The 57,671-nt window shown below is 53.8% G+C and carries 42 protein-coding genes, 6 tRNA genes, 3 rRNA genes and 1 riboswitch (1 of these 52 only partly in view); of the genes, 34 read left to right on the top strand and 17 right to left on the bottom strand.

Annotated features, from left to right (window positions below; translation table 11 throughout):
* Positions 1–2 carry a 2-nt sliver of a met regulon transcriptional regulator MetJ gene (gene metJ / locus J1G48_RS21355; protein ID WP_000852811.1) on the bottom strand. The gene continues 316 nt to the left of window position 1, outside the view, so a 2-nt sliver of its 318-nt coding sequence is all that appears in the window; the start codon is cut by the window's left edge — 2 of its three bases fall inside, at positions 1–2; the stop codon falls past the left edge of the window.
* Positions 3–266: 264 nt separating this feature from the next.
* Between metJ and metB the strand changes: the two genes are divergently transcribed.
* Both metB and metL read left to right on the top strand, forming a co-directional pair.
* A complete protein-coding gene (gene metB / locus J1G48_RS21350) occupies positions 267–1,427 on the top strand; it encodes a cystathionine gamma-synthase (RefSeq protein WP_000197216.1) in 1,161 nt (386 codons plus the stop codon).
* 2 nt (positions 1,428–1,429) lie between these two features.
* The gene (gene metL, locus J1G48_RS21345) at positions 1,430–3,862 is read left to right on the top strand and encodes a bifunctional aspartate kinase/homoserine dehydrogenase II (protein WP_000110813.1); all 2,433 of its coding nucleotides are present in this window, start codon (positions 1,430–1,432) and stop codon (positions 3,860–3,862) included.
* A gap of 115 nt (positions 3,863–3,977) precedes the next feature.
* Here metL and mscS read toward each other — a convergent pair whose 3' ends face one another.
* From mscS to J1G48_RS21330, 3 genes are all read right to left on the bottom strand, one after another.
* Positions 3,978–4,835 carry a small-conductance mechanosensitive channel MscS gene (mscS, locus tag J1G48_RS21340; RefSeq protein WP_000398247.1) on the bottom strand — a complete coding sequence of 286 codons (858 nt, stop codon included), beginning with the start codon at positions 4,833–4,835 and terminating at the stop codon, positions 3,978–3,980.
* 2 nt (positions 4,836–4,837) lie between these two features.
* Positions 4,838–5,836, bottom strand: a complete 999-nt coding sequence (locus J1G48_RS21335) for a hypothetical protein (protein ID WP_000406824.1) — start codon at positions 5,834–5,836, stop codon at positions 4,838–4,840.
* Positions 5,837–6,070: 234 nt separating this feature from the next.
* Positions 6,071–7,195, bottom strand: a complete 1,125-nt coding sequence (locus tag J1G48_RS21330; protein ID WP_001134811.1) for a hypothetical protein — start codon at positions 7,193–7,195, stop codon at positions 6,071–6,073.
* A gap of 135 nt (positions 7,196–7,330) precedes the next feature.
* Between J1G48_RS21330 and J1G48_RS21325 the strand changes: the two genes are divergently transcribed.
* From J1G48_RS21325 to J1G48_RS21315, 3 genes are all read left to right on the top strand, one after another.
* Positions 7,331–8,887 (top strand): bifunctional UDP-sugar hydrolase/5'-nucleotidase, encoded by a 1,557-nt coding sequence (locus J1G48_RS21325; RefSeq protein WP_000865260.1) that lies wholly within the window; start codon positions 7,331–7,333, stop codon positions 8,885–8,887.
* 264 nt (positions 8,888–9,151) lie between these two features.
* Complete coding sequence (locus J1G48_RS21320; RefSeq protein ID WP_000609327.1) at positions 9,152–10,390, top strand: serine hydroxymethyltransferase; 1,239 nt, start codon at positions 9,152–9,154, stop codon at positions 10,388–10,390.
* Positions 10,387–11,493, top strand: coding sequence for an alanine racemase (locus J1G48_RS21315; RefSeq protein ID WP_000976814.1), 1,107 nt, complete (start codon positions 10,387–10,389; stop codon positions 11,491–11,493). Before J1G48_RS21320 ends, J1G48_RS21315 begins: the two co-directional genes overlap by 4 nt.
* Here the strand turns inward: J1G48_RS21315 and J1G48_RS21310 are convergent.
* Complete coding sequence (locus J1G48_RS21310) at positions 11,438–12,919, bottom strand: PLP-dependent aminotransferase family protein (protein WP_001090461.1); 1,482 nt, start codon at positions 12,917–12,919, stop codon at positions 11,438–11,440. The genes J1G48_RS21315 and J1G48_RS21310 overlap by 56 nt on opposite strands.
* A 278-nt stretch (positions 12,920–13,197) precedes the next feature.
* Here J1G48_RS21310 and metF point away from each other — a divergent pair, with 278 nt between their 5' ends.
* Both metF and katG read left to right on the top strand, forming a co-directional pair.
* Complete coding sequence (gene metF, locus J1G48_RS21305) at positions 13,198–14,088, top strand: methylenetetrahydrofolate reductase (RefSeq protein ID WP_000007505.1); 891 nt, start codon at positions 13,198–13,200, stop codon at positions 14,086–14,088.
* A 164-nt stretch (positions 14,089–14,252) separates the two neighbouring features.
* Positions 14,253–16,433, top strand: a complete 2,181-nt coding sequence (gene katG, locus J1G48_RS21300; protein ID WP_000108105.1) for a catalase/peroxidase HPI — start codon at positions 14,253–14,255, stop codon at positions 16,431–16,433.
* Positions 16,434–16,490: 57 nt separating this feature from the next.
* Here katG and J1G48_RS21295 read toward each other — a convergent pair whose 3' ends face one another.
* The 4 genes from J1G48_RS21295 to ptsP form a co-directional block, all read right to left on the bottom strand.
* A complete protein-coding gene (locus J1G48_RS21295; protein WP_000666689.1) occupies positions 16,491–17,114 on the bottom strand; it encodes a DUF1287 domain-containing protein in 624 nt (207 codons plus the stop codon).
* A 258-nt stretch (positions 17,115–17,372) separates the two neighbouring features.
* Entirely contained in the window at positions 17,373–18,476 is a 1,104-nt protein-coding gene (locus J1G48_RS21290) for a glycerol dehydrogenase (RefSeq protein ID WP_000374031.1), read from the bottom strand.
* A gap of 11 nt (positions 18,477–18,487) precedes the next feature.
* Positions 18,488–19,150: a fructose-6-phosphate aldolase gene (fsa, locus tag J1G48_RS21285; protein ID WP_000424866.1), complete on the bottom strand. Its 663-nt coding sequence runs from the start codon at positions 19,148–19,150 to the stop codon at positions 18,488–18,490.
* Between the two features lie 10 nt (positions 19,151–19,160).
* Positions 19,161–21,662, bottom strand: coding sequence for a phosphoenolpyruvate--protein phosphotransferase (gene ptsP / locus J1G48_RS21280; RefSeq protein WP_001128487.1), 2,502 nt, complete (start codon positions 21,660–21,662; stop codon positions 19,161–19,163).
* Positions 21,663–21,970: 308 nt separating this feature from the next.
* Here ptsP and J1G48_RS21275 point away from each other — a divergent pair, with 308 nt between their 5' ends.
* From J1G48_RS21275 to J1G48_RS21255, 5 genes are all read left to right on the top strand, one after another.
* The gene (locus J1G48_RS21275) at positions 21,971–23,050 is read left to right on the top strand and encodes a PTS fructose transporter subunit EIIC (protein WP_000661597.1); all 1,080 of its coding nucleotides are present in this window, start codon (positions 21,971–21,973) and stop codon (positions 23,048–23,050) included.
* A 14-nt stretch (positions 23,051–23,064) separates the two neighbouring features.
* On the top strand, positions 23,065–23,385 hold the full coding sequence (locus J1G48_RS21270; RefSeq protein ID WP_000161258.1) for a PTS fructose-like transporter subunit IIB: 321 nt from the start codon (positions 23,065–23,067) through the stop codon (positions 23,383–23,385).
* Between the two features lie 98 nt (positions 23,386–23,483).
* Positions 23,484–25,781, top strand: a complete 2,298-nt coding sequence (locus J1G48_RS21265) for a formate C-acetyltransferase (RefSeq protein WP_000149710.1) — start codon at positions 23,484–23,486, stop codon at positions 25,779–25,781.
* The gene (locus J1G48_RS21260; RefSeq protein ID WP_000171724.1) at positions 25,747–26,625 is read left to right on the top strand and encodes a [formate-C-acetyltransferase]-activating enzyme; all 879 of its coding nucleotides are present in this window, start codon (positions 25,747–25,749) and stop codon (positions 26,623–26,625) included. Before J1G48_RS21265 ends, J1G48_RS21260 begins: the two co-directional genes overlap by 35 nt.
* A 1-nt stretch (position 26,626) precedes the next feature.
* Positions 26,627–26,980 (top strand): PTS fructose-like transporter subunit IIB, encoded by a 354-nt coding sequence (locus J1G48_RS21255; protein WP_000290522.1) that lies wholly within the window; start codon positions 26,627–26,629, stop codon positions 26,978–26,980.
* Here J1G48_RS21255 and J1G48_RS21250 read toward each other — a convergent pair.
* From J1G48_RS21250 to argE, 4 genes are all read right to left on the bottom strand, one after another.
* Positions 26,967–27,818 carry an AraC family transcriptional regulator gene (locus J1G48_RS21250; protein WP_000274596.1) on the bottom strand — a complete coding sequence of 284 codons (852 nt, stop codon included), beginning with the start codon at positions 27,816–27,818 and terminating at the stop codon, positions 26,967–26,969. The two genes, J1G48_RS21255 and J1G48_RS21250, sit on opposite strands and share 14 nt — an antisense overlap.
* A gap of 160 nt (positions 27,819–27,978) precedes the next feature.
* The gene (locus J1G48_RS21245) at positions 27,979–29,712 is read right to left on the bottom strand and encodes a phosphoethanolamine transferase CptA (RefSeq protein WP_001192093.1); all 1,734 of its coding nucleotides are present in this window, start codon (positions 29,710–29,712) and stop codon (positions 27,979–27,981) included.
* A 210-nt stretch (positions 29,713–29,922) separates the two neighbouring features.
* Positions 29,923–32,574: a phosphoenolpyruvate carboxylase gene (ppc, locus tag J1G48_RS21240; RefSeq protein ID WP_001005548.1), complete on the bottom strand. Its 2,652-nt coding sequence runs from the start codon at positions 32,572–32,574 to the stop codon at positions 29,923–29,925.
* 368 nt (positions 32,575–32,942) lie between these two features.
* The gene (argE, locus tag J1G48_RS21235) at positions 32,943–34,094 is read right to left on the bottom strand and encodes an acetylornithine deacetylase (protein ID WP_000800208.1); all 1,152 of its coding nucleotides are present in this window, start codon (positions 34,092–34,094) and stop codon (positions 32,943–32,945) included.
* An 88-nt stretch (positions 34,095–34,182) separates the two neighbouring features.
* Between argE and argC the strand changes: the two genes are divergently transcribed.
* The 4 genes from argC (at position 34,183) to oxyR (ending at position 38,666) form a co-directional block, all read left to right on the top strand.
* Positions 34,183–35,187: an N-acetyl-gamma-glutamyl-phosphate reductase gene (argC, locus tag J1G48_RS21230; protein ID WP_000935334.1), complete on the top strand. Its 1,005-nt coding sequence runs from the start codon at positions 34,183–34,185 to the stop codon at positions 35,185–35,187.
* A gap of 7 nt (positions 35,188–35,194) precedes the next feature.
* Positions 35,195–35,971, top strand: coding sequence for an acetylglutamate kinase (gene argB, locus J1G48_RS21225; RefSeq protein WP_001575262.1), 777 nt, complete (start codon positions 35,195–35,197; stop codon positions 35,969–35,971).
* A 117-nt stretch (positions 35,972–36,088) separates the two neighbouring features.
* Positions 36,089–37,465: an argininosuccinate lyase gene (gene argH, locus J1G48_RS21220; RefSeq protein ID WP_001230062.1), complete on the top strand. Its 1,377-nt coding sequence runs from the start codon at positions 36,089–36,091 to the stop codon at positions 37,463–37,465.
* 283 nt (positions 37,466–37,748) lie between these two features.
* A complete protein-coding gene (oxyR, locus tag J1G48_RS21215; protein ID WP_001025919.1) occupies positions 37,749–38,666 on the top strand; it encodes a DNA-binding transcriptional regulator OxyR in 918 nt (305 codons plus the stop codon).
* Here oxyR and sthA read toward each other — a convergent pair.
* Positions 38,649–40,049, bottom strand: a complete 1,401-nt coding sequence (sthA, locus tag J1G48_RS21210; protein WP_001120789.1) for a Si-specific NAD(P)(+) transhydrogenase — start codon at positions 40,047–40,049, stop codon at positions 38,649–38,651. The two genes, oxyR and sthA, sit on opposite strands and share 18 nt — an antisense overlap.
* A gap of 198 nt (positions 40,050–40,247) precedes the next feature.
* Between sthA and fabR the strand changes: the two genes are divergently transcribed.
* Positions 40,248–40,883: an HTH-type transcriptional repressor FabR gene (fabR, locus tag J1G48_RS21205; protein ID WP_000971958.1), complete on the top strand. Its 636-nt coding sequence runs from the start codon at positions 40,248–40,250 to the stop codon at positions 40,881–40,883.
* 15 nt (positions 40,884–40,898) lie between these two features.
* Positions 40,899–41,258 carry a YijD family membrane protein gene (locus J1G48_RS21200; protein ID WP_000813838.1) on the top strand — a complete coding sequence of 120 codons (360 nt, stop codon included), beginning with the start codon at positions 40,899–40,901 and terminating at the stop codon, positions 41,256–41,258.
* Between the two features lie 46 nt (positions 41,259–41,304).
* Here the strand turns inward: J1G48_RS21200 and trmA are convergent, their stop codons facing one another.
* Positions 41,305–42,405: a tRNA (uridine(54)-C5)-methyltransferase TrmA gene (trmA, locus tag J1G48_RS21195; protein ID WP_000186981.1), complete on the bottom strand. Its 1,101-nt coding sequence runs from the start codon at positions 42,403–42,405 to the stop codon at positions 41,305–41,307.
* A gap of 114 nt (positions 42,406–42,519) precedes the next feature.
* Positions 42,520–42,713, top strand: a riboswitch (cobalamin riboswitch).
* 65 nt (positions 42,714–42,778) lie between these two features.
* Here trmA and btuB point away from each other — a divergent pair.
* From btuB to birA, 9 genes are all read left to right on the top strand, one after another.
* Positions 42,779–44,623, top strand: coding sequence for a TonB-dependent vitamin B12 receptor BtuB (btuB, locus tag J1G48_RS21190; RefSeq protein ID WP_000591405.1), 1,845 nt, complete (start codon positions 42,779–42,781; stop codon positions 44,621–44,623).
* Entirely contained in the window at positions 44,568–45,419 is an 852-nt protein-coding gene (gene murI / locus J1G48_RS21185; RefSeq protein WP_000201805.1) for a glutamate racemase, read from the top strand. Before btuB ends, murI begins: the two co-directional genes overlap by 56 nt.
* A gap of 379 nt (positions 45,420–45,798) precedes the next feature.
* A 16S ribosomal RNA gene (locus J1G48_RS21180) occupies positions 45,799–47,340 on the top strand.
* 69 nt (positions 47,341–47,409) lie between these two features.
* A tRNA-Ile gene (locus J1G48_RS21175) sits at positions 47,410–47,486 on the top strand.
* A 111-nt stretch (positions 47,487–47,597) separates the two neighbouring features.
* Positions 47,598–47,673: transfer RNA gene (locus J1G48_RS21170), tRNA-Ala, on the top strand.
* 182 nt (positions 47,674–47,855) lie between these two features.
* Positions 47,856–50,762: ribosomal RNA gene (locus J1G48_RS21165) — 23S ribosomal RNA — on the top strand.
* 197 nt (positions 50,763–50,959) lie between these two features.
* Positions 50,960–51,075 (top strand): 5S ribosomal RNA (rrf, locus tag J1G48_RS21160).
* The 16S, 23S and 5S rRNA genes sit together here with 2 tRNA genes alongside, the layout of an rRNA operon.
* A gap of 181 nt (positions 51,076–51,256) precedes the next feature.
* Positions 51,257–52,285 (top strand): UDP-N-acetylmuramate dehydrogenase, encoded by a 1,029-nt coding sequence (gene murB, locus J1G48_RS21155; protein ID WP_000149799.1) that lies wholly within the window; start codon positions 51,257–51,259, stop codon positions 52,283–52,285.
* The gene (birA, locus tag J1G48_RS21150) at positions 52,282–53,244 is read left to right on the top strand and encodes a bifunctional biotin--[acetyl-CoA-carboxylase] ligase/biotin operon repressor BirA (protein WP_000655746.1); all 963 of its coding nucleotides are present in this window, start codon (positions 52,282–52,284) and stop codon (positions 53,242–53,244) included. Before murB ends, birA begins: the two co-directional genes overlap by 4 nt.
* A gap of 34 nt (positions 53,245–53,278) precedes the next feature.
* Here the strand turns inward: birA and coaA are convergent, their stop codons facing one another.
* Both coaA and J1G48_RS21140 read right to left on the bottom strand, forming a co-directional pair.
* Positions 53,279–54,229, bottom strand: coding sequence for a type I pantothenate kinase (coaA, locus tag J1G48_RS21145; RefSeq protein WP_000023069.1), 951 nt, complete (start codon positions 54,227–54,229; stop codon positions 53,279–53,281).
* Between the two features lie 208 nt (positions 54,230–54,437).
* Positions 54,438–54,611: a hypothetical protein gene (locus tag J1G48_RS21140; protein WP_001541267.1), complete on the bottom strand. Its 174-nt coding sequence runs from the start codon at positions 54,609–54,611 to the stop codon at positions 54,438–54,440.
* A gap of 19 nt (positions 54,612–54,630) precedes the next feature.
* Between J1G48_RS21140 and J1G48_RS21135 the strand changes: the two genes are divergently transcribed.
* The 7 genes from J1G48_RS21135 (at position 54,631) to nusG (ending at position 57,532) form a co-directional block, all read left to right on the top strand.
* Positions 54,631–54,706 (top strand) — tRNA-Thr (locus tag J1G48_RS21135).
* Between the two features lie 8 nt (positions 54,707–54,714).
* Positions 54,715–54,799: transfer RNA gene (locus J1G48_RS21130), tRNA-Tyr, on the top strand.
* A 116-nt stretch (positions 54,800–54,915) separates the two neighbouring features.
* A tRNA-Gly gene (locus tag J1G48_RS21125) sits at positions 54,916–54,990 on the top strand.
* A 6-nt stretch (positions 54,991–54,996) separates the two neighbouring features.
* Positions 54,997–55,072 (top strand) — tRNA-Thr (locus tag J1G48_RS21120).
* A 115-nt stretch (positions 55,073–55,187) separates the two neighbouring features.
* Positions 55,188–56,372: an elongation factor Tu gene (gene tuf, locus J1G48_RS21115; protein ID WP_000031748.1), complete on the top strand. Its 1,185-nt coding sequence runs from the start codon at positions 55,188–55,190 to the stop codon at positions 56,370–56,372.
* Positions 56,373–56,601: 229 nt separating this feature from the next.
* Entirely contained in the window at positions 56,602–56,985 is a 384-nt protein-coding gene (gene secE, locus J1G48_RS21110) for a preprotein translocase subunit SecE (RefSeq protein ID WP_001275691.1), read from the top strand.
* Position 56,986: 1 nt separating this feature from the next.
* Positions 56,987–57,532 carry a transcription termination/antitermination protein NusG gene (gene nusG / locus J1G48_RS21105; protein WP_001287521.1) on the top strand — a complete coding sequence of 182 codons (546 nt, stop codon included), beginning with the start codon at positions 56,987–56,989 and terminating at the stop codon, positions 57,530–57,532.
* Positions 57,533–57,671 lie beyond the last annotated feature (139 nt).

Raw genomic sequence — 57,671 nt, 5'->3', positions numbered from 1 at the left:
ATGAGATACTTAATCCTCTTCGTCATTAATATTGAGGTCTGAACCTGAGCCCGGACCATAATCGCGCGTAGTTTACCGTAGTGGCGCGGCCCTGACACGAAGTTAGCGGTCGCAGATGTGCGCTAATGCATATAATTTTAACGGCTATTTGCGGTTTGCTCAATCTATACGCAAAGAAGTTTAGATGTCCAGATGTATTGACGTCTATTGTGGTAGTGGTTAATCTGTGGCCTGACTTTCACCGACTCAGCCAGGAATATCTTCATATGACGCGTAAACAGGCCACTATCGCAGTGCGTAGCGGATTAAACGATGACGAACAATACGGCTGCGTTGTGCCGCCAATCCATCTCTCCAGTACCTATAACTTTACCGGTTTCAATGAGCCGCGCGCGCATGATTATTCCCGCCGCGGTAATCCCACGCGTGATGTTGTTCAGCGCGCATTAGCGGAACTGGAAGGCGGCGCGGGCGCGGTATTGACGAATACCGGCATGTCGGCGATTCATCTGGTCACCACCGTTTTCCTCAAGCCGGGCGATCTGCTGGTCGCGCCGCATGATTGCTATGGCGGCAGTTATCGTCTGTTTGACAGTCTGGCGACACGCGGCTGTTATCGTGTGCGGTTTGTCGATCAGGGCGATGAACGCGCCTTACAGGCGGCGCTGGAAGAAAAACCGAAGCTGGTACTGGTAGAAAGTCCAAGTAATCCATTGTTACGCGTGGTGGATATTGCGAAAATCTGTCGGCTGGCGCGCGAGGCGGGCGCAGTGAGCGTCGTTGATAACACGTTTTTAAGCCCGGCGCTGCAAAATCCGCTGGCGTTGGGTGCCGATCTGGTGTTGCATTCATGCACGAAATATCTCAACGGTCATTCGGATGTCGTGGCCGGCGTGGTGATTGCGAAAGATCCGGAAGTGGTCACTGAACTGGCGTGGTGGGCGAATAATATTGGCGTGACCGGCGGGGCGTTTGATAGCTATCTGCTGCTGCGCGGTTTGCGAACTCTGGTGCCGCGTATGGAGCTGGCGCAGCGCAACGCGCAGGCGATTGTGAAATATCTGCAAACCCAGCCGTTGGTGAAAAAACTGTATCACCCGTCGCTGCCGGAAAATCAGGGGCATGAAATTGCCGCGCGCCAGCAAAAAGGCTTTGGCGCAATGTTGAGTTTTGAACTGGATGGGGATGAGGAGACGCTGCGTCGTTTTCTGGGCGGGCTGTCGCTGTTTACGCTGGCGGAATCTTTAGGGGGAGTGGAAAGTTTGATCTCTCACGCCGCCACCATGACGCATGCCGGTATGTCGCCGCAGGCGCGTGCCGCCGCCGGGATCTCCGAAACGCTACTGCGTATCTCCACCGGTATTGAAGATGGCGAAGATTTAATTGCCGACCTGGAAAATGGCTTCCGGGCTGCAAACAAGGGGTAAACATGAGTGTGATTGCGCAGGCAGGGGCGAAAGGTCGTCAACTGCATAAATTTGGCGGCAGTAGTCTGGCGGATGTGAAGTGTTACCTGCGTGTCGCAGGCATTATGGCGGAGTATTCGCAGCCTGACGATATGATGGTAGTGTCCGCCGCAGGCAGTACCACCAACCAGTTGATTAGCTGGCTCAAGTTAAGCCAGACCGATCGCCTTTCTGCGCATCAGGTATTACAGACGTTACGCCGCTACCAGTGCGATCTGATTAGCGGGCTGCTTCCCGCCGACGCGGCAGATGACTTAACCAGCGCTTTTATCAGCGATCTGGAACGTCTTGCCGCCTTGCTCGACGGCGGCGTAACGGATGCCGTCTATGCTGAGATTGTCGGACACGGCGAAATTTGGTCGGCGAGATTGATGTCCGCCGTCCTGAATCAGCAGGGGCTGGATGCCGCCTGGCTGGACGCGCGCGCATTTTTACGCGCCGAACGCGCCGCACAGCCGCAGGTTGATGAAGGGCTATCTTATCCTTTATTGCAACAGCTACTGGCGCAGCATCCGGGCAAACGTCTGGTCGTGACCGGCTTTATCAGCCGCAATCATGACGGCGAAACGGTCCTGTTAGGCCGGAACGGTTCCGACTATTCCGCCACGCAAATCGGCGCGCTGGCGGGCGTTTCCCGCGTGACCATCTGGAGCGATGTCGCGGGCGTTTATAGTGCCGACCCGCGCAAAGTGAAAGATGCCTGCCTGCTGCCGTTGCTGCGTCTGGACGAAGCCAGCGAGCTGGCGCGTCTGGCGGCGCCTGTTCTGCACGCCCGTACGCTACAGCCAGTGTCCGGCAGCGATATCGATTTGCAGTTGCGCTGTAGCTACACGCCGGATCAAGGGTCAACCCGAATTGAACGAGTGCTGGCTTCCGGGACGGGCGCGCGTATCGTGACCAGTCACGATGATATCTGTCTGATTGAGTTTCAGGTGCCCGCCAGCCAGGATTTCAGGCTGGCGCATAAAGAGCTCGACCAAATTTTAAAACGGGCGCAGGCGCGTCCGCTGGCAGTGGGCGTGCATCGCGATCGCCAGCTATTGCAGTTCTGCTATACCGCCGAGGTAGCGGATAGCGTACTGAAACTCCTCGACGATGTCGGGCTGCCGGGCGAATTGCGCCTGCGGCAGGGGCTGGCGCTGGTGGCGATGGTCGGTGCGGGCGTTACTCGCAATCCGCTACACTGCCATCGCTTCTGGCAGCAGCTTAAAGGTCAGCCAGTGGAATTTACCTGGCAGTCGGAGGAGGGCATCAGTCTGGTGGCGGTGCTGCGTACCGGCCCAACTGAGAGCCTGATTCAGGGGCTGCATCAGTCGGTTTTCCGCGCCGAAAAACGCATTGGCCTGATGCTGTTCGGTAAGGGGAACATCGGCTCCCGTTGGCTGGAACTGTTTGCCCGTGAACAAAGCACGCTTTCCGCGCGTACTGGCTTTGAATTTGTGCTGGCGGGCGTGGTGGATAGCCGCCGTAGCCTGCTGAATTATGAAGGGCTGGATGCCAGCCGCGCGCTGGCATTCTTTGATGATGAAGCCGTTGAGCAGGACGAAGAGTCGCTATTCCTGTGGATGCGTGCGCATCCGTATGATGATTTAGTGGTGCTGGATGTGACAGCAAGCGAGCAACTGGCCGATCAGTATCTTGATTTCGCCAGCCACGGTTTTCATGTGATTAGCGCCAATAAACTGGCGGGCGCAAGCGCCAGCGATAAGTATCGCCAGATTCATGACGCGTTTGAAAAAACCGGGCGTTACTGGCTGTATAACGCCACCGTGGGCGCGGGATTGCCGATCAACCACACGGTGCGGGATCTGATTGACAGCGGCGATACGATTCTCTCGATCAGCGGGATCTTCTCCGGGACGCTATCCTGGCTGTTCCTGCAATTTGACGGCACGGTGCCGTTTACCGATCTGGTGGATCAGGCCTGGCAGCAGGGGCTGACCGAACCCGATCCGCGCGTCGATCTTTCCGGAAAAGATGTCATGCGTAAGCTGGTGATTCTGGCGCGCGAGGCGGGATACTACATCGAGCCGGATCAGGTGCGTGTAGAATCGTTGGTGCCGGCGCACTGTGAAGAAGGGTCTATCGATCACTTTTTCGAAAACGGCGACGCGCTGAATGAACAGATGGTGCAGCGTCTGGAGGCAGCCCGCGAACTGGGGCTGGTGTTGCGTTACGTGGCGCGTTTCGACGCCAATGGCAAAGCGCGCGTCGGCGTTGAAGCGGTGCGTCCGGAACATCCGCTGGCGGCGCTGCTGCCGTGCGATAATGTCTTTGCTATTGAAAGCCGCTGGTATCGCGATAACCCGCTGGTGATCCGTGGGCCGGGCGCGGGCCGCGATGTGACCGCCGGGGCGATTCAGTCGGATATCAACCGCCTGGCGCAGTTGCTGTAATAAAGGCAAGTTCGTGAGCGAAGCGCCGGGTTGCGCTTCGCTCCCTCATCAATACGTTATGCAGTCATTCTGTAGATACTGATATACGAAGCGCCATCCGATTGCTGACGAAACATTATGGCGTGATGCTTTTTACATTCTCAACCCGGACATCCATCCGGGGGTAAGGAATATTGATGCCGTTTTCATCCATCGCTTCCTTGATATTTTCCAGAAGATCGTAGTAAGTACTCCAGTACTGAGCGTTGGGCACCCATACGCGAACATAGAAATTCAGGCTAGAGGGCGCAAGTTCGCCCAGGCGGACCGTAATATCGCGGGTTTTATCAATGCGATGATCTTGTTCAATAATACGATGTATCACGCTTTTTACGTCAGCAATACGGCTTTGGTAATCCACGCCAATAATCAGATCAATACGTCGATAGGGGTGTCGTGAATAGTTGATAATATTATCAGCAATAATTTTACCATTCGGGATGACAACTTCTTTGCTATCCGCAGTGAGCAGAGTGGTGGAGAAAATATGGACCTTTTCTACTGTGCCGATAACCAGGCCAATTTGTACAATTTCCCCGGCGCGGAAAGGACGCAGGGAGACAAGCAGTACGCCTGCGGCAAAGTTGGAAAGTGCCCCTTGCAGCGCCAGACCAATGGCTAAACCCGCCGCGCCGATAACGGCAATAATTGAGGAGGTTTCTATACCGACACGGCCAAGAGCGGCTACTGCCGTGAAAGCTATCGTGATGTAGCGAACCAGCGCGGAGAAAAAGTGGACAATAGTGGCATCCACTTGCCGCCTGAGAAGTAATTTTTCCAGCCCCCTCGATAGTAAGCGAGCTATTAACTTACCGATGAAAAGTAGAATGATGGCGGCAACAACATTCCAGCCAAAATGAATTACCGAGTCACTGTGCTCGGCCATCCATTTGATCGCGCCTTTAATTTTTGGAAATAACTCAAAACCTTCCATGTTTATCCTCTGTCAGCAGTATCCGCGGTATTAGCGGTAATAAAACGGTTCATTTTTGCCTGGATAATCGCCGCGCCGACGGGTGGCAGCAGTAACGCCCAGAATAGTGTCCAGCCGGTTCGTATTCCGCCATCTTCGTTTTTATTCGCCAGCAGAGCGCGGATTTCGTCGCTAAGCGTCAGACACAATATGGCTGTGCCAAACGGCATAATGGCTGACAGCCATCCCGCGCCACATGCGGTCATGAGTCGGGGCGAAGGCGCCACAAATTGTATTTCCCGGTGAATTCTGAAGAACCAATAAATAATATAAAATGGAATGAAAAAGGCCAATAATGCGACGACAACGGGTTCTGCGCACTCAGGTCGCTGGGTTGATGAGAACCTTTTGGGCGGTGCAATATAGAAAAGTTCTTTTTTGAGCGGTAATAGTAGCAAAAGCGCGATAACCGCTAAAGTAATTACGGTTATTCCTATATAAGGAATTGAGTATATAAATATAGACAGATAGCCAGCGATGATAAATTTGAACAGTAAGCAGAGGCTAAATAAAATAACAAATGTCTGAGCACTGCCGATAGCGCTGAAAAGCAGCATGGGGACTAACAGCGTTACGATCCCCATACCCAGATTAATTAAAAACTGCGCTATGATAAGCCTGACTACGTCAGACGGGCCATTTATGCAGAAGGAACAGACCACGCCAATGATTAACAGGAGCGCAACAAAGTAGAAGGGGTAACAATTTTTTATACGGCAGACAAACCAGCTGGCAACCATACCCAGGAGGTATCCCAGTTGGCCGCAAACGAGAATAACACCAATACGATCGGCTGGAATAGACAGTGATTTACTCCAAAAATAAACACCATACGACGATCCCAGCGAACTGATAAAAGAGAGCACCAAAAAGAAAAAAGTGATCCCCCAGAATCGATAGCTACTCAGGAGATCGGCGCAGGTCCATTTTTTATCTGACATTGACGGTAAAGTAATTTCCATATTTATCCCTTGTTTTCCATAGAAAATAAGAATGTATAGAACTATTTAAATTGATAATAAATATTGATTATGTGAATAACGTTTATAGCCAATTTTAACTTAAAACGAAGGGCCATTTTATCAAATAGTTCTATTCTTTTTCAGCGTATAAAAGTAGGATGTGAGGTGATTAAATCTATAGCGCCTTCTGAATGATAATCTGTGATTTTTTATGCGTGGCATTACATCATTGGGTTAAATGTGATTCCATTGTGAGTTATATTTTTCCGTCAGCAAATACAGAATTTGCGTGACGCGTTTGGCGGAATAGTGGGCGCTTTGCTGGAATTCAGGCTGTTGCCATAGCCAGGTAACAAAGCGGCGACTAGCCGCCAGATTAACGGCGACACCTTGTTCTAAGTGGGAACCGGTTAACGAACAGACCATTTTGCGGTTGTGACCTTGCCCCCAGAGCTGCCACTGATTTTGCCACCATCCCTGCCATGTTTTGCCTAACAGTTGCCACTCTGCGCGGCAATCGTCATCGTTTATCTCTTCCTCAACGAACCACAGCGAGGAGAGACGCTGGCGAAACCGCTCCGCCCATGCCGTAATGACCGCGCCGCGCAAAAAACACTCATGGGCAATGATGTGTGTCGTGACATCAGGAAAACGGTTTTTCAGCACCCGAAAATGACCATGCGCCGTAATGACCGGGCGAAGTATTGTTCCTTGCGCGTTCCGTTTAAGCGCCGCCGGGCCATACTGAATCTCATCGAACTGGCTGCGCTGTAAAAATTGCCGTTCTTTAATGGCGATACGGTGAATAATATCGCCCTTCTCGCCCTCGGGCGGCGCAATTCCTTTCCAGTGGTAATGCAAACTTTTTCCGGCAGACAGTAACGTGAAATTGCTGGAAAGGTGAAGAATATTGCCGCGAACAGCGTCAAAACTGAATAAAAAGTACAATTGCTGGAAGGCATTCGCTCCCTGAAACGGTACGAGCAGCGGAATACTGCAAATCTGTTCCGGCGTTTCGGCGACATTCAGCGCGTGCTGTTTTGGCGTCCAGACTTTCTTACAGTACTGGCACTGAAGTCGCTGCGTTCCGCCGGGATTACGTCCATAACGAATCCATGTTTTTTGATAGCAATCGGGGCAAAAGTGACCATGCTCTTTGGCATATTGCGCGATATAAGCAGACGCCCAGCGGCGAAATTCCCCCTCGTTGAAGAGCGGCGGATAACTGCCGCAGGCTCGACAATGCAATGCCGGATAACCCAGGCGATAGTCCGGCCACACATAATCCGGCGAGTCAGGCAGCCCAAGATTGCGACAACCAGCGCTTTTGCAGGCATTAATGGTGAACAGAGGCGGCATTCATTTTACCAACGATTTTGGCAGGTCGTTGATTCTGCCTTCATAAAGCGGTACGCGGGTGTGAGGACTCTCACATAAAAAAACCTTTCAGAACGTAACGTAGCGAATCTTTATATGACTGAAAGGGACTTATTTATGAAAGTAAAACTGCTTGCTGCCGGTATTTTGTTCACGCTGCCGTTCTGGGCCTGCGCCAAAGATGTCACCATTATTTACACCAACGATCTACACGCCCATGTGGAGCCTTATAAAGTACCGTGGATTGCTGACGGTAAACGCGATATTGGCGGTTGGGCCAATATCACTACGCTGGTGAAGCAGGAAAAAGCCAAAAATAAGGCGACGTGGTTTTTTGATGCCGGAGATTACTTTACCGGACCGTATATCAGCAGCCTGACGAAGGGTAAAGCGATTATCGATATTTTGAATACCATGCAGTATGACGCTGCCACTATCGGTAATCATGAGTTCGATCATGGCTGGGACAATACATTGTTGCAACTGAGCCGAGCAAAATTCCCTATCGTGCAGGGCAATATTTTTTATGAGGACAGCAGTAAATCCTTCTGGGATAAGCCGTACACCATTGTTGAAAAAGATGGCGTCAAGATTGGCGTAATCGGCTTACACGGTGTCTTTGCTTTTAATGATACGGTATCCGCCGCGACGCGCGTGGGCATTGAGGCACGCGATGAGATTAAGTGGCTGCAACGTTACATTGATGAACTTAAAGGTAAAGTCGATCTGACCGTCGCGCTGATCCACGAAGGCACCCCGGCCCGCCAGTCCAGCATGGGGAATACCGATGTGCGACGCGCGCTGGATAAAGATATTCAGACCGCAAGTCAGGTAAAAGGGCTGGATATTTTGATTACCGGCCACGCGCATGTCGGTACGCCGGAACCGATTAAAGTCGGTAATACGCTGATTCTTTCAACGGACAGCGGCGGCATTGATGTCGGCAAATTGGTGCTGGACTACCAGGAAAAGCCGCATCAGTTTACCGTGAAGAACTTCGAGCTGAAGACCATTTTTGCTGATGAGTGGAAGCCAGATCCGCAAACGAAACAGGTGATCGACGGCTGGAACAAAAAGCTCGATAAAGTCGTGCAGCAAACGGTGGCGCAGTCGCCGGTTGAGCTGACCCGCGCGTATGGCGAATCGTCGTCGCTGGGGAATCTGGCGGCGGATGCGCTGCTTTTTACGGCGGGGAAAGACACCCAGTTAGCGCTTACTAACTCTGGCGGTATCCGCAACGAAATCCCGGCTGGCGCGGTGACGATGGGGGCGGTAATCAGTACCTTCCCGTTCCCTAATGAACTGGTCACGATGGATTTAACCGGTAAACAATTGCGCAGCCTGATGGAGCATGGCGCTGGCTTAAGCAACGGCGTATTGCAGGTGTCTAAAGGGCTGGAGATGAAGTATGACAGCAGCAAACCTGTCGGCCAGCGGGTTACCGTGCTGACGCTCAATGGCAAGCCGATTGATGATGCGGCGGTTTATCACATCGCTACCAACAGCTTCCTTGCCGACGGCGGCGACGGTTTTGCGGCATTCACGGAAGGCCAGGCGCGGAATACCTCCGGCGGCTACTATGTGTCGAATGCGATAGTCGATTACTTTAAGGCGGGCAACACCATCACGGATGAGCAGCTCAAAGGAATGCGCGTTGCGGATGTGAAGAAGTAAGGGGTTACTTGCCTGTGCGCAATGGCCTTTAGCGCATTCAGGCCGGACGGCGGTATGTCTGGCCTGGATCATTCGTGGACCGCGGATATCAACCGTCTGGCGTAGCGCCTGCAATTTTGCCGGGTTACGCGCTGTGTTCCCGGCATGTTCCTGCTGAAATTTACCCCTCTATCCGGTGGTCTGCGTCCTGCGTAAAAAGTGGCGGGGTGCGGGGGAAACTTTCCCTGCGAAAATCATCGCATGATGAATTTTCGGGGGAACCGCATGATAAACAACGATCCGCTTTTTGATCTGCTTAACAAAGAGCAACAGCGCCAGCAGCACTCGCTGGAACTGATTGCCTCGGAGAATTTCGCCAGCCCTGCCGTTCTTGCGGCACAAGGGTCGGTGTTAACCAATAAATACGCCGAAGGCTATTACCAGCACCGCTACTACGGCGGCTGTAAGTTCATTGATGAGGTTGAGATGCTGGCGATAACCCGCGCGCAGCAACTTTTCGGCGCGCGTTACGTTAACGTGCAGCCTCACTCCGGCAGCCAGGCGAATCAGGCGGTATATCTGGCGCTGCTGAAACCCGGCGACAAAATTCTGGGCATGAGCCTGCAATGCGGCGGCCATCTCACTCACGGTTCGCCGGTCAATCAATCCGGTAAATGGTTTAACGCCTTTCATTATGGCGTCGATGCGCATAGCGGTCTTATTGATATGGATGAGGTTGAGACGATCGCGAAGCGTGAGCGCCCGCGGCTGATTATCGCCGGGGGATCGGCCTACCCACGACACTATGATTTTGCCCGCTTTCGCCGCATTGCCGATGCCGTCGGCGCGATACTGCTGGTGGATATGGCGCATTTTGCCGGGCTGGTGGCGGGCGGCTGTTTCCCCTCGCCGCTGGCGTATGCCGATGTGATTACCACCACCACGCATAAAACGTTGCGCGGGCCGCGTGGCGGCATGATTCTGGCCAACGACGCCCGGCTGGCGAAAAAAATCGACAGCGCCATCTTTCCCGGCTTGCAGGGCGGGCCGTTGATGCACGTTATCGCGGCTAAAGCGGTGGCGCTTGGCGAAGCGCTACAGCCTGAATTTAAACGTTACGCCGGGCAGGTAATCGAAAATGCGCAAGCGATGTGTCAGCAACTGGCGCAGCGCGGCCTGACGCTGTTAACGGGCGGTACCGACTGCCATCTGGGCATTATCGACCTGCGCCCGCAGGGGTTAACCGGCGCCCAGGTGGAATACTTTCTCGAACTGGCGGGGATCACGGTCAATAAAAACACGCTGCCAGGCGATCCGCAGCCGCCGTCGATTACCTCCGGGATTCGCATTGGCAGCGCAGCCTGCGCCACCCGCGGAATGAATGCCGATGATTTTACGCTGATCGCGGACTGGATCAGTGAAATTATTTTTGCCATCAAGACGCCGAATATTACAGATATTTGCGCCGATATTCGGCAAAAAGTGACTAAATTAACCACCAACTATCCGTTGCCTTACCAATGATGAAACTTGCTGAAATTCAGGCGGCGTGCGGCGTTCTTTGTGTAGATCTCGCCGCTGTCGTTGACAATTATCAAACGCTGGCGCGCCATGTCGCCCCCGCGCAATGCGGCGCAGTACTGAAAGCCAATGGCTATGGTCTGGGGGCGGAGGCGATTGCGCCAGCCCTGTATGCGGCCAATTGCCGGATCTTTTTTGTCGCGCAACTTTCTGAAGGGGTGGCGCTACGTAAAATCCTGTCGGCTGACGCGATGGTGGTGTTGCTTAATGGCGTCATGCCGCAGGCGATGCCGCTTTGTTGCGCGCAACAGATCACGCCGTTGCTGAATTCTGTTGACCAGGTGATGGCGTGGCTGGCACTACAGGAGGCGCGGTCGCAGCGGCGTCCGGTTTTGATCCAGCTTGATTCCGGCATGTCGCGGCTGGGGGTGACGCCGGAGCAACTGGCGCGGCTGGCCGCGATTTTTCGCCAGCGTGGCTGGGCTGCGCCAGACTATATCATCAGCCATCTGGCGAACGCCGACAGGCCGGATCATGCGTTAAATGTCTATCAGCATACGCTACTCCAGCAGGCAAAAGAGGCATTCCCAACCAGCCGTTATTCGCTGGCAAATTCCTGCGGTATGTTTCTGCATCCGGCCTGGCGGGAAGATCTCTGCCGTCCGGGCGTTGCGCTGTTCGGCGTCGCCCAGCCGTGGTTTTCAACGCCGTTAAAACCGGCATTTACGCTGACGCTGAGCATTCTGCGTGTGCAAGACGTGCCAGTTGGGACGCCGATTGGCTACGGCAGTACGGTTACTACTACTCGCCCGCTGCGTATCGCCACGGTATCCGCCGGATACGCTGATGGGATTCCACGTAATTTGCGTCCTCCGGCGGGCGTGTGCTGGCGCGGGGTTCGGTTACCGGTATTGGGGCGGGTTTGCATGGACAGCTTTATGGTGGACGCCAGCGCCATCATGCCAACGCCTGGCGATGTTGTGGAGTTTATTGGCGTGAGCCAGACGCTGGAAGAGGTTGCCGCCGCCTGCGATACCATCCCTTATGAGATTATGACCCGGCTTGGCGGGCGTTTTCGGCGCATAATGCAGCCCGCAGAAGCTTGACTCCATTTTCAATCTCGTAGGGGGTAAACGCGGCGAATCCCAGCAGCCAGCCCGTGGGCGCGGGGTGCGTCAGCCAGAACTGGCGCATCCCGGCGATGTTTAACCCGGCCCGCCGCGCGGCGTTAAGGGTCTGTTGTTCGTCAATACCTTCATGCAGCCAGCAGGGCATTTGTAATCCTCCGGGCGTCACGACCGGCGTCACCCAGTCACTAAGATGCTGATTGATGGCCTGCGCCAGGCACGCCTGCCGCACCGCGTACATACTGCGCATGGTGCGGATATGGGCGGCAAAATGGCCGGATGCGATAAATCGCGCCAGCGTCAATTGGGTCAACGCGGGCGTTGCGCCATCAAGCAAATTGCGCGCAGCGGCAAAATGCGCGGCCAGCGACGCAGGCACCACCAGATAACCAATGCGCAGACCGGGGTAGAGCGTTTTGCTGAAGGTGCCGACATACAGGGTGCGCTGCTCGCGATCTAACCCCTGCATACAGGCGACGGGCGCGCCGTTGTAGTGAAATTCACTGTCGTAGTCATCTTCGATAATCCAGGCATTATGCGTCCGCGCCCAGTCAATCAGGGCATGACGCCGCGCCAGAGAGAGCAAATGACCGGAGGGAAACTGGTGCGACGGCGTAACGTAAACCAGCGGCGCAGGCGGCAGTTTATCCACCCGAATACCGTCTCTATCGACTTCAATGGGAAGAAGGTTGAGCTGTGCGGCAGAGAATGCCTGACGTGCGCCGGGATAGCCTGGATTTTCCATCACCACCGACTGTCCGGCCTCTGCCAGCAGTTGCCCGCATAGCCAGAATGCCTGACGCGCGCCACTGACAATCACAATCTGCTGCGCGTCGACCTTCGCGCCGCGTTCAAAATTGAGATAATGAGCAATTTGCTGGCGCAGTTCCGGCTCTCCCTGCGGATCGCCATGCAGCATTAGCGTATGCGCCCGCTCGCGCTGGATCTGGCGGGCAAAATTCTGCCAAATGGTTTGCGGGAAGTTTCGCGTTTCCGCAAGGCCGAGCGTAAACGTCTGCACTCGGCGGGCATCGAAAGATACGGCGCGATCGGCAATCGTCTGCCAGCGGGCGCTAAGTGTGGGCGTCTGGCGAGGCGATGGCGGCAGGCTGTGCTGCCCCTGAATATGCGGAATCCCCTGGCGGCTGGCGAAACTCCCGGCCCCTTGCCTGCGGGTCATAAAGCCGTCGCGCTGAAGCTGGGAATAGGCATTTTCAACCGTATCTCTGGACAGGCGAAGCTGCTGCGCCAGCGCGCGAGCGGACGGCAGTTTTGCGCCATCGACCAGCGCGCCGGAAATGACCAACTGACGAAAAGCGTGGTACAGGCGCAGATGCAGCGGCAGGTTACGCCACACTTGCGCGTCGATCATGATATGTATCGACTCGAAATTCGCTGTGTTCATCTTCTGGTTCCCCCGTCCCTGCGTCGCCAAAGCCGTTGAATCATATCATTTACGCCTTATTTTTTATGTGTTGAAGAACACCCGGAACCGTATGAAGAAGGTATTGCTCAAGATGATGGAGAATGAAGTTTTTTCAACTTTGCTGAATATTCCTCATTCTTTAGCGTGATTTTTCAGTTGACGTCCTTCTGCTTTTCCGTCATTTTTACATCTGGACGTCTAAACGGATAGATGTTTACAACACAACAAATAATAACATGCGATTGATGAGGTAAGGTATGAGCTTTTTTCACGCCAACCAGCGGGAAGCCCTGAATCAGAGCCTGGCGGAAGTACAGGGTCAGATTAACGTTTCGTTTGAATTTTTCCCGCCGCGCACCAGTGAAATGGAGCAAACCCTGTGGAACTCCATCGATCGCCTGAGCAGTCTGAAACCGAAGTTTGTTTCGGTAACGTATGGCGCCAACTCCGGGGAGCGCGACCGCACTCATAGCGTTATTAAAGGCATTAAAGAGCGTACTGGGCTTGAGGCCGCGCCGCACCTTACCTGTATTGACGCCACCCGCGATGAACTGCGCACCATCGCCCGCGACTACTGGAATAACGGTATCCGCCACATTGTCGCTTTGCGCGGCGATTTGCCGCCGGACAGCGGTAAGCCGGAGATGTACGCCGCCGATCTGGTTGGTTTGCTCAAAGAGGTGGCCGATTTCGATATTTCAGTAGCAGCCTATCCGGAGGTACATCCGGAAGCGAAAAGCGCGCAGGCCGATCTGCTTAATCTGAAGCGTAAAGTGGATGCTGGCGCTAACCGCGCGATAACCCAATTTTTCTTCGATGTGGAAAGCTACCTGCGTTTTCGCGACCGCTGTGTTTCTGCCGGTATCGACGTAGAGATTATTCCCGGCATTTTACCGGTGTCTAACTTTAAACAGGCGAAAAAATTTGCCGATATGACCAATGTCCGCATTCCGTCCTGGATGTCACTGATGTTTGAGGGGCTGGATAATGACGCAGAAACCCGCAAGCTGGTGGGCGCTAACATTGCGATGGACATGGTGAAAATTTTAAGCCGTGAAGGAGTGAAGGATTTCCACTTCTACACGTTGAATCGTGCGGAAATGAGTTATGCCATTTGCCACACACTGGGCGTAAGACCGGGTTTATAACCTCCAGCTCCCTGCCGGGAGCTTTATTACACCTCATATTGATCTACATCTCTGTAACTAAAAATATAAAAGGTATTAGCTATCGAATCTGTGGATTAATTCAACTATATCTATTTGCTCCTGGTGTATATCGTAACGGTAACACTTTAAAAGGGAGCTGAGATATGAGCACGACCGACGATACCCATAACACGTTATCCACTGGAAAATGTCCTTTCCATCAGGGGGGGCATGACCGAAGCGCAGGCGCAGGGACTGCCAGCCGCGACTGGTGGCCGAACCAGCTTCGCGTGGATCTTTTGAATCAACATTCCAACCGTTCTAACCCGCTGGGTGAAGACTTTGACTACCGCAAAGAGTTTAGCAAGTTAGACTACTCCGCCCTGAAAGGGGATCTCAAGGCGCTGCTGACCGATTCACAACCGTGGTGGCCCGCCGACTGGGGCAGCTATGTCGGTTTGTTTATTCGTATGGCCTGGCATGGCGCTGGCACCTACCGTTCTATTGATGGTCGTGGCGGCGCGGGTCGTGGTCAACAGCGTTTTGCGCCGCTTAACTCCTGGCCGGATAACGTCAGCCTGGATAAGGCGCGTCGTTTGTTGTGGCCGATTAAGCAGAAATATGGCCAGAAAATTTCCTGGGCCGACCTGTTTATTCTGGCGGGTAACGTGGCGCTGGAAAACTCCGGCTTCCGTACCTTCGGTTTTGGCGCCGGGCGTGAAGATGTCTGGGAACCGGATCTGGATGTGAACTGGGGCGATGAAAAAGCCTGGTTGACTCACCGACACCCTGAAGCGCTGGCAAAAGCGCCGCTGGGCGCGACCGAGATGGGCCTTATCTACGTTAACCCGGAAGGGCCGGATCACAGCGGCGAACCACTTTCTGCCGCCGCCGCCATTCGCGCTACCTTTGGCAATATGGGGATGAACGACGAAGAAACCGTGGCGTTGATCGCTGGCGGGCATACCCTCGGTAAAACCCACGGCGCGGCAGCGGCATCCCATGTAGGGGCCGATCCGGAAGCCGCGCCGATTGAAGCGCAGGGCTTAGGTTGGGCCAGCAGCTATGGTAGCGGCGTTGGCGCGGATGCTATCACCTCCGGGCTGGAAGTGGTCTGGACGCAGACGCCGACCCAGTGGAGCAACTATTTCTTCGAGAACCTGTTCAAATATGAGTGGGTACAAACCCGTAGTCCGGCTGGCGCTATCCAGTTTGAAGCGGTAGACGCGCCGGATATCATCCCGGACCCGTTCGATCCGTCGAAAAAACGTAAGCCAACCATGCTGGTCACCGACCTGACGCTGCGTTTTGATCCGGAGTTCGAGAAGATTTCCCGCCGTTTCCTTAACGATCCGCAGGCCTTTAATGAAGCCTTTGCTCGTGCCTGGTTCAAACTGACGCACAGAGATATGGGACCAAAAGCGCGTTACATCGGACCGGAAGTGCCGAAAGAAGATCTGATCTGGCAGGACCCGTTGCCGCAACCGCTCTATCAGCCAACGCAGGAAGACATTATCAACCTGAAAGCGGCGATCGCTGCATCCGGGCTTTCTATTAGCGAGATGGTTTCGGTTGCCTGGGCATCCGCGTCTACTTTCCGCGGCGGCGATAAGCGTGGCGGCGCTAACGGCGCGCGTCTGGCATTGGCGCCTCAGCGCGACTGGGATGTCAACGCCGTTGCGGCTCGCGTTCTGCCGGTATTAGAAGAGATCCAGAAAACGACGAATAAAGCCTCGCTGGCCGATATTATTGTGCTGGCGGGCGTGGTCGGTATCGAGCAGGCGGCCGCTGCTGCGGGTGTCAGCATCAGCGTACCTTTTGCGCCGGGCCGGGTGGATGCGCGTCAGGATCAGACCGACATCGAGATGTTCTCGCTGCTTGAACCGATTGCCGATGGATTCCGTAACTATCGTGCGCGTCTGGATGTGTCGACGACCGAATCGCTGTTGATTGATAAAGCGCAGCAGTTAACGTTGACCGCGCCGGAAATGACGGTACTGGTTGGCGGGATGCGTGTGCTGGGAACCAACTTTGACGGCAGCCAGAACGGTGTCTTTACCGACAGACCGGGCGTGCTCAGCACAGACTTCTTCGCTAATCTGCTGGATATGCGTTACGAGTGGAAACCGACCGACGAATCTAATGAGCTGTTCGAAGGCCGGGATCGTCTGACTGGCGAGGTGAAATACACGGCGACCCGCGCCGATCTGGTGTTTGGTTCCAACTCCGTACTGCGCGCGCTGGCGGAAGTTTACGCGTGTAGCGATGCGCACGAGAAGTTTGTGAAGGACTTCGTCGCGGCATGGGTGAAAGTGATGAACCTGGACCGTTTCGATCTGCAATAATCTGATAGGTTAATTCGTCAGCGGCTGCTATTCGGTAGTCGCTGACGTTTTCCGCGTTTAATGCGAAAAATAACGAAAATGCCCCGTTACTTTCCAGTTAAATAATACATCTTCCTCCTGTGCTCCCGCGCCTATGTTATGCACAACCAGCGGCACCCCTTCAGGCGTGACGTTCAGGGACACCACGCCAATATGCGCAAGGCCGTTATCCAGCCGCCAGGAGACAATATCTCCCGGTTGATAATCGCTATATTTATCTGTCACCGGCAACGCTTTGTTTTGACGCTGGAACCAGGTTTCCAGATTCGGAACGCGGCGATGGTCGATATTGCTGTCCGGGCGTTTCAGCTTCCAGTTATTCGGGTAGGCAGAGAAATGCGCCTGCATGTCTTCATGTACCCGTTTCTGTAAATCAACCTGCTGACTGCGTAGCGCGCGGATGACGACATCTGCACATACTCCACGCTCCAGCGGAAGATCGCCATTCGGATAATCCAGACGAACATAGGCAGCATCATAAAATAGCGTCTTACCTATTTGTGTCCCGGCACTTTGGGCGATTGCAGCATTAGTTTGCGCCTGAACGGTTATTGGTCTGGTATCAGAGCGTGGCGAATGATGAGAGATATGGCTAATAAAAAAAGCAGCAAGAATACCGATAAGCGCCTGTGCGAATTTCATCTTCTTCGTCCGTGAAGTGTGTCAGTACGTCATTTGACTTTCCGCGGAGAGAATGGTGCGTGATAAAAAAGTCTATTTCAGGACAAAATGGACTGATTCCAGGCTATGGAATACCTGATGATAGCGCTTCGCTTACCCGGCCTGGATGATTGGATAACAAGGCCAGATAAGGTGCCTGTGTCGATATTCGGCAACTGAATTCTGTTGGGTCAGCAAGCTGAAATACTCCTGACTATCGTCAGGAGTATTGCTCAGACCTTATTCCCATTCCTGCAAAAAGCGTTGACCGTACTGGTCGGCGACCAGCAGCGCGGCGTACACTTCATCCGGCGTTGCGCCGCCAGGCATGTTATGAATAGTTTCACCTTCTGCGCAGGAGGCTTCCGCGACGGTGCGCATTTTTGCCGGAATATCCTGTTTAATATCCAGTTGCGCCAGCGTAATCGGCAGGCCAACGGAATGGCACAGCGCCGCAACGGTTTCGATTTCTTCGACCGGCGCGTTTTCCAGCACCAGTTGCGTCAGCGTACCGAAAGCGACCTTCTCACCGTGATAATAGTGGTGCGCATCCGGAATCGCCGTTAAACCGTTATGAATCGCGTGCGCTGCGGCCAGACCGCCGCTTTCAAAACCGACCCCGCTCAGGTAGGTGTTGGCTTCGATGACGCGTTCCAGCGCTGGCGTGACGACGTGCTGTTCGGCGGCCAACATGGCTTTTTCGCCTTCTTCGATCAGCGTGTTATAGCATAGCTCCGCCAGCGCCAGCGCGGCCTGTGTACACTTGCCGCCCGCCATTGTGGTGGCGCCGCTGCGTGAGCAGGCGCGCGCTTCAAACCAGGTCGCCAGCGCATCGCCGATACCGGCTGCCAGCAGACGCGCCGGCGCGCCCGCCACTATCTGCGTATCGACAATGACCATATTCGGGTTATGCGGCAGCAGCAGATAACGGTCAAACTCACCGGCATCGGTATAAATAACCGAGAGTGCGCTGCACGGTGCGTCGGTAGAGGCGATGGTCGGCGCGATAGCGACCGGGACATTCATAAAGTGCGCCAGCGCTTTGGCGGTATCCAGCGTTTTACCGCCGCCGATACCCAGTACGGCGCCACACTGACTTTTTTCGGCGACGGCGCGCAGCCTGTCGATCTCATTTTGCGAACATTCGCCGCCAAACGGGGCGATTTCTACTGACAAACCGGCATCCGTCAGGCTTTTGCGCAGCGTCTCTTCGGCAAATCCCAGCACGAATTTATCGCCCACAACCAGCCAGTTGTTCGCCATTGGTTTTAAATAATCGCCAAGACGCGCGATGACGTTTGCACCCTGAATATACTTACCTGGTGACTGAATAATGCGATCCATACATTTCTCTCCTACAGGTTCAGATTACCAAAAGCGTTTTTCCAGTCTTGCTCAAACTTCTCTATTGCTGACTCTACCGCAGGCGTATTGAGCATTTGTTGCGCTACATCTAAAGGAAGGGTAATCGCCTGGCAACCTGCCAGTAAGCAATCCAGCGCCTGCCGCGGTGTTTTAAAGCTGGCCGCCAGTACCATGCTGTCGGGAGCGTGATGTTCCAGTAGCGTTTGCAGCTCCTGAACCATACGAATGCCATCGCCGCCCTGCGCATCAACGCGGTTGACGTAGGGAGCGACATATTTTGCGCCCGCCAGCGCCGCCAGCAGGCCCTGCGACGCGCTGTAGACGGCGGTGCCCAGCGTCACGATGCCTTCTTTTTTCAGCAATTTAATCGCTGCAAGACCTTCGGCGGTCACCGGAATTTTAACCACAATGCCGGGGATGGCGTTATTCAGTCGTTTGGCTTCTTCCACCATCCCTTTCGCGTCGCGGCTCATGGTCTGCGCAAATAAAGTGCCTTCTTCGCCGATGGCGTTTTGCAGCCTGGGCAGCACATCCCAGATAGATTCTTTGCTGGCTGCCACAATGCTTGGATTGGTGGTGACGCCGGCAATCGGGAAAATGCGCGCCAGACGTTCAACTTCCGCCACGTTAGCGGTATCCAGATAGAGTTCCATAGTCTTTCCTTTACAGTTCAAGTTCATGTTGCAGCAGGCTGGCGATAGCGTCGGCGGAAGCGGCGTTAACCAGCGTGTTGCGGAATTCTTCGTGCATGATGCGGCGGGCCAGGCGCGAGAAAATACGCATATGCTGGTCGCCCGCGGCGTGTTTGTTAAGCGTCAGCATAATGATGAACTGCGCCTCGTCATCTCCCCAGCGTACCGGCGCGTTCAGGCGCGCCACGCTGATGGTGGACTGTTCGATATGTTCCGATTTGCTGTGCGGAATGGCAAAGCTAAAGCCCAGTCCGGTGGAGAATACCGCCTCGCGCGCCCATAGATCGGCTTCCAGTTTGCGCGGGTAGCGGCAGCGGCCCGCCAGCAGCAGATTGTCGGTCATGCCTTTAATCACCTCCTCTTTGCTGCGCCAGTCGCTATCAAGCGTTATGCATTGGGCGGTAACCAGCGGGGCATCCTGCTGCGACATGCGGAACTGCGCCAGCAGATGCTCCACCTCCAGCGAGGTGCGGCAGGCCATCGCCTGATTCAACAACTGGCGGCAGGCTCGGCTGTCGAGTTGTGCCATCCGCGCTTTGGCGGCGGGAATCGACGGCGCGCCCATGCTGATCTCGTCCAGCCCCAGACCTACCAGCAATGGCAGAACCGAACCTTTGGCCCCCAGTTCGCCGCACAGACCAATCCATTTGCCCTGACGATGTACCGCCTGCACCGCGAAATCCAACGCGCGCAGGAAGGCGGGATTCAGGCTGTTGTAGTGACGAGTGACTTTGGCGTTATCACGGTCTACCGCCAGCAGGTATTGTGTTAGATCGTTACTACCAATACTAAAGAAATCAATCTCTTCACAGCATTGATCGATGATGAACATCACCGACGGCACTTCCAGCATAATGCCGAGTGGGATCTTCTCATCGAACGGGATATGTTCATTACGCAGCTGCTGTTTGGCTTCCGCCAGCTTCTCTTTGACCCACAGAATCTCTTCCATAGAGGAGATCATCGGGATCATGATTTTCAGGTTGCCGTGGGCGGACGCGCGGAGGATCGAGCGTAGCTGGGTGGTAAACAGAGAAGCGTACTCTTCATAAATACGGACGGCGCGATAGCCGAGGAATGGGTTGGCTTCGGCAGGAATATTCAGATAATCAACGGGCTTATCGCCGCCTATATCCATTGTGCGCACAATAATGCTGCGTCCCTTTGCGGACTCCAGCGCCTGGCAAAAAATATTGTACAGCTCGTTTTCGTCCGGCGCGCAGGCGCGGTCCATATACAGCATTTCTGTGCGGAACAGGCCAACCGCTTCCGCGCCGTTACTAAAGGCCGCTTGCGCCTCGACGGAGTGCGCGATGTTGGCGGCGACCTCCATGCGGATGCCGTCAGCGGTGCGCGCTTCCTGGGTCAGCCAGATGCGCTGCTGTTCGCGCAGGGCGTCTTGCACGCGGGCTTCCTGCTGATAGTAACGAGTGACAGGCTCGTCAGGCGCAACGACAATCGCGCCTGCGTTGCCGTCAATATAAACCGTCTGCTGACGCCACGGTGTTAAGGCCTCAATCTCCACGCCAACCAGGGTGGGAATGTTGAATGAGCGGGCGAGAATCACCGTGTGCGAAGTGTTGCCGCCGCTTTTTAACAGCAGACCTTTGAGAAAGGTTTTATCCAGTTCGAGGAACTGGCTTGGCGTCAACTCTTCCGCCATACAGATAGATGGCCGGGTCAACTGGCCCGGCGCCGGAAAGCGCTGCTCACCGTAAATGTGTTGCAGTAACTGGAAGCAAACGTCACGAACATCCAGCGCGCGTTCCTGTAAATAGCTGCTGCTGGCGCGAGCGAACTCATTGCAGAAATGGTTCGCGCTTTCCACGATTGCCTGCGCGCAGCTTAAACCGCGCAGAACGCCGTCCAGTAAATGCTGACGCAGTGAAGCGTCGCCTGCCAGCGAACGATGGGCTTCCAGAATCGCGCTGGCGGCACCGTCACTGTCGAGCTGACGAAACTCAATATGCTTTATCAACATCGCTAAGCCATTGTCCAGCGCGGCTTGTTCCGTCTCTGTGTCGTTGGCGGTCGGGAGTTCGCCGAGCGCATTGAGATCCAGGGAAGAGAGTGGCGTCAGTACGCCGCCCGCGCTGCCGCTACACACGCTACGGGCGCGGTAAATCTGCGGATTCAGCTGGGTCAACGACGCCGGAAGCGGCTCCAGTTCGCTGTTTTTAATCTCCGCCAGCGGCGCGTCGCAGAGTGGGAATTCATCGCGCAGCCATTGACTCAGACGCTGACAGGCAACCTGTTCATCGGCACCGGAAATCACCAGCTGACAGTGGTCGCCAGCCAGCGTGTCGGTGCCAATCAGCGCCAGCGCGCTTTTGGCGCTGCCTTTGCGATCGGTGCGCAGGTTGTGCCACTCAATTTGCGACGTGAAGGTATTACACAGCGTTTCTACGTGGCTTGCCGGGCGCGCATGTACGCCATTCGGCAGTTCACAGGTAAATTCCACAATCAGGGGCATTGCCTCTCTCCCATAACGATTCTCTCGCTACAGCATAAAAGGAGGTAGCCGGAATACGCCATGTGACAAATCTGTCAAAAGCTGGATAAATGTAATGTAGCGCAAAAAGTGCGAGTTGTCTCACAACTTAGCGTGGTAGCGCAGGTTTTACCTTTTTCAGAAGTTATGAAGCGGATCGCATTTTTATACTGATATTACAAAAATCCAGTAAATGGCCTTTTTATCCACTGTCTGCGCGACAATGGATTGCCTATTGTTTTCCGCAGTAACTTTATGGACATGGGCTTTATCCAGCCCGGGAGCGACTTATGAAAGAGTTGGTACAGATCCTGAAAAATACCCGCCAGCACCTGATGACCGGTGTTTCGCATATGATCCCCTTTGTGGTGGCTGGCGGAATTTTGCTGGCAGTCTCCGTCATGCTATATGGCAAGGGCGCCGTACCCGATGCCGCCACCGATCCGAATCTTAAAAAACTGTTTGATATTGGTGTCGCCGGGCTGACGCTGATGGTGCCTTTCCTCGCCGCATACATTGGCTACTCCATTGCCGAACGCTCCGCGCTGGCTCCTTGCGCGATTGGTGCCTGGGTGGGTAACAGCTTCGGCGCGGGCTTTTTCGGGGCACTTATCGCCGGACTTATCGGCGGGATCGTGGTGCATTACTTGAAGAAAATCCCGGTGCATAAGGTGCTGCGTTCTGTGATGCCTATTTTTGTGATTCCCATCGTTGGCACTTTTATCACCGCGGGCATCATGATGTGGGGGCTGGGCGAACCGATCGGTGCGCTGACAAGCAGCCTGACCCAATGGCTGCAAGGGATGCAGCAGGGCAGCATCGTGCTGCTGGCGGTGATCATGGGGCTGATGCTGGCTTTTGATATGGGCGGCCCGGTTAATAAAGTCGCTTATGCGTTCATGCTGATTTGCGTGGCGCAGGGCGTATATACCGTGGTGGCTATCGCCGCGGTGAGCATCTGCGTACCGCCGCTGGGACTGGGGCTGGCGACGCTGATTGGCCGCAAGAATTTTTCTGTTGAAGAGCGCGAAGCCGGTAAAGCCGCGCTGGTCATGGGCTGCGTGGGCGTAACGGAAGGGGCGATTCCTTTCGCCGCTGCCGATCCGCTGCGCGTGATCCCATCCATTATGGTGGGCTCCGCTTGCGGTGCGGTAATGGCCGCGCTGTTTGGCGCGCAGTGTTATGCCGGTTGGGGCGGTTTAATTGTTCTGCCAGTCGTGGAAGGCAAGCTGGGTTATGTCGCGGCAGTCGCCGTGGGCGCGGTGGTAACGGCAGTCTGCGTTAACGTGCTGAAAAGCCTGACGCGTAAGAATGTGTCGCAAGTTGACGAAAAAGAAGACGACCTGGATTTAGATTTTGAGATGAATTAAGCGAGGAATAAGCCATGACTAAAATTATTGCAGTAACCGCGTGTCCTTCTGGTGTTGCGCATACCTATATGGCGGCTGAAGCGCTGGAAAGCGCAGCCAAAGCGAAAGGTTGGGATGTGAAAGTGGAGACTCAGGGCTCGATTGGGCTGGAAAATGAACTGACGGCAGAGGATGTGGCGAGCGCCGATATGGTGATTTTGACTAAAGATATCGGCATCAAGTTCGAAGAGCGGTTTGCGGGTAAAACTATCGTTCGCGTCAATATCAGCGACGCGGTAAAACGCGCCGACGCCATTATGAACAAGATTGACGCCCATCTTTCGCAAACCGCGTAACGTTAAAATGCCCGATGGCGCAAGTTTATCGGGCCTGCTCACAGGCCCGATAAGAGATTTATGCCGCCATCCGGCGCTCGTGTCCACAGGAGCTCCTCATGACCCATCGTATTCAACGCCTCAAAGCCGCTCTGTTTCAGAATCACCGTGAAATTTCTCTGGAGCGCGCGCTGCTTTATACCGCCAGCCATCAGCAGACGGAGGGCGAACCGGTCATTTTGCGCCGCGCCAAAGCGACGGCGTATATCCTTGAACATGTTGAAATTTCGATTCGTGACGAGGAGCTGATTGCCGGAAACCGAACCGTTAAGCCGCGCGCGGGTATTATGTCGCCGGAAATGGACCCGTATTGGCTGCTTAACGAGCTGGATCGGTTCCCGACGCGTCCGCAGGACCGTTTTGATATCAGCGAAGAGGATAAGCGCCTCTATCGTGAGGTTCTATTCCCGTACTGGGAAAAACGGTCGATGAAAGATTTTATTAACGGGCAGATGACCGATGAGGTGAAAGCCGCCGTCAGCACCCAGATTTTTAGCATTAACCAGACGGATAAAGGGCAGGGGCATATCATTATTGATTATCCACGCTTGCTCAATAACGGGCTGGGTGAACTGGCGGCGCAGATGCGCGCGCGCTGCGAGCAACAGCCGGAAAACGACTTTTATCAGGCCGCTCTGTTGTTACTTGAGGCATCGCAACGCCACATCCTGCGTTATGCCGTACTGGCGGAACACCAGGCGGAGCGCTGCCCGGACGCTCGTCGTCGTCAGGAACTGCTCACCATTGCCGCCAATTCGCGGCATAACGCGCAGCACAAACCACAGACGTTCTGGCAAGCATGTCAGCTGTTCTGGTACATGAACATTATTTTGCAGTACGAGTCCAACGCCAGTTCGCTGTCGCTCGGGCGCTTCGACCAGTACATGCTGCCGTTTTATCAGACTTCGCTCACTCAGGGCGACGATCCGGCGTTCCTGAAAGAGTTGCTCGAGTCGCTGTGGGTGAAATGCAACGATATCGTGCTGCTGCGCTCCACCAGTAGCGCGCGCTATTTTGCCGGTTTCCCGACGGGTTACACCGCGCTGCTGGGCGGATTGACGGAAAGCGGACGCAGCGCGGTAAACGTGCTCTCTTTTCTCTGCCTGGATGCCTACCAGAGCGTGCAGTTGCCGCAGCCGAATCTCGGCGTGCGCACTAACGCGCTGATTGATACGCCGTTCCTTCTCAAGACCGCCGAGACCATTCGCCTCGGTACCGGCATTCCACAGATTTTCAATGACGAAGTGGTGGTTCCCGCGTTCCTTAACCGTGGCGTGTCGTTGGAGGATGCGCGCGATTATGCGGTGGTGGGATGTGTTGAGCTGTCGATTCCGGGCAGAACCTACGGGCTGCATGACATCGCCATGTTTAATCTGCTGAAAGTGATGGAAATCAGCTTGTATGAAAATGAGGGCAACGACACTCTTACTTATGAGGCGTTGCTGGCGCATATTCGCGCCAAAATCAGTCACTACATTACACTAATGGTAGAAGGCAGCAATATTTGCGATATCGGCCATCGTGACTGGGCGCCGGTGCCGCTGCTCTCTTCGTTTATCAGCGACTGCCTGGAGAAAGGGCGAGACATCACCGACGGCGGCGCGCGCTATAACTTTTCGGGCGTACAGGGCATCGGTATCGCCAACCTGAGTGATTCCCTTCATGCGCTCAATGGGCTGGTATTCGATCAGCAGCGCCTGAGTTTTGATGCGCTGCTGTCGATCCTGAAAAACAACTTCGCCACGCCAGAAGGGGAAAAGATCCGCGCCAGGCTTATCAACCGCTTCGAAAAATATGGCAACGACATTGATAATGTCGATAACATCAGCGCCGAACTGCTGCGGTATTACTGCAAAGAGGTGGAAAAATACCAGAATCCGCGCGGCGGCCAGTTTACGCCGGGTTCATACACGGTTTCCGCGCATGTGCCGCTGGGAGCGGTGGTCGGCGCGACACCGGACGGGCGTTTTGCCGGAGAACAGCTGGCGGATGGCGGCCTGTCGCCGATGCTCGGACAGGATATGCAAGGGCCGACGGCGGTACTAAAATCAGTAAGTAAGTTGGATAACACGCTGCTGTCGAACGGTACGTTGCTGAACGTGAAGTTTACTCCTGCGACTCTGGAAGGAGAGGCGGGACTGCGCAAGCTGGCGGATTTCCTGCGCGCGTTTACCCAGCTCAAACTGCAGCACATCCAGTTTAATGTGGTGAATGCCGACACATTGCGCGAAGCGCAGCTACGGCCTCAGGATTTCGCTGGGCTGGTGGTGCGCGTGGCGGGCTACAGCGCCTTCTTTGTCGAGCTGTCGAAGGAGATTCAGGATGACATTATTCGCCGCACCGCGCATCAGTTGTGAGGTTGTGGGGGCGCGCGATGAGGAGACCGCGCGTATCTTCAATATCCAGCGCTATTCGCTGAATGACGGGCAGGGGATTCGTACGGTGGTCTTTTTTAAGGGCTGTCCGCATACCTGTCCGTGGTGCGCTAATCCGGAATCTATCTCGCCGCGCATTGAAACGGTGCGCCGGGAAAATAAATGCCTGCGTTGCACGCCGTGTCTGCGGGATGCCGACGAATGTCCTTCCGGCGCGTTTGAGCGTATTGGGCGTGATATTACGCTGGATGAACTGGAACGCGAAGTGCTGAAAGACGACATCTTCTTTCGTACTTCCGGCGGCGGGGTGACGCTTTCTGGCGGCGAAGTGCTGATGCAGGCGCCGTTCGCCACGCGCTTCTTACAGCGATTGCGGCGTTGGGGCGTTCCTTGTGCTATTGAAACGGCTGGCGATACGTCGGCCAGCCGTCTACTGCCGTTGGCAAGGGCGTGTGATGAGGTATTGTTTGATCTGAAAATTATGGATGCGGAGCGGGCGCGCGAGGTGATCAACATGAATCTGCCGCGCGTACTGGAGAATTTACGGTTACTGGTTAGCGAGGGAATCACGGTGATCCCTCGTTTGCCGTTGATTCCTGGCTTTACGCTTAACGCAGAGAATCTGCAGTGCGCGTTAACATTGTTGAGATCATTAGGAATAAAGCAGGTTCACCTGCTACCGTTTCATCAGTACGGCGAGCCGAAATACCGGCTGCTTGGAAAATCATGGATGATGAAAGATATTCCCGCGCCGTCGGTGCAAGAGATCGCTCTGTTTCGGGAGATGGCGGAGCAAGCAGGATTTCAGGTCACCACAGGAGGTTAATATGGCAGTACCTGTACGGCATCTGGTGGCAGTGACCGCCTGCGTGAGCGGTGTAGCGCATACCTATATGGCTGCTGAACGGCTGGAAAAACTTTGCCAGCAGGAGAAGTGGAGCATCAAGATTGAAACCCAGGGGGCACTCGGTACAGAGAACCGCTTAACGGAAGAGGATATCCGCCGTGCCGATGTCGTGTTGCTCATTACCGATATCGAGCTGGCGGGCGTGGAGCGATTTACCCGGAGTCGCTATGTCCAGTCGGGGATCAGCGCTTTTTTGCGGGAGCCACAGCGGGTAATGAGCGCTGTGCGTAAACTCCTTTCCGCGCCGCAACATACCCACCTTATCCTGGAGTAATCTGCTTTTCCGTTAGCTGGCTGTGATACTGGCGGCGATACTCCGACGGCGAGCGTTCCGTATTTTTGCGAAACAGGCGGCAGAAATAGTTACTGTCGACAAAGCCGCAACGGTGCGCCACCTCTTTCACTTTCAGGTCATAGCCCTTCAGCAACGTTTTGGCGTGTTCCAGTCGCGTATGGTTCAGGTATTCGTTAAAGCCGATGGCCCCCGTTTTCTGGAACAGGTGCGAGAGGTAATTTGGCGAGATATAAAACGCTTGTGCTACCGATTCGCGCGTCAACGGCGCGGCGTAGCGTTCATCAATATACTCCCGAATGGCTTCAAAAAGCGCGCGGCTGCGGGAGGCGGTCTGGATTTGGCTGCCGAGCAGATCGCGGCAATGGCTTAGCAGGCTGGCGACAATCAATCTGGCCGTTTGCTGCTCTTGCGGCTGCATCTGCATCTCATTAAGCGTTTGTAACAGGAACGAGCCGATACGCGGGCCGCGGCGCGCAACGTGCTGTTTCGTGAGGTTTTGATGCTGCTGACCATCCCAGTGGACTACGCTGAAACCTAACTGCTGTTTGCCAAACAGAATGCTCAGGGTGGTGACGGGCGTTTGCCATTGCGGGATGTTCCAGCCGCCAGCCGGAACGTAGAGAACATCGCAAGGAATGAGCGGGGCGGTAATGCTCATGTCAGTAAGCTCGCCCTCCAGCACAATCTCCAGCCGCGGAAAATCCACCTGGTACGCCAGTTCCGGCGCTGGGCCGCTGGCGCTGGCAAAATAAATCTGGCGCAGCGGCAGCGGGCCGTTGATGAGACGGGAGAGAAGGTGGCTGACGTCGTGATACATGATAATCCCCTGCCGATCGCAAACAGAGGAAACAGTAACGTCGAAAACCGATGTCCTCAAGCGATTATTGCCGGATAGCGGCGCTTTGCGCCTTATCCGGACTACGGGAGAGAAGCACGCCAGGCCCGATAAGCGTTAGCGTTATCGGGCAACATACAGGCTATTGATTACCGACCTGATCGCCATACGGCAACGTATCATAATCAATCAGCGCGTTTTTCTTATACGGGTTGCCAATCCAGCGCGTGGTCTCTTTGAACTGCGGGTTGGTGATGGAGCGCGTCGGGTCGTAGCCATCATAGGTCAGGCCCGCTAAGTCAGACCAGGTATGGATAAGCTCGGAACTGCTGTACTTACGATCGACATCCTGTGAGAAGTCGCGCGGATGCGCTGCCTGCCATTTCTCTGAGGTCCACAGCAGGAACGGCACCGTATACATATGACGGGTTGGCGAATCTTCGTTTCGTCCCTGCGTCTTATGCGGCGGCGTGTCATACACTTCTTCACCGTGATCGGAGAAGTAGAGCAGGAAACCGTTCGGATCGGTCGCTTTATAGTCCTTAATCAGGCTGGCGACAACATAGTCATTATACAGGTTCGCGTTGTCGTAATCGTTATACGATTCCAGTTCGTCGCTGCTTAATCCCGGCGGAACATGGTCGGTTTTACCATCAAACTTGCCCTGGTTTTCTGGATAGCGGAACTTGTATTTAATGTGCGTTCCCAGCAGATGCACAATAATGAATTTTTTCGGCGCCGGGTCGGCTAACACCGCTTTAAACGGCTCCAGCACGTTGCTGTCATATTCGCGTGCGCTTTGAGTGCGCTGCTGGTTCATATAGAACTGCTTATCAGTCTGCTTAGAGAACACGGTCAGCATGGTATTACGCGCCGTCATCGTCTGCTGGTTAGTGATCCAGAAGGTTTTATACCCGGCCTGTTTCATCATATTCATCAGCGATGGCTTCGTCAGATACCAGTCCGGGTTCTTTTCGTCCGCGAACGTTAGCGCCTGTTGCAGGATCTCAATGGTGTACGGTCGCGAAGTTACCACATTATTAAACACGGTCAGCCCGGGGTCGGTTTTATGCAGCGCGTCCAGTTCCGGCGTGGTTTCGCGCGGATAACCGTACAGACTCATACGGCCACGCTGGGTCGATTCGCCAATCACCAGTACCAGTGTGCGCGGCGCATCGCCGGAGTGGTCCTGGAAGTTAGCCAGCGGCGGCAGGGCATCGTTTTCATTCAGCAGTTTATTCAGCGAGGCGAGCTGTAAACGGTACTGATAGTAGCCAGTAATAAATTGCCACGGCGCGGCGGGTTCCATTCGTGACGCCAGGCTATCCAGCGTTTTCTCCATCGACTTATGCTTGATAAAGGTATTCATCGCGATGGGATGGAGGATCAGCCCGTACAGCAGGGCAAACGACACCAGATAACGCCAGGGCGATGGAATATAAACCGGGCGCAGACGTGTCCACAGCAAAATCGCCGCCACCGTATAAGCCAGCGCGACAAGAACAATTTTCAGACTGAAATATTGGCTTAAATATTCGCTGGCTTCATTGGCGTTGGTTTCAAACATCACAAACAGCACGCTTTGCGAGAACTCCTGCCCGTAGATTACGTAATAGCTCAGCGCCGCCAGCGAGGCGGCCCAGAGTACGACGCCAATAACGGCCGCAATAACCCGGATGCGGCCTGGAAACAGAAAGACCGGGATCAGCCACAGTGAGCTGTACAGTAGCGAATCCCGCAGACCGTTTGTCCCGCTGTATCCGGTGAGATAAATAATGGCCTGCAGGAGGGTGGAAAAGAACCAAAAGTAGAGCAGTGCCCAGCCCAGGGCTTTCCAGCTAAACGCGGGTTTAGTCTGGAGTAATGTGGATTGCATAATGAGAGCCTGTCTTTAATCGTAGCGCCAAACGTAACGCCTGAACCTTAAAAGAATCTGAAGCAAACCTGCTTTATGCCGCACGTTTTGCTAAGAAAGATTTACAAATGCATAAAATGCAGACAGGAATATATTGAAAAAATGACGAGGATGACAGCAGTATTTCATGCCGCCCCCACATAACTGCGTGAGAGCGGCTCTCTTTTTGCGTTAGCCGGTGTTGCGCATACCGGCGGCGACGCCCGCAATCGTGACCATCAACGCCTGTTCGACGCGAGGATCGGGCGATTTGCCCTGCTCTTCAGTCAGACGGGAACGATACAGCAACTCGGCCTGCAACACGTTTAATGGATCGGTATAAACGTTTCTTAACTGAATGGACTCCGCAATCCACGGTAAGTCGGCCATCAGGTGCGAATCGTTGGCAATCGCCAGCACCACTTTAATGTCTTCTTCCAGCAGGTCTCGTAGCTCTTTGCCCAGCGGCCATAGCGTTTTCGCCACCAGACGCTGATCGTAATAGTCGGCCAGCCACAGGTCGGCTTTCGAGAACACCATTTCCAGCATCCCAAGACGCGTGGAGAAGAACGGCCAGTCGCGGCACATGGCTTCCAGTTCGCTTTGTTTACCGTCTTCCACCACTTTTTGCAGCGCAGTACCCGCGCCCAGCCAGGCTGGCAGCATCAGGCGGTTTTGCGTCCAGGCGAAGATCCACGGAATCGCGCGCAGCGATTCGACGCCGCCAGTTGGACGACGTTTCGCCGGACGTGAGCCGAGCGGCAATTTGCCCAACTCTTGCTCCGGCGTCGCGGAGCGGAAGTACGGTACAAAGTCTTTATTTTCGCGCACGTAGCCGCGGTAGGTTTCACAGGAGATGACGGAAAGCTCATCCATAATATGACGCCAGCTGTCTTTCGGTTCCGGCGGCGGCAGCAGGTTTGCTTCCAGAATTGCGCTGGTGTAGAGCGAGAGGCTGCTGACGGTGACTTCCGGCAGGCCGTATTTGAAGCGGATCATCTCGCCCTGCTCGGTCACGCGCAGACCGCCTTTCAGACTGCCTGGCGGTTGCGAAAGCAGCGCCGCGTGGGCTGGCGCGCCGCCACGGCCAATAGAACCGCCGCGGCCGTGGAAGAGGGTAAGCTCGATGCCGGCTTTTTCACAGGTTTTGATCAGGGCGTCCTGCGCCTGATACTGCGCCCATGACGCGGCCATGACGCCGGCGTCTTTCGCCGAGTCGGAGTAGCCGATCATGACCATCTGCTTACCCTGAATCAGTCCGCGATACCAGTCGATATTCAACAACTGGGTCATCACGTCGTCGGCATTGTTCAGGTCGTCGAGGGTTTCAAACAGCGGCGCGACCGGCATGGCAAAGCCGATACCTGCCTCTTTCAGCAGCAGATGCACAGCCAGCACATCAGACGGCGTTTTCGCCATTGAAATTACGTAGGCGGCGATCGATCCTTTTGGCGCTTCGGCAATAACCTTGCAGGTTTCAAGCACTTCGCGGGTATCGTTGCTCGGCTCCCAGTTACGCGGCAGCAGCGGACGTTTGGAGTTCAGCTCGCGGATCAGGAAGGCCTGCTTGTCGGCTTCCGACCAGCTTTCGTAGTCGCCAATACCGAGGTAGCGGGTAATTTCGCCCAGCGCTTCGGTATGGCGGGTGCTCTCCTGACGGATATCAATACGCACCAGCGGTACGCCGAAACACTTCACGCGGCGGAGCGTGTCGAGTAACTCGCCGTTGGCGATAATGCCCATGCCGCAGGCCTGTAACGACTGGTAGCAGGCGTACAGAGGTTCCCAGAGCTGCTCGTTTTGCGTCAGCAGGCCAGCCGGTTTGGGCAGCTTCTCGCCTTTCAGACGCGCTTCCAGCCAGGACTGGGTCGCCATCAGACGGGCGCGCAATTTTTTCATCAGGTAGCGATACGGCTCAGACGCGCCTTCTTCGCCCACTAACGCCAGCAGCTCCGGCGTGGCGTCGACCATCGACAGTTCTGATACCAGAACATGAATGTCTTTCAGGAACAGATCGGTGGCTTTCCAGCGGCTTAACAAGAGCACGTGGCGGGTGATATCCGCCGTCACGTTCGGGTTGCCGTCACGGTCGCCGCCCATCCAGGAGGTAAAACGTACCGGCACAAAATCCACCGGCAATTTGTAGCCGAGATTTTCTTCCAGCTGTTCGTTCAGTTCACGCAGATAGTTAGGTACGCCCTGCCACAGGCTGTTCTCAACCACGGCGAAGCCCCATTTGGCTTCATCCACCGGGCTTGGGCGCTGCTTGCGGATCTCATCCGTATGCCAGGATTGGGCAATCAACTGGCGCAGGCGACGCATCACCTGGTGACGTTCGTAGTCGGCGATATCGGTATTATCAAGCTGTTTCAGACAGTTATTGATTTCACCCATCTTGTGAATAAGCGTACGGCGGGTAATTTCTGTCGGATGGGCGGTTAGCACCAACTCCAGCGACAGCGACTCTACCGCTTTTTTGATGGTTGCGTCGTTGAGGTCCGGTTGGTTTTTCAGTTTGCGCAGAGTGCGGGCAATCACTTCCGGGTTGCTGGCGGCTTCGCCTTTTGGCGAAATGCTGTGGTATTGCTCGGCAGTATTGGCCAGGTTCAGGAACTGACTAAACGCGCGCGCAACTGGCAGCAGCTCGTCATTAGACAAATTTTGTAGCGTGGTGAGCAGCTCCTGGCGATTAGCTTCATTGCCGGCGCGTGAAGATTTGGATAGCTTACGGATTGTTTCTACGCGATCAAGAATGTGTTCTCCCAGCGCATCCTTGATGGTTTCTCCCAGCACCTTGCCGAGCATACTGACATTACTACGCAACGCGGAATATTGTTCGTTCATATGACCCCAGACACCCCATCTTTAATGTAATTGCCCTGTCTCTTTCATGCCACAGCGGCAGTGGCTGCGTTCGCCCGTATGCCAGTTCTGCGGAATGGGCTCGTTTGCCGCCTTGCTGTGACGTAAAATTTTTCGGACTTTGCTTTTTAGCCGTCTTTTATAAAGCCACGTAAAACCCGTGGCGTCAATTACTGCGAAATCGGTTCAGCAAACGAAAAAATGGCGGTAATTTATTAAAGTTAATTCGCATCGTGCCAAATAAGAAATGCTTATGAACATGTGGCGTAGAGACGCCGGATGGCGCTGCGCTTATCCGGCCTACAAGACGGGGTAGGCCCGGTAAACATCACGTCACCGGGCAATATGCATTAATGCCAGCAAAAATGGTGTACTACCTGGGTAATCAATTCCCGGGTTGGCTTAATAAAACGCGTTTCGAGATATTCATCCGGCTGATGCGCCTGATTAATTGAGCCCGGACCAAGCACCAGCGTTGGGCATAATGTCTGCATAAACGGCGCTTCAGTACAGTAGTTCACCACGTCGGTTTTTGTTCCCAACAGTTTTTCTACTACTTCAACCAGTTGGTGGTCCGGTGGACACTCGTAACCTGGAATCGGCGGATGTAATTCCGCCACCGTCAGGCGGCCCGGCCAGCGTTCGCTTACCGGGGCCAGCGCGTCGTTAAGCAGTCCATTAAGGTCGTTTAACGTCATGCCCGGCAGTGGACGAATATCCATATGCAATTCGCAGCAGGCGCAGATACGGTTTGAGGCATCGCCGCCGTGGATATGGCCCAGATTCAGCGTTGGATACGGAACGGTAAACGCCTCGTAGTGATACCGCGCTTTCAGCGAGTCACGCAGTTGCATGATATGGCCAATCGCATCGTGCATCAGTTCAATGGCGTTAACCCCACGCGCCGGGTCGCTGGAATGACCGGACTGCCCCAGGACGCGAACGACATTAGAGATATGCCCTTTGTGCGCGCGTATCGGTTGCAACGACGTCGGTTCGCCAATGATCGCGCAGTCCGGACGTAATGCCGTGGTTTCGGAAAAATAACGCGCCCCCGCCATGCTGGTCTCTTCATCGGCGGTCGCCAGAATGTAGAGCGGCTTTTTCAACTTTGTGACGTCAACGTCACGTAGCGCGTCCAGAATAAAAGCGAAGAAGCCTTTCATATCCGCAGTGCCCAGGCCATAGAGCTTATTGTCATGCTCGGTCAGCGTGAACGGGTCGCGCGTCCAGCGTCCGTCATCAAAGGGAACCGTGTCGGTATGGCCGGTCAGCAGCAAACCGCCCGCGCCATGTCCGGTGCTGGCGAGCATATTAAATTTGTTTCGCGTTCCTGGAACCGGTTGAACCTCTACGTTGAAACCAAGATCGCTGAACCAGCCTGCAAGCAAAGTGATTAAAGACGCATTACTTTGATCCAGGGATTCTTCGGTTGCGCTTATCGACGGTGTGGCAATCAAAGCGCGGTAAATCTCGATAAATGGCGGTAAAACGTTTTTCATTGTTGACACACCTCAGGTCATGATAGTATCAATATTCATGCATTAATTATGAATAAAAATACATTAACGTTGAGCATAAAGGAACCCGATGTTGAATACGCTGATTGTAGGCGCTAGCGGTTATGCGGGCGCAGAGCTTGTAAGCTACGTAAATCGCCACCCACATATGACCATAACCGCTTTGACCGTCTCAGCGCAAAGCAATGATGCAGGAAAGTTAATTTCTGATTTACATCCGCAGTTAAAAGGGATTGTCGACCTGCCATTGCAACCGATGTCGGATGTACGTGATTTTAGTGCAGATGTTGATGTGGTGTTCCTGGCGACAGCGCATGAAGTGAGCCACGATCTGGCGCCGCAATTTTTACAGGCCGGATGCGTCGTATTCGATCTTTCCGGCGCGTTTCGGGTAAACGATCGCGCCTTCTATGAAAAGTACTACGGATTTACTCATCAATATCCTGAGCTGCTGGAGCAGGCGGTGTACGGTCTGGCGGAGTGGAATGCCGATAAACTGAACACGGCGAATCTGATTGCGGTTCCTGGTTGCTATCCAACCGCAGCGCAGTTGTCGCTAAAACCGCTGATTGACGGCGGGCTTCTCGATCTGACGCAGTGGCCGGTAATTAATGCCACCAGCGGGGTGAGCGGCGCGGGGCGCAAGGCGGCAATATCGAACAGTTTCTGTGAAGTGAGTTTGCAACCGTATGGCGTGTTTACGCATCGTCATCAGCCGGAAATCGCTGCCCATCTGGGCGCGGAGGTCATCTTCACCCCGCATCTGGGGAATTTCCCGCGCGGGATTATGGAAACCATTACCTGCCGCCTGAAAGCGGGAGTAACCCATGCGCAGGTCGCCGACGTGTTGCAAAAAGCCTATGGCGACAAACCGCTGGTGCGCCTGTATGACAAAGGCGTTCCGGCGTTAAAGAACGTCGTCGGGCTGCCGTTCTGCGATATTGGTTTTGCCGTCCAGGGCGAACATCTAATTGTGGTGGCAACCGAAGACAACTTGTTGAAAGGCGCAGCGGCGCAGGCGGTGCAGTGCGCTAATATTCGTTTTGGCTTCGCTGAAACGCAGTCTCTTATTTAAGGGTGAAATGATGAATCCATTAATTATCAAGCTGGGTGGCGTATTACTGGATAGCGAAGAGGCTCTGGAACGTCTTTTTACCGCGCTGGTCAACTATCGTGAGTCCCATCAGCGTCCGCTGGTGATTGTTCACGGCGGCGGTTGCGTGGTGGATGAGCTGATGAAAGGGCTTAATTTGCCAGTGAAAAAGAAAGACGGCCTGCGCGTGACGCCTGCCGATCAGATTGGCATCATTACCGGCGCGCTGGCGGGAACCGCTAACAAAACTCTGCTGGCCTGGGCGAAGAAACACCATATCGCCTCTGTTGGTCTGTTTCTGGGCGATGGCGACAGCGTAAACGTGACCCAACTCGATGAAGCGTTAGGCCACGTCGGGCTGGCGCAACCGGGGTCGCCGAAGCTGATTAACATGCTGCTGGAAAACGGCTTTCTGCCGGTGGTCAGCTCCATTGGCGTAACAGACGACGGCCAACTGATGAACGTCAACGCCGATCAGGCGGCAACCGCGCTGGCGGCGACGCTGGGGGCCGATCTGATCCTGCTTTCTGACGTGAGCGGTATTCTGGACGGCAAAGGCCAGCGTATCGCCGAAATGACGGCGTCCAAAGCCGAGCAGCTTATCGACCAGGGCATTATTACCGACGGGATGATTGTGAAAGTGAATGCGGCTCTCGATGCTGCGCGGGCGCTGGGTCGCCCGGTGGATATCGCTTCCTGGCGTCATGCGGAGCAACTGCCGGCGCTGTTTAACGGTACGCCGATTGGCACGCGTATTCTGGCTTAACTATTTGTTCGCCCGATGGCGGCTGCGCCTTATCGGGCCTGCGTGAACAGAAATTATAGGCCGGATAAGCGTAGCGCCATCCGGCAGTGAAATTCGAAGAATTTAAGGAAGTCTATTATGGCACTTTGGGGTGGGCGTTTTACACAGGCGGCAGACCAGCGGTTTAAACAATTCAATGATTCGTTGCGCTTCGATTACCGTCTGGCGGAGCAGGATATTGTCGGTTCTGTGGCCTGGTCCAAAGCATTGGTCACGGTAGGCGTACTGACTGCCGATGAGCAACGACAGTTGGAAGAAGCGCTGAACGTGCTGCTGGAAGAGGTTCGCGTGAATCCGCAGCAAATCCTGCAAAGCGATGCGGAAGATATCCATAGCTGGGTGGAAGGTAAGCTCATCGACAAAGTGGGTCAGTTGGGTAAAAAGCTGCACACCGGGCGCAGCCGTAACGATCAGGTGGCGACGGACCTGAAACTGTGGTGCAAAGAGACGGTGAGGGAACTGCTTACCGCTAACCGCCAGCTACAGAGCGCGCTGGTGGAAACCGCGCAGGCGAACCAGGACGCGGTAATGCCGGGATATACCCATCTGCAACGCGCGCAGCCAGTGACTTTCGCCCACTGGTGTCTCGCGTATGTCGAAATGCTGGCGCGCGATGAAAGCCGCCTGCAGGACACGCTTAAACGTCTGGACGTGAGTCCGCTAGGTTGCGGCGCGTTGGCGGGAACGGCCTATGAAATTGACCGTGAACAATTGGCAGGCTGGCTGGGCTTTGCGTCTGCGACCCGCAACAGCCTGGACAGCGTGTCCGATCGTGACCACGTACTGGAACTGCTTTCTGATGCGGCTATCGGCATGGTGCATCTGTCACGCTTCGCGGAAGATCTGATTTTCTTTAATTCTGGTGAAGCGGGTTTTGTAGAGCTTTCTGACCGCGTGACTTCCGGTTCATCGTTAATGCCGCAGAAGAAAAACCCGGACGCGCTGGAGCTGATTCGCGGTAAGTGCGGTCGCGTACAAGGGGCGCTAACCGGCATGATGATGACTTTAAAAGGTCTGCCGCTGGCGTATAACAAAGATATGCAGGAAGACAAAGAAGGGCTGTTCGATGCGCTCGATACCTGGCTTGACTGCCTGCATATGGCGGCGTTGGTGCTGGACGGTATTCAGGTGAAACGCCCACGTTGTCAGGACGCGGCGCAACAGGGGTATGCCAACGCCACGGAGCTGGCGGATTACCTGGTCGCGAAAGGCGTGCCGTTCCGCGAAGCGCACCATATTGTCGGCGAAGCGGTGGTAGAAGCCATTCGCCAGGGTAAGCCGCTGGAAGCGTTGCCGCTGGCCGATTTACAGAAATTCAGCCACGTGATTGGCGACGATGTGTATCCGATGTTGTCTTTGCAGTCGTGTCTGGATAAACGGGCGGCAAAAGGCGGCGTTTCTCCGCAGCAGGTGGCGCAGGCCATCGACGATGCCAGGGCGCGCCTCGCGTTGTAGGCCTTATAAGCGTAACGCTATCAGGTAATACTGCCCGGCCGAGCATCAGCGACGCCGGGCTTTTTTACGCAAAAAAAAGCGGACCAGAGGTCCGCAAAAGTTCACGTTGGCTTTAGTTATTTCGGGTTCGAGAGATACCCTCTGAACGGGCGGTGTCTTCAAGGGTTAAACGAGAAACCGCTCCGTTCTGTGATGTATTATTAATCAGAAAGGTTGATAGGGATAATCGTTCGTTGCTATGCTACCTATCGCCATGAACTATCGTGGCGACGGAGGATGAATAATGAATATTCGTGATCTTGAATATCTGGTGGCGTTAGCCGAACATCGCCATTTCCGGCGAGCGGCGGACTCCTGTCACGTCAGCCAGCCAACCCTTAGTGGGCAAATACGTAAGCTGGAAGATGAGCTGGGCGTTATGCTGCTGGAGCGTACGAGCCGTAAAGTGCTGTTTACCCAGGCGGGCTTACTGCTGGTGGATCAGGCGCGTACCGTACTGCGTGAGGTCAAGGTGCTCAAGGAGATGGCAAGCCAACAAGGCGAGACGATGTCCGGCCCGCTGCATATTGGTTTAATCCCAACAATTGGTCCCTATTTGCTGCCGCTTATCATTCCAATGTTGCACCAGACTTTCCCGAAGCTGGAAATGTATCTGCATGAGGCGCAAACGCATCAGCTGTTAGCGCAACTCGATAGCGGCAAGCTTGACTGCGCTATTCTGGCGCTGGTGAAAGAGAGCGAGGCGTTTATTGAAGTGCCGCTGTTTGATGAGCCCATGATGCTGGCTATTTATGAGGATCATCCGTGGGCGAATCGCGATCGCGTGCCGATGTCCGATCTGGCGGGCGAGAAATTGCTGATGCTGGAAGATGGCCACTGTCTGCGCGATCAGGCGATGGGGTTCTGTTTTGAAGCGGGAGCGGATGAAGATACCCATTTCCGGGCGACCAGTCTGGAAACGCTGCGCAACATGGTGGCGGCGGGCAGTGGTATTACACTACTCCCCGCGCTGGCCGTACCGCAGGAGCGTAAGCGCGACGGCGTGGTTTATCTGCCATGCATTAAGCCGGAGCCGCGTCGTACCGTGGGGCTGGTTTATCGCCCGGGATCGCCGCTGCGTAGCCGTTATGAGCAACTGGCAGAGGCCATCCGTGGCGCAATGGATGGCCATTTCGACAAGGCGTTAAAACAGGCGGTTTAAGCCGTTCAACGCCGCAACCCGATAAGCTTCCGCCATGGTTGGGTAGTTAAAGGTGGTGTTAACGAAGTATTCGATGGTGTTACCGCCACCTTTCTGCTCCATGATCGCCTGGCCGATATGAATAATTTCGGCGGCGCGTTCGCCAAAGCAGTGAATCCCCAGAATTTCTTTGGTTTCGCGGTGGAAGAGAATTTTTAGCGTGCCGACGTTCATGCCGACGATTTGCGCTCGCGCCAGATGCTTAAATTGCGCGCGGCCCACTTCGTAAGGCACTTTCATTGCCGTTAACTGCTGCTCGGTTTTGCCGACAGAACTGATTTCCGGAATGGTATAAATCCCGGTGGGGATATCTTCGATGAGATGCGCGGTCGCTTCGCCTTTCACCAGCGCCTGCGCTGCAATACGCCCCTGATCGTAGGCGGCGGAGGCCAGACTGGGATAGCCAATCACGTCGCCCACCGCATAGACGTGCGGCAGGGCGGTCTGGTACATACTGTTGACTTTGAGCTGTCCACGGCTGTCTGTTTCCAAACCAATATTCTCCAGCGCCAGCGAATCGGTGTTACCGGTACGGCCATTAGCATAGAGCAGGCAGTCAGCCTTCAGTTTTTTGCCGGATTTCAGGTGCATGATGACGCCATCATCGCAGCCTTCGATTTTCTCATACTCTTCATTGTGGCGAATAACCACGCCGCTATTCCAGAAATGGTAAGAGAGAGAGTCGGACATCTCCTGATCGAGAAAGGCCAGCAGGCGATCGCGGGTGTTGATCAGATCCACTTTCACATCCATACCGCGGAAGATGGACGCATATTCGCAGCCGATAACGCCGGCGCCGTAAATAATAACGTGGCGCGGTTCATGGTGGAGACTCAGGATTGAGTCGCTGTCATAAATGCGCGGATGCGAGAAATCCACATCATTGGGATGGTAAGGACGCGAACCACAGGCAATAACAAATTTTTCTGCCGTCAGGGTTTCAACCGTGCCGTCATGGCATTCCAGCGCCAGGGTATGTTCGTCAATAAAATGGGCGTTGCCCTGCAATATTTCACAGTGGTTACGCTCATAAAACCCCTGACGCATACGCGTTTGTTGATTAATCACGTTATCGGCATGATTAAGGATGTCGGCGAAAGAAGAACGAAGGAGACGGGAGTGGTCGCTATAGAGCGGGTTTTGATTAAATTCAATAATGCGGCTGACGGCGTGGCGAAGGGCTTTGGATGGGATGGTGCCCCAGTGGGTACATCCGCCGCCAACGTTATGATAACGCTCAATCACCGCGACGCGTGCTCCTTGCTTAACCAGACCCATTGCAGCGCCTTCACCGCCGGGGCCTGACCCTATGACGACTGCATCATAATCCCAGGAATGTGGCATGGTATTACTCACCTGTTTTTATACATAAAATAAACACGATGATAACATTTGCCCAGCTTTAACCCAATTATCGTTGTGCTTTTTTGCGAAGCCGGAGCACAAACTGTCTGTAAACAATCATTCACAATCCAGTGTGAACCCGTTACTTTTATTCTCTGGTATAGTGCCGAATAAGGCATATGGAAGGATTCAGACATTGTGATGGGTGTTAGAGCGCAACAAAAAGAAAAAACCCGGCGTTCGCTGGTGGAAGCCGCATTCAGCCAACTGAGCGCTGAGCGGAGTTTTGCCAGCCTGAGTTTGCGTGAGGTGGCGCGTGAAGCGGGCATTGCGCCAACGTCGTTTTACCGTCATTTTCGCGATGTCGATGAACTCGGTCTGACGATGGTGGATGAAAGCGGTCTGATGCTGCGTCAGTTGATGCGTCAGGCGCGACAGCGCATCGCGAAAGGCGGCAGCGTCATTCGCACGTCGGTCTCCACATTTATGGAGTTTATCGGCAACAACCCCAACGCCTTCCGTCTGTTGTTGCGCGAGCGTTCCGGCACTTCAGCGGCGTTTCGTGCCGCCGTCGCGCGGGAGATTCAGCATTTTATTGCGGAACTTGCCGACTATCTGGAACTCGAAAACCATATGCCGCGCGCGTTTACTGAAGCCCAGGCCGAAGCGATGGTGACTATTGTCTTTAGCGCGGGCGCAGAGGCGTTGGACATCGGTGCTGAACAGCGTCGGCAATTAGAAGAGCGGCTGGTATTGCAACTGCGCATGATTGCGAAAGGGGCGTATTACTGGTATCGCCGTGAGCAAGAGAAAATAGCACATCATTCCGAATAACGTGAAGGACGAGTAATGAAACAGTCAGGTCAAGATAAAGGTACGCTGTTGCTGGCGCTCATCGCTGGCTTATCGATTAACGGCACATTCGCGGCGCTGTTTAGCGCTATTGTGCCGTTCTCCGTATTCCCGGTTATCTCGCTGGTGCTGACGGTATATTGCCTGCATCAGCGCTACCAAAATCGTACTATGCCGGTAGGTTTGCCGGGGTTGGCCGCCGCTTGTTTCATTCTTGGCGTTTTACTGTATAGCACCGTCGTGCGTGCAGAATATCCGGATATTGGCTCTAATTTCTTCCCGGCGGTGCTGTCGGTGATTCTGGTATTCTGGATTGGCTTTAAACTGCGTAACCGCAAGCAGGACACCGCGGAATAGTGTGCGAATGCCGGATGGCGGTATAACCGGCCATCCGACGTACATTTTACCTTGCGGTGAGTAATACCCCGCATTCCATATGATGCGTATACGGGAACTGATCGAATAGCGCCAGGCGAGACACCGTGTGCGTCTGGCTTAACGTTTCCAGGTTTTTGCACAACGTTTCCGGATTGCAGGAAATGTACAGAATACGTGGATAAGCCTGCACCATTTTTTCCGTTTCGCTGTCCAGACCGCTGCGCGGCGGATCGACAAAAATGGTTTCGCACTGATAGCGCTTCAGGTCGATCCCCTGCAGGCGGTTAAACTCACGAACGCCATTCATCGCCTGGGTAAACTCTTCCGCCGCCATGCGAATAATTTGCACATTATCAATATGATTAGCGGCAATATTGTACTGTGCGGCAGCGACGGACGGTTTGGCGATTTCGGTTGCCAGCACGCGGTTAAAATTGCGCGCCAGCGCTAAAGAAAAATTGCCGTTGCCGCAATACAACTCAAGCAGATCGCCTTTTGAGTCTTTCGTCACCTCCAGCGCCCACTCTAACATCTGAATATTCATGGCGGCGTTTGGCTGCGTAAAGCTGTTTTCGACCTGGCGGTAGATCATCTCTTTACCTGCCACAGGCAGACGCTCATCAATATAATCCTGATCCAATTCGATTTTAGTTTTAGTGGCCCGGCCAATCAGGTGTACGTTCAGACCTTGCGCGCGTAAAGCATCGCGTAACGCAGTGGCGGCTTCACGCCACTCTTCGTCCAGCTTCTTATGGTACAGCAACGACACTACCGCCTGGTTGCTCAAGGTCGTGAGATAATCGATCTGGAACAGCTTATGCCGCAGTGCATGATTATCGCGCACGCCGGCAATCATCGCCTTCATTAAGGTATTAATCAGTTGGCTGGCCGCCGGGAAGGTGTCAACGCGAATCCGGCTTTTGGTCTGCTGATCAAACATAATGTGGTACAGGTCATCGCCGTCATGCCACAGGCGAAATTCCGCACGCATACGATAGTGACTGACCGGCGAGCGAAATACTTCCGGAACCAGGCCAGAAAACGGCGCCATCATACTCTGCAAGCGCGCCACTTTTTCGGCCAGCTGCGCCTCATACTGTTCTGTCGGAAGATGTTCGGGGGTCATATCGCATCCTGAATAATAAAAGTACGCGGGGATTGTAGGGATTGCTCAGTGGATGTCCAGCTATTGATGATTTCTGATTTGTGATGCGCGGTCTGGACAGGGTGTTGTGACAGACGGTAGCATCCGTGGGCCGGTCCTGTGAGTTAATAGGGAATCCAGTGAAAATCTGGAGCTGACGCGCAGCGGTAAGGAAAGGTGAGATGAGAGCGTAAGCAGACACTGCCTCCGGCGGGAAGTCATCATTTCTGCTATCCAGTCAACGGATAACCCTCCAAGCCCGAAGACCTGCCGGCTAACGTCGCATCTGGTTTTTCATCATCGCGTACTATCGATGAAGCCTGCGGCATCCTTCTTATATTGTGGATGCTTTACAATGATTAAAAAAGCTACGCTGCTGACGGCGTTCTCCGTCACGGCCTTTTCCGCTTGGGCGCAGGACACTAGCCCGGATACCCTGGTTGTCACCGCCAACCGTTTTCAGCAGCCGCGCAGCGCGGTTCTGGCGCCCGTTACCATCGTGACGCGTCAGGATATTGAACGCTGGCAATCGACCTCCGTAAATGATGTTCTGCGCCGTTTGCCTGGCGTCGATATTGCGCAGAGCGGCGGCGCCGGACAAAACTCCTCCATTTTCATTCGCGGCACCAACTCCAGCCATGTACTGGTATTGATTGACGGCGTGCGTCTGAATTTAGCAGGCGTGAGCGGGTCCGCCGATCTCAGCCAGTTCCCGGTGTCGCTGGTACAGCGCATTGAATATATTCGCGGTCCGCGCTCCGCTATTTATGGTTCCGATGCTATCGGCGGCGTAGTGAATATCATTACGACGCGCGATAACCCAGGCACAGAATTAACCGCTGGATGGGGAAGCAATAGCTACCAGAATTACGACATCTCGACGCAACAGCAACTTGGCGAAAACACGCGGGCGACGTTGATCGGCGATTACGAATACACCAAAGGGTTTGACGTGGTAGCGAAAGGCGGTACCGGGATGCAGGCGCAGCCTGACCGGGACGGCTTTTTGAGTAAAACGCTTTATGGCGCGTTAGAGCATACCTTTTCTGATCGCTGGAGCGGATTCGTGCGTGGTTATGGCTACGATAACCGTACCGATTACGACGCCTATTACTCGCCGGGCTCGCCGCTGATTGATACACGCAAACTTTATAGCCAAAGCTGGGACGCCGGGCTGCGCTTTAATGGCGAACGTATTCAGTCTCAGCTGGTTTCAAGCTATAGCCACAGTAAAGATTACAACTATGATCCGCACTATGGCCGGTATGATACCTCCGCCACGCTGGATGAGATGAAACAGTACAATGTTCAATGGACCAACAGTGTGGTCGTGGGGCACGGTAATGTTGGGGCGGGCGTAGACTGGCAGAAACAGACTACCACGCCAGGTACCGGCTATGTGCCCGAGGGATATGACCAGCGTAATACCGGGGTTTACCTGACAGGATTACAACAGTTGGGTGACTTCACTCTGGAAGCGGCGGCGCGCAGTGATGACAACTCCCAGTTTGGTCGTCATGGTACATGGCAAACCAGCGCGGGATGGGAGTTTATAGAAGGTTATCGCTTTATTGCCTCCTACGGAACCTCCTACAAAGCGCCTAATTTGGGCCAGCTGTATGGGTATTACGGTAATCCGAACCTGAATCCTGAAAAGAGTAAACAGTGGGAAGGCGCATTTGAAGGGCTAACCGCTGGCGTCAGCTGGCGTATTTCAGGTTATCGTAACGATATTAATGACATGATCGATTATGACGATCATCTGCAAAAATATTACAACGAAGGTAAGGCGCGCATTAAAGGTATTGAGGCGACGGCGAATTTCGATACCGGACCGTTAACGCATACGGTCAGTTACGATTACGTTGATGCGCGTAATGCGGTTACCGATACGCCATTACCGCGGCGTTCCAAACAGATGGCAAAATATCAACTTGACTGGGACGTTTACGATTTTGACTGGGGGGTGACATATCAATACCTTGGTTCCCGCTATGATTCGGATTACTCCGCTTACCCATACCGGACAGTAAAAATGGGCGGCGTCAGTTTATGGGATCTTACGGTTGCATATCCGGTCACCTCACATCTGACAGTTCGTGGTAAAATAGCCAACCTGTTCGACAAAGATTACGAGACAGTTTATGGCTACCAAACTGCAGGACGAGAATACACCTTGTCTGGCAGCTACACCTTCTGAACCACGTCCCACCGTGCTGGTATTTGATTCCGGCGTCGGTGGATTGTCGGTCTATGATGAGATTCGGCGGCTCCTGCCGGATCTCCACTATATATATGCTTTCGATAACGTGGCTTTCCCCTACGGGGAAAAGAGCGAAACGTTTATCGTTGAGCGCGTTGTCGAGATTGTGACCGCGGTACAGCAGCGCTATCCCCTTTCACTGGCGGTGATTGCCTGTAATACCGCCAGTACGGTCTCACTTCCCGCATTACGTGAAAAGTTTGCCTTCCCGGTGGTGGGCGTTGTGCCTGCGATTAAACCAGCGGCGCGGCTGACCGCAAATGGCGTCGTCGGGCTACTGGCGACGAGAGCCACGGTCAAACGTCCTTATACTCACGAGCTGATTGCGCGCTTCGCCAATGAATGTCAGATAGCGATGTTGGGGTCGGCAGAACTGGTGGAACTGGCGGAAGCTAAACTACATGGCGACTCGGTATCGCTGGAAGAGCTGCGCCGCATATTACGCCCATGGCTACGAATGCCGGAGCCGCCTGACACGGTCGTTCTGGGGTGTACGCATTTCCCTCTATTACGGGACGAGCTTTTGCAAGTCCTGCCTGAAGGGACGAGGTTAGTGGATTCCGGCGCGGCGATAGCGCGTCGTACAGCCTGGCTGTTGGAACATGAAGCGCCGGATGCGAAATCAACCGATGCCAATATTGCTTATTGCATGGCAATGACGCCAGGAGCTGAACAATTATTACCCGTTTTACAGCGTTATGGCTTTGAAACGCTCGAAAAACTGCCGGTTTAATGGCGTTTTGGGTAAATACCAGGCACTTGAGAAATTATTTTAAATTTCCTCTTGTCAGGCAGAAATAACTCCCTATAATGCGCCACCACTGGCACGGAACAACGGCACACAGGCCGCCGGGTCAGCGGGGTTCAGACCAGAACCTCACGGAGAAAAGCGAAAATAAACGCTTGACTCTGAAGCGGGAAAGCGTAATATGCACACCCCGCGCCGCTGAGAAAAAGCGAAGCGGCACTGCTCTTTAACAATTTATCAGACAATCTGTGTGGGCACTCGAAGATACGGATTCTTAACGTCCTCGGACGAAAAATGAATACCAAGTCTCAAGAGTGAACACGTAATTCATTACGAAGTTTAATTCTTTGAGCATCAAACTTTTAAATTGAAGAGTTTGATCATGGCTCAGATTGAACGCTGGCGGCAGGCCTAACACATGCAAGTCGAACGGTAACAGGAAGCAGCTTGCTGCTTCGCTGACGAGTGGCGGACGGGTGAGTAATGTCTGGGAAACTGCCTGATGGAGGGGGATAACTACTGGAAACGGTGGCTAATACCGCATAACGTCGCAAGACCAAAGAGGGGGACCTTCGGGCCTCTTGCCATCAGATGTGCCCAGATGGGATTAGCTTGTTGGTGAGGTAACGGCTCACCAAGGCGACGATCCCTAGCTGGTCTGAGAGGATGACCAGCCACACTGGAACTGAGACACGGTCCAGACTCCTACGGGAGGCAGCAGTGGGGAATATTGCACAATGGGCGCAAGCCTGATGCAGCCATGCCGCGTGTATGAAGAAGGCCTTCGGGTTGTAAAGTACTTTCAGCGGGGAGGAAGGTGTTGTGGTTAATAACCGCAGCAATTGACGTTACCCGCAGAAGAAGCACCGGCTAACTCCGTGCCAGCAGCCGCGGTAATACGGAGGGTGCAAGCGTTAATCGGAATTACTGGGCGTAAAGCGCACGCAGGCGGTCTGTCAAGTCGGATGTGAAATCCCCGGGCTCAACCTGGGAACTGCATTCGAAACTGGCAGGCTTGAGTCTTGTAGAGGGGGGTAGAATTCCAGGTGTAGCGGTGAAATGCGTAGAGATCTGGAGGAATACCGGTGGCGAAGGCGGCCCCCTGGACAAAGACTGACGCTCAGGTGCGAAAGCGTGGGGAGCAAACAGGATTAGATACCCTGGTAGTCCACGCCGTAAACGATGTCTACTTGGAGGTTGTGCCCTTGAGGCGTGGCTTCCGGAGCTAACGCGTTAAGTAGACCGCCTGGGGAGTACGGCCGCAAGGTTAAAACTCAAATGAATTGACGGGGGCCCGCACAAGCGGTGGAGCATGTGGTTTAATTCGATGCAACGCGAAGAACCTTACCTGGTCTTGACATCCACAGAAGAATCCAGAGATGGATTTGTGCCTTCGGGAACTGTGAGACAGGTGCTGCATGGCTGTCGTCAGCTCGTGTTGTGAAATGTTGGGTTAAGTCCCGCAACGAGCGCAACCCTTATCCTTTGTTGCCAGCGGTTAGGCCGGGAACTCAAAGGAGACTGCCAGTGATAAACTGGAGGAAGGTGGGGATGACGTCAAGTCATCATGGCCCTTACGACCAGGGCTACACACGTGCTACAATGGCGCATACAAAGAGAAGCGACCTCGCGAGAGCAAGCGGACCTCATAAAGTGCGTCGTAGTCCGGATTGGAGTCTGCAACTCGACTCCATGAAGTCGGAATCGCTAGTAATCGTGGATCAGAATGCCACGGTGAATACGTTCCCGGGCCTTGTACACACCGCCCGTCACACCATGGGAGTGGGTTGCAAAAGAAGTAGGTAGCTTAACCTTCGGGAGGGCGCTTACCACTTTGTGATTCATGACTGGGGTGAAGTCGTAACAAGGTAACCGTAGGGGAACCTGCGGTTGGATCACCTCCTTACCTTAAAGAACTGTTCTTTGAAGTGCTCACACAGATTGTCTGATGAAAAACGAGCAGTAAAACCTCTACAGGCTTGTAGCTCAGGTGGTTAGAGCGCACCCCTGATAAGGGTGAGGTCGGTGGTTCAAGTCCACTCAGGCCTACCAAATTTTCCCTGAATACTGCGTTGTGAAATAACTCACATACTGATGTATGCTTCGTTATCCCACGCCTTGTCTCAGGAAAAATTATCGGTAAAGAGGTTCTGACTACACGATGGGGCTATAGCTCAGCTGGGAGAGCGCCTGCTTTGCACGCAGGAGGTCTGCGGTTCGATCCCGCATAGCTCCACCATCTCGTGAGTGTTTACGAAAAAATACTTCAGAGTGTACCTGAAAGGGTTCACTGCGAAGTTTTGCTCTTTAAAAATCTGGATCAAGCTGAAAATTGAAACACAGAACAACGAAAATTGTTCGTGAGTCTCTCAAATTTTCGCAACACGATGATGAATCGTAAGAAACATCTTCGGGTTGTGAGGTTAAGCGACTAAGCGTACACGGTGGATGCCCTGGCAGTCAGAGGCGATGAAGGGCGTGCTAATCTGCGATAAGCGCCGGTAAGGTGATATGAACCGTTATAACCGGCGATACCCGAATGGGGAAACCCAGTGTGACTCGTCACACTATCATTAACTGAATCCATAGGTTAATGAGGCGAACCGGGGGAACTGAAACATCTAAGTACCCCGAGGAAAAGAAATCAACCGAGATTCCCCCAGTAGCGGCGAGCGAACGGGGAGGAGCCCAGAGCCTGAATCAGCATGTGTGTTAGTGGAAGCGTCTGGAAAGGCGCGCGATACAGGGTGACAGCCCCGTACACAAAAGCGCATGTGCTGTGAGCTCGATGAGTAGGGCGGGACACGTGGTATCCTGTCTGAATATGGGGGGACCATCCTCCAAGGCTAAATACTCCTGACTGACCGATAGTGAACCAGTACCGTGAGGGAAAGGCGAAAAGAACCCCGGCGAGGGGAGTGAAAAAGAACCTGAAACCGTGTACGTACAAGCAGTGGGAGCACAGGTTTACCTGTGTGACTGCGTACCTTTTGTATAATGGGTCAGCGACTTATATTCTGTAGCAAGGTTAACCGAATAGGGGAGCCGGAGGGAAACCGAGTCTTAATTGGGCGTTAAGTTGCAGGGTATAGACCCGAAACCCGGTGATCTAGCCATGGGCAGGTTGAAGGTTGGGTAACACTAACTGGAGGACCGAACCGACTAATGTTGAAAAATTAGCGGATGACCTGTGGCTGGGGGTGAAAGGCCAATCAAACCGGGAGATAGCTGGTTCTCCCCGAAAGCTATTTAGGTAGCGCCTCGTGAATTCATCTCCGGGGGTAGAGCACTGTTTCGGCTAGGGGGCCATCCCGGCTTACCAACCCGATGCAAACTGCGAATACCGGAGAATGTTATCACGGGAGACACACGGCGGGTGCTAACGTCCGTCGTGAAGAGGGAAACAACCCAGACCGCCAGCTAAGGTCCCAAAGTCATGGTTAAGTGGGAAACGATGTGGGAAGGCCCAGACAGCCAGGATGTTGGCTTAGAAGCAGCCATCATTTAAAGAAAGCGTAATAGCTCACTGGTCGAGTCGGCCTGCGCGGAAGATGTAACGGGGCTAAACCATGCACCGAAGCTGCGGCAGCGACACTGTGTGTTGTTGGGTAGGGGAGCGTTCTGTAAGCCTGTGAAGGTGTGTCGTGAGGCATGCTGGAGGTATCAGAAGTGCGAATGCTGACATAAGTAACGATAAAGCGGGTGAAAAGCCCGCTCGCCGGAAGACCAAGGGTTCCTGTCCAACGTTAATCGGGGCAGGGTGAGTCGACCCCTAAGGCGAGGCCGAAAGGCGTAGTCGATGGGAAACGGGTTAATATTCCCGTACTTGGTGTTACTGCGAAGGGGGGACGGAGAAGGCTATGTTGGCCGGGCGACGGTTGTCCCGGTTTAAGCGTGTAGGTGTGTGTTCCAGGTAAATCCGGTTCACTTTAACACTGAGGCGTGACGACGAGGCACTACGGTGCTGAAGCAACAAATGCCCTGCTTCCAGGAAAAGCCTCTAAGCATCAGGTAACATCAAATCGTACCCCAAACCGACACAGGTGGTCAGGTAGAGAATACCAAGGCGCTTGAGAGAACTCGGGTGAAGGAACTAGGCAAAATGGTGCCGTAACTTCGGGAGAAGGCACGCTGACACGTAGGTGAAGTGATTTACTCATGGAGCTGAAGTCAGTCGAAGATACCAGCTGGCTGCAACTGTTTATTAAAAACACAGCACTGTGCAAACACGAAAGTGGACGTATACGGTGTGACGCCTGCCCGGTGCCGGAAGGTTAATTGATGGGGTCAGCGCAAGCGAAGCTCCTGATCGAAGCCCCGGTAAACGGCGGCCGTAACTATAACGGTCCTAAGGTAGCGAAATTCCTTGTCGGGTAAGTTCCGACCTGCACGAATGGCGTAATGATGGCCAGGCTGTCTCCACCCGAGACTCAGTGAAATTGAACTCGCTGTGAAGATGCAGTGTACCCGCGGCAAGACGGAAAGACCCCGTGAACCTTTACTATAGCTTGACACTGAACATTGAGCCTTGATGTGTAGGATAGGTGGGAGGCTTTGAAGTGTGGACGCCAGTCTGCATGGAGCCGACCTTGAAATACCACCCTTTAATGTTTGATGTTCTAACGTGGACCCGTTACCCGGGTTGCGGACAGTGTCTGGTGGGTAGTTTGACTGGGGCGGTCTCCTCCTAAAGAGTAACGGAGGAGCACGAAGGTTGGCTAATCCTGGTCGGACATCAGGAGGTTAGTGCAATGGCATAAGCCAGCTTGACTGCGAGCGTGACGGCGCGAGCAGGTGCGAAAGCAGGTCATAGTGATCCGGTGGTTCTGAATGGAAGGGCCATCGCTCAACGGATAAAAGGTACTCCGGGGATAACAGGCTGATACCGCCCAAGAGTTCATATCGACGGCGGTGTTTGGCACCTCGATGTCGGCTCATCACATCCTGGGGCTGAAGTAGGTCCCAAGGGTATGGCTGTTCGCCATTTAAAGTGGTACGCGAGCTGGGTTTAGAACGTCGTGAGACAGTTCGGTCCCTATCTGCCGTGGGCGCTGGAGAACTGAGGGGGGCTGCTCCTAGTACGAGAGGACCGGAGTGGACGCATCACTGGTGTTCGGGTTGTCATGCCAATGGCACTGCCCGGTAGCTAAATGCGGAAGAGATAAGTGCTGAAAGCATCTAAGCACGAAACTTGCCCCGAGATGAGTTCTCCCTGAGACTTAGAGTCTCCTGAAGGAACGTTGAAGACGACGACGTTGATAGGCCGGGTGTGTAAGCGCAGCGATGCGTTGAGCTAACCGGTACTAATGAACCGTGAGGCTTAACCTTACAACGCCGAAGATGTTTTGGCGGATGAGAAGACGATTTTCAGCAGTGATTCAGAGTTGAGTACGCAATAATTTGCGCAGCAGCAAGGCGGCAAGCGAAGGAAAGGAAGGAGCATACAGAAGTATGTGACTGAGTTTACGAGCGCAGGCAACGCCGCTGATGCGATAAAGAATTGCGTACAGAGCACAAAGAATTTGCCTGGCGGCAGTAGCGCGGTGGTCCCACCTGACCCCATGCCGAACTCAGAAGTGAAACGCCGTAGCGCCGATGGTAGTGTGGGGTCTCCCCATGCGAGAGTAGGGAACTGCCAGGCATCAAATAAAACGAAGGGCCCTGTCGGAAGACAGGGCCTTTTGTTTTATCTGTAGTCTGCCGGATGGCGGCTCCGCCTTATTCGGCCTACAGGGACGCGCCGATCTACCCTCAATATAACCACAAGCCTTCCCAACACAGATACGGTAAACTATTGCCGATTGAGTATCAGGAAAGCAGCCATGACCCACTCCCTAAAACCCTGGAATACCTTCGGCATTGATCATTGTGCAAAGCACATCGTATGCGCTGAAAACGAACAACAACTACTGAGCGCCTGGCAGCAAGCAACTCGTGAGGGACTGCCGGTTATGATCCTGGGTGAAGGAAGCAATGTCCTGTTTCTGGAAAATTACGCCGGCACCGTGATCCTTAACCGCCTGAAAGGCATTGAGGTGAATGAAACCGCGGACGCCTGGCACCTACACGTCGGCGCAGGCGAAAACTGGCATCAGCTGGTTCGCTACGCGCTGGACAACAACATGCCCGGCCTGGAGAATCTGGCGCTCATCCCTGGCTGCGTTGGTTCCTCGCCTATACAGAATATTGGCGCGTATGGCGTAGAACTACAGCGCGTCTGCGACTACGTTGACTGCGTTGAACTGGAAACGGGAAAACGTCTGCGTTTGTCCGCGGCGGAATGCCGTTTCGGCTATCGTGACAGTATCTTCAAAAATGAATATCAGGATCGCGTTGCGATCGTCGCGGTGGGTCTGCGTTTGTCAAAGCAATGGCAGCCGGTGTTGACCTATGGCGATCTTACTCGTCTGGACCCGAAAACGGTCACCGCGCAACAGGTGTTTGATGCTGTATGCCATATGCGCACCACAAAATTGCCGGATCCTAAAGTGAATGGCAATGCGGGCAGCTTTTTTAAAAATCCCGTTGTCGCAGCCGATATCGCTATGGAACTGTTAGAACGATTTCCCAACGCGCCGCATTACCCTCAGGCAGACGGCTCAGTAAAGCTGGCGGCAGGCTGGCTGATAGATCAATGTCAGTTGAAAGGCGTCACCATTGGCGGCGCTGCGGTGCATCGCCAACAGGCGCTGGTATTGATTAATGCGAATGATGCGACAAGTAAAGATGTGGTGGCGCTGGCGCATCATGTCCGGCAAAAAGTGGGTGAAAAATTTAATGTCTGGCTGGAGCCTGAGGTTCGCTTTATTGGTCGGTCCGGAGAGGTGAACGCTGTGGAGAGCATTGCATGAAAGATACTACCGTTCCCCTGACGCTGATCTCACTACTTGCCGACGGAGAGTTTCACTCAGGCGAGCAGTTGGGTGAACGGCTGGGAATGAGCCGCGCGGCGATTAATAAACATATCCAGACATTACGCGACTGGGGAGTAGATGTATTTACCGTTCCCGGGAAAGGATATAGCTTACCGGAACCCATCCAGTTACTGGATGCTGACCGTATTCATAGCCAACTGGATAGCGGAAACGTGGCGGTATTGCCCGTTATCGATTCAACCAATCAGTATTTACTTGATCGAATTGGCGAGCTGCGCTCAGGCGATGCCTGTGTAGCAGAATACCAACAGGCGGGGCGTGGTCGTCGCGGGCGTAAATGGTTCTCACCGTTTGGCGCGAATCTATATCTTTCAATGTACTGGCGTCTGGAGCAGGGCCCTGCGGCGGCAATAGGCCTGAGTCTGGTCATTGGAATTGTGATGGCGGAAGTGCTGCGTGAACTGGGCGCAGATAAAGTTCGTGTGAAGTGGCCTAACGACCTTTACCTACTGGACCGCAAACTGGCGGGTATTCTGGTCGAGTTAACCGGTAAAACGGGCGATGCCGCACAAATAGTGATTGGCGCTGGTATTAACATGGCAATGCGTCGCGTAGAAGAGGACGTGATAAATCAGGGATGGATCACACTACAAGAGGCCGGAATTACGCTCGACCGCAATATGCTGGCCGCAAAGCTGATTTATAAGCTACGTGCTGCGCTTGAGCTTTTTGAGCAAGAAGGTCTTTCTCCTTATCTTTCGCGCTGGAAAAAACTGGATAATTTTATTGATCGCCCGGTAAAACTAATTATTGGTGACAAAGAAATATTTGGTATTTCTCGCGGCATTGATACTCAAGGCGCATTATTGCTTGAACAGGATGGCGTGATTAAACCCTGGATGGGCGGAGAAATATCGCTGCGAAGCGCCGAATAGTAAAAAAGGGGAGTCGGTGCTCCCCTTTTTTCTGTTATTTCCGCAATCTTACCTGTTCCACCGCATGGTTAGCGCTCTTAGTCATAATAAGGCTGGCACGTTCTCGCGTGGGTAAAATATTTTGTTTTAAATTCAACCAGTTAATTTCTTTCCAAAGCGAAGTCGCTGTATTAACAGCTTCTTCTTTAGATAATTTCGCATAATTGTGGAAATAAGAGTCAGGATCGGTAAACGCCCCTTCGCGGAATTTCAGGAAGCGATTGATATACCACGTCTGAAGAAGTTCTTCTGGCGCATCAACGTAAATAGAGAAATCAACGAAATCAGAGACAAATACATGATGCGGATCGTGAGGATAATCCATACCGCTTTGTAAAACATTCAAACCTTCAAGAATCAATATATCAGGTTGAGCGACGGTTTTATCCCCTTCAGGAATAACATCGTAAATCAAATGAGAATAGACTGGCGCCGTCACGTTCGGTACGCCCGACTTGAGGTCAGAAACGAATTTCACCAGTCGGTGCATATCATACGATTCGGGGAACCCCTTTTTCTTCATTAACCCGCGTTCTTTCAACACCTGGTTTGGGTGGAGGAAGCCGTCAGTGGTAATCAATTCAACACGGCGGTGTTCCGGCCAGCGACTCAGCAACGCTTGCAGAACGCGTGCTGTCGTGCTTTTACCCACTGCGACGCTGCCCGCGATACTGATGATGTAAGGGATTCGCTGGCCGTTAGTGCCCAAAAACTGTTCCAGGACAGCCTGACGACGCAGATTTGAACTGATATAGAAATTTAGCAAACGGGAGAGAGGTAAATATATTTCTGCAACTTCTTCCAGCGATAAATCTTCATTAATGCCTTTTAACTGCGCGATCTCATCCTCGGTCAGGGTCATCGGCACAGAATCGCGAAGCGCAGCCCACTGGCTGCGATCAAACTGTAGGTAAGGCGTCATTAACGATTGCTCTTTTATACTCATAAGCATGTTTCTGGCTGCTATTGCTACATCAGTTCAGCGATGAACGAGGGCCATCCCTGACATGCAACGGCACGTCACATTTAAGTTAATTTGGACAATGGGCAGGAGGGTAACACCAGATGGGGAGGAATAATAAGAAAAAATCTCGCTGTGAAAGCTATCCCTGAGAAGCAATGTGACGAATATACCAGATACAGAAGATTGCTTTCTATCGACGGAGCGTTGAAATGCCGCGTCGTATTCTGGTCAGACGGTCAGTAAAATGCCGAAAATTTATGCTCTCTTGTTTGAAATTAGAGCATTTTTGTCTCTTATAGCGCAAAATGTGAGCGATAGAACATTTTATGCAATTTTTTAGTTGCATGAGCACGCAGGTCTCCATAGAATGCGCGCTACTTGATGCCGACTTAGCTCAGTAGGTAGAGCAACTGACTTGTAATCAGTAGGTCACCAGTTCGATTCCGGTAGTCGGCACCATCAAGTCCGGTGGGGTTCCCGAGCGGCCAAAGGGAGCAGACTGTAAATCTGCCGTCACAGACTTCGAAGGTTCGAATCCTTCCCCCACCACCATTTTCGGCCGCGCGATGGCGCAGCCCGAGACGATAAGTTCGCTTACCGGCTCGAATAAAGAGAGTTTCTCTCGATATTCAGTGCAGAATGAAAATCAGGTAGCCGAGTTCCAGGATGCGGGCATCGTATAATGGCTATTACCTCAGCCTTCCAAGCTGATGATGCGGGTTCGATTCCCGCTGCCCGCTCCAAGATGTGCTGATATAGCTCAGTTGGTAGAGCGCACCCTTGGTAAGGGTGAGGTCGGCAGTTCGAATCTGCCTATCAGCACCACTTCTTTTCTCCTTCCTGTTTTTCTCTTCTGTTTATTAGCATTCAACAAGTCGGGCGTGTTGCCTGGTTGATGTGGTGATATCACCGATTTATCCGTGTCTTAGAGGGACAATCGATGTCTAAAGAAAAGTTTGAACGTACAAAACCGCACGTTAACGTCGGTACTATCGGCCACGTTGACCATGGTAAAACAACGCTGACCGCTGCCATTACTACCGTACTGGCTAAAACCTACGGCGGTGCCGCCCGCGCATTCGACCAGATCGATAACGCGCCGGAAGAAAAAGCGCGTGGTATCACCATCAACACTTCTCACGTTGAATACGATACCCCGACCCGCCACTACGCACACGTAGACTGCCCGGGGCACGCCGACTATGTTAAAAACATGATCACCGGTGCTGCTCAGATGGACGGCGCGATTCTGGTTGTTGCTGCGACTGACGGCCCGATGCCGCAGACCCGTGAGCACATCCTGCTGGGTCGTCAGGTAGGCGTTCCGTACATCATCGTGTTCCTGAACAAATGCGACATGGTTGATGACGAAGAGCTGCTGGAACTGGTTGAAATGGAAGTTCGTGAACTTCTGTCTCAGTACGACTTCCCGGGCGACGACACTCCGATCGTTCGTGGTTCTGCTCTGAAAGCGCTGGAAGGCGACGCAGAGTGGGAAGCGAAAATCATCGAACTGGCTGGCTTCCTGGATTCTTACATCCCGGAACCAGAGCGTGCGATTGACAAGCCGTTCCTGCTGCCGATCGAAGACGTATTCTCCATCTCCGGTCGTGGTACCGTTGTTACCGGTCGTGTAGAACGCGGTATCATCAAAGTGGGCGAAGAAGTTGAAATCGTTGGTATCAAAGAGACTCAGAAGTCTACCTGTACTGGCGTTGAAATGTTCCGCAAACTGCTGGACGAAGGCCGTGCCGGTGAGAACGTAGGTGTTCTGCTGCGTGGTATCAAACGTGAAGAAATCGAACGTGGTCAGGTACTGGCTAAGCCGGGCACCATCAAGCCGCACACCAAGTTCGAATCTGAAGTGTACATTCTGTCCAAAGATGAAGGCGGCCGTCACACTCCGTTCTTCAAAGGCTACCGTCCGCAGTTCTACTTCCGTACTACTGACGTGACTGGCACCATCGAACTGCCGGAAGGCGTAGAGATGGTAATGCCGGGCGACAACATCAAAATGGTTGTTACCCTGATCCACCCGATCGCAATGGACGACGGTCTGCGTTTCGCAATCCGTGAAGGCGGCCGTACCGTTGGCGCGGGCGTTGTTGCTAAAGTTCTCGGCTAATCGCTGATAACATTTGACGCAATGCGCAATAAAAGGGCATCATTTGATGCCCTTTTTGCACGCTTTCACACCAGAACCTGGCTCATCAGTGATTTTATTTGTCATAATCATTGCTGAGACAGGCTCTGTAGAGGGCGTATAATCCGAAAGGCGAATAAGCGTTTCGATTTGGATTGCCTCGCGATTGCGGGGTGAAAATGTTTGTAGAATACTTCTGACAGGTTGGTTTATGAGTGCGAATACCGAAGCTCAAGGGAGCGGGCGCGGCCTGGAAGCGATGAAGTGGATAGTTGTTGCCATATTGCTGATCGTCGCAATCGTCGGCAACTACCTCTATCGCGACATGATGCTGCCGCTGCGTGCGCTGGCCGTAGTAATTCTGATTGCTGCAGCGGGTGGTGTCGCGCTGTTGACGACAAAAGGTAAAGCAACCGTTGCTTTTGCCCGTGAAGCGAGAACCGAAGTCCGTAAGGTCATTTGGCCGACTCGCCAGGAAACGCTGCACACCACGCTGATCGTCGCTGCGGTTACCGCAGTTATGTCACTGATCCTGTGGGGACTGGATGGTATTCTGGTTCGCCTGGTATCCTTTATCACTGGCCTGAGGTTCTGAGATGTCTGAAGCACCTAAAAAGCGCTGGTACGTCGTTCAGGCGTTTTCCGGTTTTGAAGGCCGCGTAGCCACATCGCTGCGCGAGCATATCAAATTACACAATATGGAAGAGCTGTTTGGCGAAGTCATGGTGCCGACTGAAGAAGTCGTTGAGATCCGTGGCGGCCAGCGTCGCAAAAGCGAACGCAAATTCTTCCCGGGTTACGTTCTGGTCCAGATGGTCATGAACGACGCAAGCTGGCACCTGGTGCGCAGCGTGCCGCGTGTGATGGGCTTTATCGGCGGTACCTCTGACCGTCCGGCGCCGATCAGCGACAAAGAAGTCGATGCGATCATGAACCGCCTGCAGCAGGTTGGCGATAAGCCGCGGCCGAAAACTCTGTTTGAACCGGGTGAAATGGTTCGTGTTAACGACGGTCCGTTCGCAGACTTTAACGGCGTTGTCGAAGAAGTCGATTATGAGAAGTCTCGCCTGAAAGTGTCTGTTTCTATCTTCGGTCGTGCGACCCCGGTAGAGCTGGACTTCAGCCAGGTTGAGAAAGCGTAAGGCTGCGATCAAAAAAGCAGCGATCTAATCGTTGCATAGGGCGCGAAATTGACATACAATTTCGCGCCTTTTGTTTTTATGGGCCTTATGCCCATAAAGCGATATTTATCACGGGGAGCTTCTTTGAAGCGATACTACC

It is taken from the genome of Salmonella sp. SAL-020 (assembly GCF_017372215.1).
Classification (GTDB): Bacteria; Pseudomonadota; Gammaproteobacteria; order Enterobacterales; family Enterobacteriaceae; genus Salmonella; species Salmonella enterica.
This window is presented reverse-complemented; position numbering and strand designations above follow the sequence as displayed.

What these genes read in the sequence shown, in the direction of transcription:
- metB (WP_000197216.1), top strand. Translation starts at nt 267, where the DNA reads ATGACGCGTAAACAGGCCACTATCGCAGTGCGTAGCGGATTAAACGAT.
- metL (WP_000110813.1), top strand. Translation starts at nt 1,430, where the DNA reads ATGAGTGTGATTGCGCAGGCAGGGGCGAAAGGTCGTCAACTGCATAAA.
- mscS (WP_000398247.1), bottom strand. Translation starts at nt 4,835, where the DNA reads ATGGAAGGTTTTGAGTTATTTCCAAAAATTAAAGGCGCGATCAAATGG.
- J1G48_RS21335 (WP_000406824.1), bottom strand. Translation starts at nt 5,836, where the DNA reads ATGGAAATTACTTTACCGTCAATGTCAGATAAAAAATGGACCTGCGCC.
- J1G48_RS21330 (WP_001134811.1), bottom strand. Translation starts at nt 7,195, where the DNA reads ATGCCGCCTCTGTTCACCATTAATGCCTGCAAAAGCGCTGGTTGTCGC.
- J1G48_RS21325 (WP_000865260.1), top strand. Translation starts at nt 7,331, where the DNA reads ATGAAAGTAAAACTGCTTGCTGCCGGTATTTTGTTCACGCTGCCGTTC.
- J1G48_RS21320 (WP_000609327.1), top strand. Translation starts at nt 9,152, where the DNA reads ATGATAAACAACGATCCGCTTTTTGATCTGCTTAACAAAGAGCAACAG.
- J1G48_RS21315 (WP_000976814.1), top strand. Translation starts at nt 10,387, where the DNA reads ATGATGAAACTTGCTGAAATTCAGGCGGCGTGCGGCGTTCTTTGTGTA.
- J1G48_RS21310 (WP_001090461.1), bottom strand. Translation starts at nt 12,919, where the DNA reads ATGAACACAGCGAATTTCGAGTCGATACATATCATGATCGACGCGCAA.
- metF (WP_000007505.1), top strand. Translation starts at nt 13,198, where the DNA reads ATGAGCTTTTTTCACGCCAACCAGCGGGAAGCCCTGAATCAGAGCCTG.
- katG (WP_000108105.1), top strand. Translation starts at nt 14,253, where the DNA reads ATGAGCACGACCGACGATACCCATAACACGTTATCCACTGGAAAATGT.
- J1G48_RS21295 (WP_000666689.1), bottom strand. Translation starts at nt 17,114, where the DNA reads ATGAAATTCGCACAGGCGCTTATCGGTATTCTTGCTGCTTTTTTTATT.
- J1G48_RS21290 (WP_000374031.1), bottom strand. Translation starts at nt 18,476, where the DNA reads ATGGATCGCATTATTCAGTCACCAGGTAAGTATATTCAGGGTGCAAAC.
- fsa (WP_000424866.1), bottom strand. Translation starts at nt 19,150, where the DNA reads ATGGAACTCTATCTGGATACCGCTAACGTGGCGGAAGTTGAACGTCTG.
- ptsP (WP_001128487.1), bottom strand. Translation starts at nt 21,662, where the DNA reads ATGCCCCTGATTGTGGAATTTACCTGTGAACTGCCGAATGGCGTACAT.
- J1G48_RS21275 (WP_000661597.1), top strand. Translation starts at nt 21,971, where the DNA reads ATGAAAGAGTTGGTACAGATCCTGAAAAATACCCGCCAGCACCTGATG.
- J1G48_RS21270 (WP_000161258.1), top strand. Translation starts at nt 23,065, where the DNA reads ATGACTAAAATTATTGCAGTAACCGCGTGTCCTTCTGGTGTTGCGCAT.
- J1G48_RS21265 (WP_000149710.1), top strand. Translation starts at nt 23,484, where the DNA reads ATGACCCATCGTATTCAACGCCTCAAAGCCGCTCTGTTTCAGAATCAC.
- J1G48_RS21260 (WP_000171724.1), top strand. Translation starts at nt 25,747, where the DNA reads ATGACATTATTCGCCGCACCGCGCATCAGTTGTGAGGTTGTGGGGGCG.
- J1G48_RS21255 (WP_000290522.1), top strand. Translation starts at nt 26,627, where the DNA reads ATGGCAGTACCTGTACGGCATCTGGTGGCAGTGACCGCCTGCGTGAGC.
- J1G48_RS21250 (WP_000274596.1), bottom strand. Translation starts at nt 27,818, where the DNA reads ATGTATCACGACGTCAGCCACCTTCTCTCCCGTCTCATCAACGGCCCG.
- J1G48_RS21245 (WP_001192093.1), bottom strand. Translation starts at nt 29,712, where the DNA reads ATGCAATCCACATTACTCCAGACTAAACCCGCGTTTAGCTGGAAAGCC.
- ppc (WP_001005548.1), bottom strand. Translation starts at nt 32,574, where the DNA reads ATGAACGAACAATATTCCGCGTTGCGTAGTAATGTCAGTATGCTCGGC.
- argE (WP_000800208.1), bottom strand. Translation starts at nt 34,094, where the DNA reads ATGAAAAACGTTTTACCGCCATTTATCGAGATTTACCGCGCTTTGATT.
- argC (WP_000935334.1), top strand. Translation starts at nt 34,183, where the DNA reads ATGTTGAATACGCTGATTGTAGGCGCTAGCGGTTATGCGGGCGCAGAG.
- argB (WP_001575262.1), top strand. Translation starts at nt 35,195, where the DNA reads ATGATGAATCCATTAATTATCAAGCTGGGTGGCGTATTACTGGATAGC.
- argH (WP_001230062.1), top strand. Translation starts at nt 36,089, where the DNA reads ATGGCACTTTGGGGTGGGCGTTTTACACAGGCGGCAGACCAGCGGTTT.
- oxyR (WP_001025919.1), top strand. Translation starts at nt 37,749, where the DNA reads ATGAATATTCGTGATCTTGAATATCTGGTGGCGTTAGCCGAACATCGC.
- sthA (WP_001120789.1), bottom strand. Translation starts at nt 40,049, where the DNA reads ATGCCACATTCCTGGGATTATGATGCAGTCGTCATAGGGTCAGGCCCC.
- J1G48_RS21200 (WP_000813838.1), top strand. Translation starts at nt 40,899, where the DNA reads ATGAAACAGTCAGGTCAAGATAAAGGTACGCTGTTGCTGGCGCTCATC.
- trmA (WP_000186981.1), bottom strand. Translation starts at nt 42,405, where the DNA reads ATGACCCCCGAACATCTTCCGACAGAACAGTATGAGGCGCAGCTGGCC.
- btuB (WP_000591405.1), top strand. Translation starts at nt 42,779, where the DNA reads ATGATTAAAAAAGCTACGCTGCTGACGGCGTTCTCCGTCACGGCCTTT.
- murI (WP_000201805.1), top strand. Translation starts at nt 44,568, where the DNA reads ATGGCTACCAAACTGCAGGACGAGAATACACCTTGTCTGGCAGCTACA.
- murB (WP_000149799.1), top strand. Translation starts at nt 51,257, where the DNA reads ATGACCCACTCCCTAAAACCCTGGAATACCTTCGGCATTGATCATTGT.
- birA (WP_000655746.1), top strand. Translation starts at nt 52,282, where the DNA reads ATGAAAGATACTACCGTTCCCCTGACGCTGATCTCACTACTTGCCGAC.
- coaA (WP_000023069.1), bottom strand. Translation starts at nt 54,229, where the DNA reads ATGAGTATAAAAGAGCAATCGTTAATGACGCCTTACCTACAGTTTGAT.
- J1G48_RS21140 (WP_001541267.1), bottom strand. Translation starts at nt 54,611, where the DNA reads ATGGAGACCTGCGTGCTCATGCAACTAAAAAATTGCATAAAATGTTCT.
- tuf (WP_000031748.1), top strand. Translation starts at nt 55,188, where the DNA reads ATGTCTAAAGAAAAGTTTGAACGTACAAAACCGCACGTTAACGTCGGT.
- secE (WP_001275691.1), top strand. Translation starts at nt 56,602, where the DNA reads ATGAGTGCGAATACCGAAGCTCAAGGGAGCGGGCGCGGCCTGGAAGCG.
- nusG (WP_001287521.1), top strand. Translation starts at nt 56,987, where the DNA reads ATGTCTGAAGCACCTAAAAAGCGCTGGTACGTCGTTCAGGCGTTTTCC.